The sequence below is a fragment of the Gottfriedia sp. NPDC057991 genome, assembly GCF_042886615.1.
Lineage (GTDB): Bacteria > Bacillota > Bacilli > Bacillales > Bacillaceae_G > Gottfriedia.
The window spans coordinates 316,543-374,213 of the sequence record NZ_JBHVQN010000003.1 but is presented as its reverse complement, the minus strand read 5'-3'; the positions used below and the strand labels follow the sequence as shown (position 1 = coordinate 374,213).

At 32.6% G+C, this 57,671-nt stretch carries 50 protein-coding genes and 1 riboswitch (2 of these 51 only partly in view); of the genes, 43 read left to right on the top strand and 7 right to left on the bottom strand.

Annotated features, from left to right (window positions below; genetic code table 11):
* The 12 genes from ACFVR2_RS13245 to ACFVR2_RS13190 all read left to right on the top strand — a co-directional run.
* Positions 1–778, top strand: the 3' portion of a protein-coding gene (locus ACFVR2_RS13245) for a polysaccharide deacetylase family protein (RefSeq protein ID WP_387362358.1). The gene continues 386 nt to the left of window position 1, outside the view; 778 of the gene's 1,164 nt are visible here — the last part of the coding sequence; its start codon lies beyond the left edge, outside the window; its stop codon occupies positions 776–778.
* A 42-nt stretch (positions 779–820) separates the two neighbouring features.
* A complete protein-coding gene (locus ACFVR2_RS13240) occupies positions 821–1,693 on the top strand; it encodes a 6-hydroxymethylpterin diphosphokinase MptE-like protein (protein ID WP_387362356.1) in 873 nt (290 codons plus the stop codon).
* 229 nt (positions 1,694–1,922) lie between these two features.
* Positions 1,923–3,116 carry a protein kinase family protein gene (locus tag ACFVR2_RS13235; protein WP_387362354.1) on the top strand — a complete coding sequence of 398 codons (1,194 nt, stop codon included), beginning with the start codon at positions 1,923–1,925 and terminating at the stop codon, positions 3,114–3,116.
* A gap of 80 nt (positions 3,117–3,196) precedes the next feature.
* Positions 3,197–3,943 carry a 3-deoxy-manno-octulosonate cytidylyltransferase gene (locus ACFVR2_RS13230; protein ID WP_387362352.1) on the top strand — a complete coding sequence of 249 codons (747 nt, stop codon included), beginning with the start codon at positions 3,197–3,199 and terminating at the stop codon, positions 3,941–3,943.
* The gene (locus ACFVR2_RS13225) at positions 3,940–5,562 is read left to right on the top strand and encodes an aldolase catalytic domain-containing protein (protein ID WP_387362350.1); all 1,623 of its coding nucleotides are present in this window, start codon (positions 3,940–3,942) and stop codon (positions 5,560–5,562) included. Before ACFVR2_RS13230 ends, ACFVR2_RS13225 begins: the two co-directional genes overlap by 4 nt.
* 12 nt (positions 5,563–5,574) lie before the next feature.
* Positions 5,575–6,243: an HAD hydrolase-like protein gene (locus ACFVR2_RS13220; protein ID WP_387362348.1), complete on the top strand. Its 669-nt coding sequence runs from the start codon at positions 5,575–5,577 to the stop codon at positions 6,241–6,243.
* Between the two features lie 72 nt (positions 6,244–6,315).
* Positions 6,316–7,314: a metallophosphoesterase gene (locus ACFVR2_RS13215; RefSeq protein WP_387362346.1), complete on the top strand. Its 999-nt coding sequence runs from the start codon at positions 6,316–6,318 to the stop codon at positions 7,312–7,314.
* Positions 7,315–7,410: 96 nt separating this feature from the next.
* Positions 7,411–8,301, top strand: coding sequence for an LCP family glycopolymer transferase (locus tag ACFVR2_RS13210; protein WP_387362805.1), 891 nt, complete (start codon positions 7,411–7,413; stop codon positions 8,299–8,301).
* A 548-nt stretch (positions 8,302–8,849) separates the two neighbouring features.
* Positions 8,850–9,620 (top strand): hypothetical protein, encoded by a 771-nt coding sequence (locus tag ACFVR2_RS13205; protein ID WP_387362344.1) that lies wholly within the window; start codon positions 8,850–8,852, stop codon positions 9,618–9,620.
* A gap of 54 nt (positions 9,621–9,674) precedes the next feature.
* On the top strand, positions 9,675–10,241 hold the full coding sequence (locus ACFVR2_RS13200; RefSeq protein ID WP_387362342.1) for a hypothetical protein: 567 nt from the start codon (positions 9,675–9,677) through the stop codon (positions 10,239–10,241).
* Positions 10,241–10,813: a signal peptidase I gene (lepB, locus tag ACFVR2_RS13195; RefSeq protein ID WP_387362340.1), complete on the top strand. Its 573-nt coding sequence runs from the start codon at positions 10,241–10,243 to the stop codon at positions 10,811–10,813. Before ACFVR2_RS13200 ends, lepB begins: the two co-directional genes overlap by 1 nt.
* Before the next feature lie 26 nt (positions 10,814–10,839).
* Complete coding sequence (locus tag ACFVR2_RS13190; protein ID WP_387362338.1) at positions 10,840–12,018, top strand: hypothetical protein; 1,179 nt, start codon at positions 10,840–10,842, stop codon at positions 12,016–12,018.
* A gap of 97 nt (positions 12,019–12,115) precedes the next feature.
* On the opposite strand, the gene ACFVR2_RS13185 is transcribed toward ACFVR2_RS13190, so the two are convergent.
* From ACFVR2_RS13185 to ACFVR2_RS13175, 3 genes are all read right to left on the bottom strand, one after another.
* Positions 12,116–12,436, bottom strand: a complete 321-nt coding sequence (locus ACFVR2_RS13185) for a helix-turn-helix domain-containing protein (RefSeq protein ID WP_025671315.1) — start codon at positions 12,434–12,436, stop codon at positions 12,116–12,118.
* 62 nt (positions 12,437–12,498) lie between these two features.
* On the bottom strand, positions 12,499–12,636 hold the full coding sequence (locus ACFVR2_RS13180) for a hypothetical protein (protein WP_387362336.1): 138 nt from the start codon (positions 12,634–12,636) through the stop codon (positions 12,499–12,501).
* A gap of 35 nt (positions 12,637–12,671) precedes the next feature.
* Positions 12,672–12,802, bottom strand: a riboswitch (cyclic di-GMP riboswitch).
* A gap of 542 nt (positions 12,803–13,344) precedes the next feature.
* Positions 13,345–13,866, bottom strand: a complete 522-nt coding sequence (locus ACFVR2_RS13175) for a sigma-70 family RNA polymerase sigma factor (RefSeq protein WP_387362334.1) — start codon at positions 13,864–13,866, stop codon at positions 13,345–13,347.
* Positions 13,867–14,170: 304 nt separating this feature from the next.
* On the opposite strand from ACFVR2_RS13175, the gene ACFVR2_RS13170 reads away from it, so the two are divergent.
* The gene (locus ACFVR2_RS13170) at positions 14,171–14,704 is read left to right on the top strand and encodes a competence protein ComK (protein WP_387362332.1); all 534 of its coding nucleotides are present in this window, start codon (positions 14,171–14,173) and stop codon (positions 14,702–14,704) included.
* 111 nt (positions 14,705–14,815) lie between these two features.
* Here the strand turns inward: ACFVR2_RS13170 and ACFVR2_RS13165 are convergent, their stop codons facing one another.
* Positions 14,816–15,724, bottom strand: coding sequence for an accessory Sec system S-layer assembly protein (locus tag ACFVR2_RS13165; protein ID WP_387362330.1), 909 nt, complete (start codon positions 15,722–15,724; stop codon positions 14,816–14,818).
* A complete protein-coding gene (secA2, locus tag ACFVR2_RS13160; RefSeq protein WP_387362328.1) occupies positions 15,708–18,092 on the bottom strand; it encodes an accessory Sec system translocase SecA2 in 2,385 nt (794 codons plus the stop codon). Before secA2 ends, ACFVR2_RS13165 begins: the two co-directional genes overlap by 17 nt.
* 282 nt (positions 18,093–18,374) lie before the next feature.
* Here secA2 and ACFVR2_RS13155 point away from each other — a divergent pair, with 282 nt between their 5' ends.
* The 3 genes from ACFVR2_RS13155 to ACFVR2_RS13145 all read left to right on the top strand — a co-directional run bounded on the left by ACFVR2_RS13155 (position 18,375) and on the right by ACFVR2_RS13145 (position 20,801).
* The gene (locus tag ACFVR2_RS13155) at positions 18,375–18,839 is read left to right on the top strand and encodes a hypothetical protein (protein WP_387362326.1); all 465 of its coding nucleotides are present in this window, start codon (positions 18,375–18,377) and stop codon (positions 18,837–18,839) included.
* Positions 18,840–18,868: 29 nt separating this feature from the next.
* On the top strand, positions 18,869–20,023 hold the full coding sequence (locus ACFVR2_RS13150; RefSeq protein ID WP_387362324.1) for a PQQ-binding-like beta-propeller repeat protein: 1,155 nt from the start codon (positions 18,869–18,871) through the stop codon (positions 20,021–20,023).
* A gap of 199 nt (positions 20,024–20,222) precedes the next feature.
* The gene (locus tag ACFVR2_RS13145; RefSeq protein ID WP_387362322.1) at positions 20,223–20,801 is read left to right on the top strand and encodes a YARHG domain-containing protein; all 579 of its coding nucleotides are present in this window, start codon (positions 20,223–20,225) and stop codon (positions 20,799–20,801) included.
* Positions 20,802–20,975: 174 nt separating this feature from the next.
* Here the strand turns inward: ACFVR2_RS13145 and ACFVR2_RS13140 are convergent, their stop codons facing one another.
* Positions 20,976–22,358: a M48 family metallopeptidase gene (locus ACFVR2_RS13140; protein WP_387362320.1), complete on the bottom strand. Its 1,383-nt coding sequence runs from the start codon at positions 22,356–22,358 to the stop codon at positions 20,976–20,978.
* Between the two features lie 245 nt (positions 22,359–22,603).
* On the opposite strand from ACFVR2_RS13140, the gene ACFVR2_RS13135 reads away from it, so the two are divergent.
* The 4 genes from ACFVR2_RS13135 (at position 22,604) to ACFVR2_RS13120 (ending at position 29,230) form a co-directional block, all read left to right on the top strand.
* On the top strand, positions 22,604–23,902 hold the full coding sequence (locus ACFVR2_RS13135) for a TcaA 3rd/4th domain-containing protein (RefSeq protein ID WP_387362318.1): 1,299 nt from the start codon (positions 22,604–22,606) through the stop codon (positions 23,900–23,902).
* Positions 23,903–24,130: 228 nt separating this feature from the next.
* Positions 24,131–24,748: a lysozyme family protein gene (locus ACFVR2_RS13130; protein WP_387362317.1), complete on the top strand. Its 618-nt coding sequence runs from the start codon at positions 24,131–24,133 to the stop codon at positions 24,746–24,748.
* A 307-nt stretch (positions 24,749–25,055) separates the two neighbouring features.
* Complete coding sequence (locus ACFVR2_RS13125) at positions 25,056–27,464, top strand: SH3 domain-containing protein (RefSeq protein WP_387362315.1); 2,409 nt, start codon at positions 25,056–25,058, stop codon at positions 27,462–27,464.
* Between the two features lie 128 nt (positions 27,465–27,592).
* Entirely contained in the window at positions 27,593–29,230 is a 1,638-nt protein-coding gene (locus ACFVR2_RS13120; RefSeq protein ID WP_387362313.1) for an Ig-like domain-containing protein, read from the top strand.
* Between the two features lie 537 nt (positions 29,231–29,767).
* On the opposite strand, the gene ACFVR2_RS13115 is transcribed toward ACFVR2_RS13120, so the two are convergent.
* The gene (locus ACFVR2_RS13115; RefSeq protein WP_025671303.1) at positions 29,768–30,424 is read right to left on the bottom strand and encodes a sugar transferase; all 657 of its coding nucleotides are present in this window, start codon (positions 30,422–30,424) and stop codon (positions 29,768–29,770) included.
* Positions 30,425–31,770: 1,346 nt separating this feature from the next.
* Between ACFVR2_RS13115 and ACFVR2_RS13110 the strand changes: the two genes are divergently transcribed.
* The 23 genes from ACFVR2_RS13110 to ACFVR2_RS13000 form a co-directional block, all read left to right on the top strand.
* On the top strand, positions 31,771–32,391 hold the full coding sequence (locus ACFVR2_RS13110) for a YigZ family protein (protein ID WP_387362311.1): 621 nt from the start codon (positions 31,771–31,773) through the stop codon (positions 32,389–32,391).
* Between the two features lie 84 nt (positions 32,392–32,475).
* A complete protein-coding gene (locus tag ACFVR2_RS13105) occupies positions 32,476–33,519 on the top strand; it encodes an LCP family protein (protein WP_387362309.1) in 1,044 nt (347 codons plus the stop codon).
* Positions 33,520–33,810: 291 nt separating this feature from the next.
* Positions 33,811–35,004: a sensor histidine kinase gene (locus tag ACFVR2_RS13100; protein ID WP_387362307.1), complete on the top strand. Its 1,194-nt coding sequence runs from the start codon at positions 33,811–33,813 to the stop codon at positions 35,002–35,004.
* A gap of 149 nt (positions 35,005–35,153) precedes the next feature.
* Positions 35,154–35,831 (top strand): response regulator, encoded by a 678-nt coding sequence (locus ACFVR2_RS13095; RefSeq protein WP_387362305.1) that lies wholly within the window; start codon positions 35,154–35,156, stop codon positions 35,829–35,831.
* A gap of 299 nt (positions 35,832–36,130) precedes the next feature.
* The gene (locus ACFVR2_RS13090) at positions 36,131–36,973 is read left to right on the top strand and encodes a DegV family protein (RefSeq protein ID WP_387362303.1); all 843 of its coding nucleotides are present in this window, start codon (positions 36,131–36,133) and stop codon (positions 36,971–36,973) included.
* Between the two features lie 426 nt (positions 36,974–37,399).
* On the top strand, positions 37,400–38,185 hold the full coding sequence (locus ACFVR2_RS13085; protein WP_387362301.1) for a DEAD/DEAH box helicase family protein: 786 nt from the start codon (positions 37,400–37,402) through the stop codon (positions 38,183–38,185).
* Positions 38,186–38,189: 4 nt separating this feature from the next.
* Positions 38,190–38,534 (top strand): helicase-related protein, encoded by a 345-nt coding sequence (locus ACFVR2_RS13080; protein WP_387362803.1) that lies wholly within the window; start codon positions 38,190–38,192, stop codon positions 38,532–38,534.
* 146 nt (positions 38,535–38,680) lie between these two features.
* The gene (locus tag ACFVR2_RS13075; protein WP_387362299.1) at positions 38,681–39,211 is read left to right on the top strand and encodes a ComF family protein; all 531 of its coding nucleotides are present in this window, start codon (positions 38,681–38,683) and stop codon (positions 39,209–39,211) included.
* A 146-nt stretch (positions 39,212–39,357) separates the two neighbouring features.
* Positions 39,358–39,615 (top strand): flagellar biosynthesis anti-sigma factor FlgM, encoded by a 258-nt coding sequence (locus ACFVR2_RS13070; RefSeq protein WP_387362297.1) that lies wholly within the window; start codon positions 39,358–39,360, stop codon positions 39,613–39,615.
* 343 nt (positions 39,616–39,958) lie between these two features.
* Positions 39,959–41,779, top strand: coding sequence for an APC family permease (locus ACFVR2_RS13065; protein WP_387362295.1), 1,821 nt, complete (start codon positions 39,959–39,961; stop codon positions 41,777–41,779).
* Between the two features lie 263 nt (positions 41,780–42,042).
* The gene (cspD, locus tag ACFVR2_RS13060) at positions 42,043–42,240 is read left to right on the top strand and encodes a cold-shock protein CspD (RefSeq protein ID WP_056469532.1); all 198 of its coding nucleotides are present in this window, start codon (positions 42,043–42,045) and stop codon (positions 42,238–42,240) included.
* 257 nt (positions 42,241–42,497) lie between these two features.
* The gene (gene hpf, locus ACFVR2_RS13055; RefSeq protein WP_056469534.1) at positions 42,498–43,043 is read left to right on the top strand and encodes a ribosome hibernation-promoting factor, HPF/YfiA family; all 546 of its coding nucleotides are present in this window, start codon (positions 42,498–42,500) and stop codon (positions 43,041–43,043) included.
* 214 nt (positions 43,044–43,257) lie between these two features.
* Positions 43,258–45,771, top strand: coding sequence for a preprotein translocase subunit SecA (gene secA / locus ACFVR2_RS13050; protein ID WP_387362293.1), 2,514 nt, complete (start codon positions 43,258–43,260; stop codon positions 45,769–45,771).
* A 138-nt stretch (positions 45,772–45,909) separates the two neighbouring features.
* Positions 45,910–47,008, top strand: a protein-coding gene (prfB, locus tag ACFVR2_RS13045; protein ID WP_387362291.1) for a peptide chain release factor 2 whose coding sequence is annotated in 2 segments (ribosomal slippage) — positions 45,910–45,972 and positions 45,974–47,008 — 1,098 coding nt in all. Because the reading frame shifts where the segments join, the coding sequence is not laid out codon by codon here.
* A gap of 455 nt (positions 47,009–47,463) precedes the next feature.
* On the top strand, positions 47,464–48,342 hold the full coding sequence (locus tag ACFVR2_RS13040) for a YitT family protein (RefSeq protein WP_387362289.1): 879 nt from the start codon (positions 47,464–47,466) through the stop codon (positions 48,340–48,342).
* Positions 48,343–48,412: 70 nt separating this feature from the next.
* Positions 48,413–48,742 (top strand): cytochrome c551, encoded by a 330-nt coding sequence (gene cccB, locus ACFVR2_RS13035; RefSeq protein ID WP_387362287.1) that lies wholly within the window; start codon positions 48,413–48,415, stop codon positions 48,740–48,742.
* 345 nt (positions 48,743–49,087) lie between these two features.
* Positions 49,088–49,774 (top strand): cell division ATP-binding protein FtsE, encoded by a 687-nt coding sequence (gene ftsE / locus ACFVR2_RS13030; protein ID WP_387362285.1) that lies wholly within the window; start codon positions 49,088–49,090, stop codon positions 49,772–49,774.
* On the top strand, positions 49,764–50,657 hold the full coding sequence (gene ftsX, locus ACFVR2_RS13025; RefSeq protein ID WP_387362283.1) for a permease-like cell division protein FtsX: 894 nt from the start codon (positions 49,764–49,766) through the stop codon (positions 50,655–50,657). Before ftsE ends, ftsX begins: the two co-directional genes overlap by 11 nt.
* Positions 50,658–50,786: 129 nt before the next feature.
* Positions 50,787–52,157: a murein hydrolase activator EnvC family protein gene (locus ACFVR2_RS13020; protein WP_387362281.1), complete on the top strand. Its 1,371-nt coding sequence runs from the start codon at positions 50,787–50,789 to the stop codon at positions 52,155–52,157.
* Positions 52,158–52,397: 240 nt separating this feature from the next.
* Positions 52,398–53,861, top strand: a complete 1,464-nt coding sequence (locus ACFVR2_RS13015) for a catalase (RefSeq protein WP_387362279.1) — start codon at positions 52,398–52,400, stop codon at positions 53,859–53,861.
* A gap of 178 nt (positions 53,862–54,039) precedes the next feature.
* Positions 54,040–55,473 (top strand): S41 family peptidase, encoded by a 1,434-nt coding sequence (locus tag ACFVR2_RS13010; RefSeq protein WP_387362277.1) that lies wholly within the window; start codon positions 54,040–54,042, stop codon positions 55,471–55,473.
* Positions 55,474–55,764: 291 nt separating this feature from the next.
* Positions 55,765–56,958, top strand: coding sequence for a PDZ domain-containing protein (locus ACFVR2_RS13005; protein ID WP_387362275.1), 1,194 nt, complete (start codon positions 55,765–55,767; stop codon positions 56,956–56,958).
* Positions 56,959–57,319: 361 nt separating this feature from the next.
* A protein-coding gene (locus tag ACFVR2_RS13000; protein WP_387362801.1) for a PTS mannitol transporter subunit IIBC crosses the window boundary here: on the top strand, positions 57,320–57,671 show its 5' portion. 1,082 nt of this gene lie beyond the right edge of the window; the window shows 352 of its 1,434 coding nt (coding positions 1–352); it begins with the start codon at positions 57,320–57,322; its stop codon lies off the right edge, out of view.

Below are 57,671 nucleotides of genomic sequence, written 5' to 3'. Positions count from 1 at the left end.
ATATGGTTTAACAAAATGGGTTGAAGATGAAATAGAATCATTATTTAAATGGTTGGAAAAACACTCTCACTCTAAAACAATGGAAAAGTTTAAATTGCCAGTAACGTATTCATTTCCATTTGCAGCATGTAATGATGAAATGATAAACGAGATAGTTCCTAGGTACTTTAAAGTTGTAAGGGGACATTCGTCTACTGATCATTTAACGTCTTTTAATCATACTGGATTTGCACCTGCTATTTGTATAGATAGTATATTTTTAAAGAATAAAAAATATATAAAAAGGATTTTGAGAGTTGTTAAGAAAACAGGGCTAAATTTAATTTTAATGTCACATTCTATATTACCAGAAGATGTAAAGTGGGAAGATTTTGGATGGGGAGAAGAATCAAATCTTGCTGGAACGTGGAGAACTTCAACTAAAATGATTGAAGAAATAATAAAAGAAGCTAAAGCGTTAGGGTTGGAATTCTATACTACTGCTGAATTAGCTGGAGTTGCCACCTTTATAGATAAAAACTTAGAAAGGTGTATCAGACAGCATCTTCATAATCCAAGCGTAAAATGGATCACCATTTCTGAATTGAGCCCGATAAAAGAATTAGATTTAAGTGGTCAAAATATTTCGAATCTTGACGGTCTACAGTATCTAACCAATTTGGAGAGAATCAACCTATATGATAATAAGATAACGGATTATAGGTTGTTAGACAGACTTGGTAAGTTAAAAGAAATAAATATAAATAATGATCAAATCGAATCTAAGACAGGGGCTTAATTTTAAAAATCTAATTGAACAACAAAAAGGGAATGGGAAAATATGACAATAAAAGAGGTCTTAAAAAGTAATAGGTTCACATTATACTTTTATGATTTTATTAGAAAAATTCGATATAATTTTATTCCTATGATTAGACCAGTCATTATACCAAATATTGTTTTTAACTTTAAAAGAATTTTAAGAGTAACTCGTATTAATAGAAAAAGTCATTTCGAGAAATTAAAAAATATAAAAAATAAACATTTAGGTGAAAGATGTTTTATTGTCGCAACGGGACCGAGCCTAAAAATTGAAGATTTGGAAAAACTTCGTGGCGAAATTACCTTTAGTATGAATTCAATTTGTCTCGCATTTGAAGAAACCAATTGGAGACCTACATATTATGGGATTCAGTGTATTGGAAATTATCTTAGATTTGAAGAAGATATTAAAGATTTGGATTCAGAATGTAAATTCATCGGTGAACCTATTTCAAAACATAAGGAGATTCCGGAAGAATTCTATGTTTATCCAATGAACATGCTAAATCATTATGTCTTGCATAATAAATATAATACCAAATTTAGCGATGATGCCTTTGCAGTTGTGTATGACGGATATTCAATAGCTTATTCACTTTTACAAATTGCAGTATATATGGGATTTAAGGAAATCTATTTACTAGGTGCAGATTGCAATTACTCTAGTGATTTGAATCACCATTTTAAAAATTACGATTGCTTTGATCCCACTTATTCAGTTGCAGGAATAAAAATGATTCATGCGTACAAAAAAGCAAAGAAATATGCGGATTTCAAAAATGTTAAAATCTTTAATGCTACTAGAGGTGGAATGCTTGAAGTGTTTGAAAGAGTTGATCTTGATGATGTTTTAGCTAACAATGAAAGAGAAGAATCTTTACTATCTTTATAACAATTTAACACCCTGAAACAGTTAAAAAGTATTATTATCACATAAAAATTGAAAATTGTTAAAAAAGATGGTAATTTTTGAAATAAGATGTTCTCGATTAAGAAAAAATCTTTACTACTTGTTAGACCTCTTTATGCGTTTTTTAGCGTTTGTTTAATATAGTGAACAAACTGTTTCTAAATACTTAAAAATGATTATCTTACAATTAAATATAAAAGAGGGAGATTTGATGGAGGAGTTTAGATATATATTTGTAGATAATTTTTTATATAGTTCGCTCTACATAAACTTAGATCAGAGTTTAATCAGTCTTATATACTTCCTTTTTTTCAAAGGTAAACCTTTTGGTTTTCTTGAGAGGAAGACAAAAATTCATATTATTAATTTTTTTCTACCAATTGTTAGGCTTATACGAGTCTTGCAATTTACTTATTTATATAAAAGAAAAAAGAACTTAAGTAAAAAGTCTCCTGATTTATTTCCAACACTTTCATCATTACATTGTGGACACTGTCTCATCTTAGGAGGCCAAGGTGAGTATAAAGTAATAAATTTTAGAAAGAATAGTGTCACAACTGCATTCCCTGGTGATTTTCCAAAAAGTGTGATGGAGAATAGGATTTATAAACTAAAAGAAGCGCAAGATTGTAAATTATCACCTAAACTACTAGATTGTGATATCAAGGGTAGGTATATGAAAGAAAGTTATTTAAATTTAAAGCCTATATCTTTCGAATTAAATGATATAAAGAGTGTTTATTTAGATACTCTGCCTATATTAAAGGATATTTTATTAAGTAAAAGACCTCAAAATATTTGCTTAGGACAACATATTCAAAATGTTTCAAAAAGGATTGATCAATTATTAAGTCCTTTTCTTAATCATAATGTTAGCCTAGTAAGTAATATAAAAATTATTTTAGAATTTATTTCGGAAATTCATAGTGTGCTACATAAAGATGCCTCCCAGACAGAAATTATTTTAGGATTTACACATGGGGATTTTTGGGAAGGTAATATTTTGAAAAGTGGAAAAATATCAATGGTAATTGATTGGAATACTTTAGAAATCAGAAGCGCTTTTTTTGATTTTTACTTTATTACATTTGATAAAGTTTCTAGTATAAATACGGAAAATCTATACGAAATTGATCGAGAAATTGAAAAAGCATATCATACTTTTATTCGTAATTATTTAGAGGGTAATTTTATAAATTCTAAGTTAGCAACAATTCTAATGCAGCATTCAGAATTATATAGATATATATTTTACTTAGAATTTATTACTCAAAGGTTAGTGGAAAATCCTTTAGGAGAGCAAAGATATTTTAAGTATTTAGCAGATAGAATTAAATTTTTTCAAGCATATGAAAGTAAACTATACGAAAATAAATACAATAATAGCATAGTAGAAAAAATTTAGTAGAAATATTTTAAGTGAACGTTCTTTAAAATGAACAAGCCCTTTTAATCTATAAGATGATATTAGGAGGAAGATAATTTATGAAAATTATTGGAGTTATTCCAGCTAGATATAATTCGTCAAGATTCCCAGGCAAACCATTAGCCGACATTTGCGGAAAACCAATGATTTGGTGGGTTCACGAACGATTAAAAGGATTAGAGGAACTAAGTGAGGTATATGTATCAACAGATGATAAACGAATTAAAGAAGTTTGTGAAAGCTATGGAATAAAAACGGTTATGACTTCTGAAAATCATAAAACACATCTTGACCGATTATACGAAGTTTCTACATTAGTAGACGCAGATTTTTATATAAACGTAAATGGGGATGAACCATTAATAGAAACTGAGGCAATTAGAATGATTCTTCCTAAAGAGGTTGATTCGAATTCATTATATGTTTCAAATTTAATGACAGAGTTAAAAAATCCCTTGGAGGCGGTTGATTTTTCAAAGATTAAAGTTGCCACGGATGTTTTTGGATATGCGTTATATTTAGCTCGAAGCCCAATTCCTTACCCAAAAGGGACATACGATTTCTATTATAAAAAGTTCGTTGGAGTACAATGTTTTACAAAAAGTGCATTGGAGTTCTGTTATTCAGCACCAAGAGGACCTTTGGAAGCAGCCGAAGACATTGATGAGTTTAGATTTATTGAGAATGGTCAAAAGATAAAATTTGTGGAAGCAAATGTCACGACTCTATCTGTAGATACTCCAAAAGATTTAGATAAAGTGCGAGATATCATAAAAAATCGATTAGAAAGCGTGGTATTTGAGTGAACAATATAAAGCTACTCGACTGTACTTTACGCGATGGTGGATACATCAACAATTGGAACTTTGGTAAGAGGACGGTTAAAAAAGTAATTGAAAAGTTGACACAGTCTAATATTGATATTATCGAATGTGGGTTTCTTAGAGATGTCGATTATGATAAAGATACTACAATTTTCAATGACGTAGAAAAAGTCAAAGAACTGATTCAGCCAAAAAATAAAGATACTATTTATGTAGCTATGATTGATCAACCATTTATCTCAATCGATAAAATAAAAGTATGCGATGGTACTTCAATTGATGGAATTCGATTAACGTTCCATGATAATGAAGAAGAAATTGCTGAAGCATTAGAATATGGAAAAATGTTAATTGAAAAAGGGTATAAAGTGTTTATCCAACCAGTTGGTACTACTAGCTACACTGATGCAAATCTATTAGCGTTGATCGAAAAAGTTAATGAGCTAAAACCATATGCATTTTACTTAGTAGATACACTTGGGATCATGTACAAAAATAATTTATTAAGAATGTACCACTTACTAGATCATAATCTTGATAAAACTATTAGTATCGGGTTCCACTCTCATAATAATTTACAATTATCTTTTTCAAATGCCCAAGAATTACTAACGCTGCATACTAAAAGAAATATAATAATAGATTCTTCAGTATTTGGTATGGGAAGAGGTGCAGGAAATTTATGCACCGAGCTAATTTCTCAGTACATTAATGAAAATATTGAGGAAAAATATAAAATTGCTCCTTTATTGGAGATTGTAGATGAGCATTTAAGTAGATTTTTTAATGAGCCTAAATGGGGTTATTCTGTTCCCTATTTCATAGCGGCAATCAATAATTGTCACCCTAACTATGCATCATATCTAATGAATAAACAGACGATTTCTGTTAAGTCAATCAATACAATATTGAGGCAAATCCCGAGCAAAAAACGTGATCTCTATGATGAAAATTATATTGAAGATTTATACATAAGTCATCAAATGCAATTGGTAGACGATACAGAAAGCTTGAAGAGATTAAGGAAGCTAATTGGCAATAAAAAAGTACTTATTATAGCACCAGGTAAATCAATCGAAAAAGAATTAGAGAATATTAAAACGTTTATAAACGAAGAGGACCCATTTATTATTAGCGTAAATTTTTTACCAAGTACTTTTAACTGTAACGCCATTTTTATTAGTAATAGTAAGAGATTTAAGAGTATGGAAGATGTAATAAAAGATATGCCAATAACTACATCCTTAATAACAACTTCTAACATTACAAACTTAAAAGTCGATTCATCTATAGTCGTTAATTATTCTGATTTATTGCTAGAGAATTCTATCATTTCGGATAATGCAGGATTAATGGCTATTAATTTATTAAATCGTTTATTTATTGATCATGTGTATCTTGCCGGATTTGATGGGTTCAGTTTAAACAAGGCTAAAAACTACTATTCAACAGAATTAATTAATCATATTGAAATGGTTGAGCTTGTTAAGAAGAATGAAGAAATAAAAAATTACTTAGCCACTGTAGAAAAGCATATGGGAATTCACTATGTAACGTCGACGATTTATAAAGATGTTCATTTGTATAGTAAGACATATTAAAGCGGAGGGCATATGAAGTATTCTACAATTATTTTTGACTTAGATGGAACATTATTGGATACAGCGGAAGGAATTATGATTGGTGCGAACCATACGGCAATTCTAATGGGAGCACCTGAATTAACAGTTGAACAGCAGAGACGATTTATAGGACCACCACCTGTCGAGTCATTTATGCGAGAGTGTGGTTTTACTGAAGAGAGAGCAAGAGAAGCTGTAAAGATATACCGAAATAGATACAAAGAAAAGGGTAAATTTGAGGCAAAGCACTATAGTTATATTAAAGAGCTACTAGTTTCATTAAAAGAGAAACACTGTACTACAGCCGTTGCAACATTAAAGAGGGATGATTTAGCAAAAGAAATTTTGGGAAATTTCGAATTGAGCATGCACTTTGATTCTATTTTCGGAGTTGATGATGCCGATACACTTAGCAAATCAGATTTAATTTTAAAGTGTTTAAAAGAAATAGGACAAAATGATTTGTCAAAAGTAGTATTGATTGGTGATAGCATACATGATGCAATCGGTGCTGAGAAAGTAGGAATTGATTTTATTGCAGTGACTTATGGTTACGGTTTTGAAAATAAAGTTGATGCAAGTAAGTGTAAGAACGTTTATATAACCGAAAGTCCAGAAGATCTAGTAGACTTTTTTGAATTAAAGGAGACAATTAAGTAGTTAAGTAGTGATAGCAATTTATCATTGCAAACTAAATTTTGTCTTATTTTAATTGATAATGGAGCGATTGCTTTGAGAAATAAAAGGATCAAGGTAGTTATAGGATTAATCATATTAATTTGTTTTCTTACAATTTATACAATCTGGGACAACAACCGTATAACAATCGCCAACCAAGATATCATAATAAACCATTTACCAAAAGAATTTGAGGGCTATAAAATTCTTCAAATCACAGATTTACACGGTAAAGAGTTCGGCAAAAATCAAAGTCGATTGCTTAAATCTATTAATTCTATAAATTACGATGCAATAGTTTTCACTGGGGATATGGTTCTTAAAAGCCAGAGTACTAACATCAAGCCTTTTTATCAGTTATTAGATGGGTTAAAAAACAAAGAGAATGCCATTTATATACCTGGAAATGAAGATCCAGAGGCATATTATGTAAATTCAAAAGGTGAATTAGTAAAAAGTAAGTTCATAAAAGGAATTGAAAAACGTGGTGTCAAATTCCTGGAATCTGTTTATACAGTCAAAAAAAACAATTCCTCAATTAACTTCGTTGACTTTGAAACGTCGATCCTGGACCCGTCTCAAAGCGATAAACAAACAAATGGAATCTTCTTACCTGAATATGTACAAACCAAGCAGTATATTGAGCACCGTAAATCATTAATTAAAGAGATGTCCGGTATTAAACATTTAAAAAAGAATGATGTCTTAATTGCGCTTAACCACTATCCTATTGTTGACACGAGAATTGATAGTCTTCTAAATGATTCTAGTCTGAAGTTTAGAAATCGGAAATACGATTTGATTATTGCTGGGCATTATCATGGAGGACAAATTTGTTTACCTTTTATAGGAGCACTATTCGTTCCAGAGGGATGGTATAAGTGGGGTGGTCTATTGCCACCACAAAACCGCGTTAAAGGTCTTTGGGAGTACAAAAACACAAAACAATATGTAAGTACCGGTCTTGGAAGTAGCAATTTTATTCGGTTCCTAAAGTTTCGTTTATTTAACCCACCTGAAATTAATGTTTTGACATTAAAACAAAAAAAATAAAAGTAACCAGACTTTGAAATATATTTTCTTAAATATAGTCTAACTACATTTTAATTTTTAATAAAAGGAGCAATACCCGTGAGCTGGAAAAAAATAATGTTGCGCATTGGAATTGTTTTGACCGTACTGGTAGTAATAGCTGGGGCTACTGGATTTTATATTTATCATGAAGTAACGAAAACGACAAGTGTTATCTATCACCCAATTGAAAAGACGGAGAAAAGGGTCGAACCCGTCAGCGTTAAAGAAAAAAATCCATTCTCAGTTTTACTCCTAGGTGTAGACAAACGACCAGGTGATCAAGGACGCTCTGATTCCCTAATGGTCATAACAGTGAATCCTACAAAACATACGACAAAAATTATTAGTATTCCACGCGATACTCGTACTGAAATAGTAGGGAAAAATCGTACTGATAAGATTAATCATGCATTTGCATTCGGTGGTATACAGATGAGTGTAAACACTGTGGAGAAATTTTTAAACATACCTATTGATTACTATTTAGAAGTCAATATGGAGGGGTTTAAGGGGATTGTAGATGCAATTGGTGGAGTAGAAGTTATGAATACACTAGACTTCACAAATGACGGTTTTCACTTTAAAAAAGGATTATTGACTTTAAATGGAGAAAAGGCGTTAAGTTTCTCACGAATGCGTTATGAAGATCCGCAAGGTGATTTTGGACGAGAAGCTAGGCAACGTCAAATTATTCAGGAAGTAATTAACAAAGGAACAAAAATTCAAAGTTTAGTAAGTTATAAGGATATATTAAATTCGATTAGTAAAAATCTAGAAACTAATTTGTCGTTAAATGAAATGTTCGATATTCAGAAAAGCTACCGTGGTGCCACAGAAAGTATTGAACAACAACAATTAGAGGGAAGTGGGAAAATGATTAAGGGAATCTACTATTATCTAGTGCCAGAAGAAAATCGTTTAGCACTTTCAAATGAATTACGCGATCAGTTGGGATTAACACAATAAGCAAGAATCTTTATGGCGAAAATAAAACACCCGATCTGTTTTATAGTTTAACTATATTACAGATCGGGTGTTTTTTGCTTTGATCTATCTAGTGGATTAGATCTTTAATCTGAACGAAAAAAACTATTCCTCTGATTTATCCTCTGTGATTTCTACAAATTTCTACATACTGATATTCGCTAGTAACCCTGCATGCTACAAAAGACCTGGTATTTAATCCTTACTTTTCCTTTGAAATATGAAAAAAAATAGAGAATGAACAGTATTTACGTTTAATCAATTTCACATTTTATATGTAAAAAGAACTAGTTAATAGAGTGATAGTTAGTAAAGTTCTGTTTTTACGACAGGAAATAACAAATAAATACAGTGTTCGTCAAAAACTGATTTAAAAAAACAAAATTCACGTCGCTTTTTGTCAAAATAACACTTTTTATAAGGATTCAACTCAATTGTTAGATTATTTAGTCTTTTGTATAGTTAAATTGTATACGTTCTCATGGAAGAACAAAATACAAACTATATACAATTTAGGGAGAGAGAAAGAGATGAAAAAGGTTAAGAGTAAAGTTGTAATAGGTATTGTATCTGCTGGTTTAGTTATTTCTGGAGGAATCGCATTCGCAAGTACTAATGCTGGTGAGTTATTAACGAACTGGGCTAATACGAAAACTTCCGATGCAAAATCAGAGCTTTCTACATCATATAATTCAAAATATAATTCTTCAGTTGCAGATATGAAAACTAACGTAAATAATTACAAAGTTGATGCTGCAAACACAATCGAATCAGTAGGAGATGCTCAAACAAAGTTGGCAAATCAACAAATTAGTGCGGCTTTAAATGAGCATATTGCGGCAATTTCTGAAGCTATGGCAGCTTTAAACATGAGTATCCCTAGTGATTTTGCTAACTATGTCTCAGCAACAAATGGTAAAACAACATCTGATTTAAATGCATTATCAGATACATTAAATAGTAGCTTTAACACACAGCTTTCAGCGGTTGCTAAAAGTGCGGATACAAAACTTCAATCTAATTTAAATTCTTCTCGTACAACAGCTGTGAACACATTAACACAAAAAATTAATGATGCTAAAACTGAGATCTCTACTCTAATTAATGGACAAGCGACTGATTCTGAAAAAGCTGTTTTAGAGCACTTATCATCTGAGATAACTCGTATCGAATCTTCACTAAAAGCTGAAATTGATGCACAAGAAGCAGCTTCTATCAAAACTTTAGAGGATACGCAAAAACAAACTGTTAGCGATGCAACTAAAGATCTACAAGATTTAGTAGATGCAATTAATAAGTAAAAAGTAAATTTCTTAAAAGTTTGTTTTTTCATTGTAGTCATTGGGAGGTAAATTATGCAGAATAATACTGAAAAAACTAAAAAACAAACATGGATCTCCAAAAAATTTAATAAGCTTTTAATTGGATTTGTTACGTTAAGCGGTGGGTTACTAATCGCGACAACGTTTTCATTTGCTGATACGAATTTACCAGCAGCAATGACTGCATGGACAAAAAAACAAACTCAGGAAGCAAGTGATTATATTATTGGCATGACAGAAGCAGAAACAATTAAGCAAAAAGCACGCTTAGTTAAAGAGGTGCAAGAGAAGTCTAATGAATCTGCTGAAGAAATTCAACAATATGCAACACAAAAAAGCTTAGAATCACAAGAAGAGCTTCAAAAGTATGGAGATCAATTGATTAAACAAATAGATAGTAAGAATGAAAAAGATGTACAAGATGCAAAAGCGAGAATTGATAAAATTATACAGAATGCTCAGGAACAAGCAAAAGAAGAGATGAACCAACAGATTCCTAAGTTGAACTCAAATAATGAAAATGAAACATCTAACTCGAAAAAAGATGATTCACAAGATAGAAACAGCCAAGAACAGTCTAGTGATGTAGGTCAACAGTAATGGGTGCTACTAAAATTGAAGAACAAAATACATTAGAAGAAAAAAGTACGAAAACTTTTAGTCAATCATTAATTGAATGGCTGAAATTCTTTCTGATTTTAAGTGTTCTTTTAGCAATTTTACTAAATACAGTTGGGCTTACTAAAGTCAGCGGATTTTCGATGTACCCTACTTTAAATGATGGGGATGTAGTCTTAGTGAATAAACTAGCTCGTTTTACTCATGATCCAGAGCTAGGTGATGTAGCGATTATGAGATTAGAATCTGAAGGATTTGATGTTGTAAAACGAATAATGGGTGTTCCTGGAGACACGGTTTTTATAAAAAAGGGAGTTATTTATGTAAATAACGAACCAGTCCCTGAAATCTCTACAAATGGGACTTCGGAAGATATGGAAAAAATAACGGTTCCTAAAAACGACTTATTTGTTGTGGGCGATAATCGAGAGCCAGGAATTAGCTACGATAGTCGAAGTAAAGATTTTGGATTTATACCTATTAAAGATATTAAGGGGTATGTACTTATTTCAATTTTACCAATTCATAAAATTGCAAAACCACTTAAAGTGTAATCTGTCTAATGGAGGCACGAAGGAAAATGGAGAAGAAATCAATTAAAAAGAAAGTTGCAGTCGGTATATTGGCTGCAGGAATTTTAACAACAGGTACTGCATTCGCATCTACTAATGCTGGAGCATTATTTACAAACTTTGCCTCTCAACTATTAAATGACGCACAATCAACTGTAAGTAGTAAATTAGGTTCGAAAACTACAGATGCAATTGGTGCCATGAAGGATCGATTAGGTTCTTTTTTATCTAACTCAGAAGATGGGGTAAATAATAAACAAGGCGAATTATCTCAAGCAGGAGCTAATTCAATTAATGGTCAGTCAAACGAACACGTTGAAGCGATCAACAATGCTTTAACTGGCATTAAACAAAATACGCCAAACGAATTTGCCCAATTAGTAAACCAACTAAATGGACAAACTACTAGCGGAGTTGAATCTGAAGTAAATGGATTAAAACCAGACTTCAGTTCACAAGTTGCAAACGGTAAACTATCAATTACTGCTGAGCAAGCAAAAGCGCTTGATGCTTTAGAAGATGAATTAGATAAAGCAAAGGCAAGTTTAGCAGAGTTAATTGAAGTACAAAAAAGCACTAGTGATGCAAAACTAAAAGACTATTTAGCAGGTGAAATTGCTAGAATAACAGATGTTATTAATACTGCAACAAATGACTTAGAATTCAAAAAATCGAAAGCATTAGCTACTAAAGCTACAAGTATTAAAAATGATACACTTAATGATTTAGATGCTTTAGCTAGTGGGGTATATGCACCACAAAATAGTTTTCTAGCAGACTTTGAAAGCGCAAGTTCACCATTTTCAATTGCTGGTGATTGGCAAAGAATTAATTCAAAAGTAGATGGGAAAACTGATTATTATTTAATTAGTAATAACATTTCTAATAGTAGTTCTTCTACTGCTGAAGTGACAATTAATGTACCAGATAACGCATATAACGCATTCTTATCTTTTGATTATTTAGTTCTTTCACAACTAAATAAGGATATCTTAACGATTTCATTAGATGGCAATGTTCTTGTCGATGCATCAGGAACAGATAACCACTGGTCTAATGTAAATCTTGGAATCAAACCAGGTAAACATGTGTTAAAACTTACATATGCTAAAGATAAATCTGGAAGCGCAGGTAAGGATGCTGGATACATCGATAATATTTCTTTAAAATATGATTTACGTAAATAAATGATAAGAAGGGCACTCTCCATTTGAAGAGTGCCCTTCTTATTTTTGTTAGAAAAAAAATCTTCAAATTAAAATGGAGACATTTTAATTTGAAGGTTTATTTGCCTTGCTTATACTTATTAAACTCAATAAATTTTAATAATTCATCTTTTGGTATACCTGAATTAATTGCTTCTTGAAGGATATCCATCCATTCAGAATCAATAATTTTTGTTGGATCAATATCATCTTTCAGGAGGCTTTCTGCCGTTGTATTGAAGACGCCAGCAATTTTTTCAAGTACTTGAATTGAAGGATTGCTTTGTAGATTTCGTTCAATCGAACTTATGTAAGATTTTGCGATACCAGCACGTTCTGCAAGCTCTGTAAGTGACATTCCATGTTGTAAACGTAGTTTTTTAATTCGTTCTCCAATCATATAAGCTACTCCATATCTTTTTGACTATTACAAAAAGTATATCATAGTAGGGAGTAGTTCTCCTAGTTTTGACATGAATCTTTAACGCAATTGTAAAGAAATGACCGCACTTCATCAGGTCTTATGCCTACTTCAATGCATTCAAGTAGTAAGTCGATCCAGTTTAATTCGGCAGAATGTTTTTCCAATTCACTGTACATGGATAATGGCCTCCTAAAATTAAGGTATAAAATACCTAGGTAACCCTGCTATCTTAGTTCGTTTAATGGTTAAAAAATACAGTGAACTAGTGCTTTTTCTCTATATTTTCAACTAAGATCAGTGGCTTTGCGTCCCAATCTCTCAATTGGTTTGCCTTTTTCTAGTGAAAGTTCTGGTGTATTTATTACAATTTTTAAAAAATTTATATAACAATTATATAATGATTCCAATACGTAGTTTGTAGGAATTTGTAGTTTCAAAAAAAACAATAATATTACTAATATTTCAATTATATTAAATGCATTAGATAAATCAAGGTGTTTTTTTATATTTGAAACAATTGGAAAAATTTTGAGAAAATAGATTTCGACATTGGATAAAAAAATGTCGAAATACTAACAATCAGTTGGAAAAAATTAGTAATTTTAGAATAATATTCTTGCCTTATGTCAAATCAGAAGAAAATGATAATAAAAATTGAATTTCTAGTCACAGTGACATAGTCTAGGTGGACACATAAGTAGGAAGAAAGTAATAGGTTAATTGGAAGACATTGAAACTGTGGTAATTTGATAAAAAATGAAGTAATCATTAATTAGATTACTTTATTCAGAGTGTTAAAATAGTCAATAGGAAAAACGGACATTAAACGTACATTTATTAATGATGAAATTATTATTTTTTGGATGATCTATATTTTTAAAATTTTATTTTGATTTTCTTAGTCTTTTTAATGCATAACGATAACTAGATCGAACACTTGATTCATTCATATTTAGGCTATATGCGATTTGTGGAAACTCATGATTGTAATAGAAACGTCTAATTAGAATTTGTTTCTGTAGGGGGGAAATACCATCTAGAAAACTTATAAAATGATCTAGTGAAAATACCTCGTCGTAATAAATTACATCCCCATGGTTTTGTTCTACGACTACATTTCGTTCATCATATTTAATTGCCTTTGATAGCTCATTTAGTAAATAGCCTCTTACTGTAACAAAAGCATAATTTGAAAAGCTCCCTTTATCACTTTGATAGTGTTGATAAGCCATCCATAAGGCTATTTGACCAATTTGATAATATTCATCAAAGTTTTTGTATATATGTAGCTTTTTCATAGTTGATTTTATCATTCGGGAATACTGGTTTAAGCATTCCTCAAATGTACTTGGCTTCAATTTTCCTGAAAAAACTTCATAAACTAAATGTTCTTCACTACATTTCATGTTTAATGCCTTTCTTAAAGGCATGCCCTTATGTTTATTCCGCGGTGAAGTAACTATATAAAAATATAAGAAATATATCATATTTGGAAACATCAATTAAGAATAAAAAAATAGAGTGAAAGTTGAGTATTGAATTTAAAACTTTAAATTTGCCAGAAATAATCAAATGAAATTTTATCTATTTATATTTTTAAAAGAAGTAAAGTTTACTAAAACACTGGCTAAACGGTCATAGAAGTTTCAAAAATACTGAAAGATAATTTTGATATAATCGATATGTAAAAAATCCTCAAAGGAGGCATATATGTCAAAATTAGATTATGTTGTAACGTATGAAACAATGCTGATTGAAGCTGCAGATCATCCAGAGTATCTAACCAAAATAACAGACAAAAACAAAGGAGTAATCTATTCAAAACGGCCAATGAAAGCAATCTTGAAAGAATCTGCTCTCTACCATAATCAATCTATTAAAGGTCATCTCGAAGTCGTAAAAAGTAAATATCCAACTATGAAAAAGATTCCTCTTATGATTAATCCCACATTATCAATTATTATGATTCCTACATCTTCGCAAAATAACATATCTTGTAAATGGCTAAATTTTATCCAAATAAATAAATATATAAAAGAGAAAAGAAAAACAAAAATACAGTTTAGAAATGGAGAGGAGAGGACATTACCAGTTTCTTATTACATTTTTGATAAACAAATTAGTAAAGCCACAAAGATTATTAGTATGTATTTAAGTCAGAAAGTAGAATATAAGCTAAAATCAGATGAAGAAAAGTTAATGATGATTAAGGAGTTAATAGAAGGATATTCTTCTGATGGGTAGGCTAGAGGCAAGTTGTTTTAGGGGTCAGGAAATACAAAAAGCAGGCCTTAAGATCTTATTTGATCATAAATCCTGCTTTCAAACTATTTAAATCTATGTTTTAATTATGCCTTAAATAACTTCTTGATCAGGTATTCTGATTGTCCATTGTGAGAACGCATTTATTTCTACTAGTTCTTTAGGGAAGATAAATGTCCATGGTTTACTCGTATTTGCCTGGATTGTTAATGGAGGTAGTGTGAATAAACCTTTCGCAATTATTTCCCCATTCTCATTTAACATTTCTAGTGGTAGTAATTCTAGATTAACAGCTTGTGTTGATCCATTTCGAACTAAAATATTAACGCCTAAGTTTCCTTCTTCATTATAGCTTGCTCGTAAAGCATGTAAGCTCACTTCATTTATACGTAACTTAGGTAAAGAATTTACAAGATTGCTCAATTCTGTAATTTGTTCTTCAGAAAGTCGGCCTTCCCATGATGGATCTATATCTAATCTGTGGATAGTTTTTGATAAATCAAATGCTAATTCAAATCCTGTTTCAGGTAAATCCTCTTTTAGTAAATACTCTCGTTCAAATACAAAGCGCCAAGGTCGGCTACTGCAAGGAGGCATTTCGCCAAGCTCTTCCAATCTAAATCCTTTTTTAGCTAACAGTTCTCCATCTTCACTAATCAATAAAAGAATAGCATCTTCTAAACGGACTAATTTTTCTAAACTGTTGCGAACGAATGCTGTAACAGTTGCACTACCGTCATCATTAGTTTCAAGTTCGATTGCAGATAATGATAATTGATTTGGTTTTAAAGGAGAAAGCTCGTTATTTAAAAATTGATAAACATAACGCTTTTCGTCTTCAATATGCATTAATGGATGGAATGAGATTTTAGGGAAAATTTCAACCACTTCGTTTTCTTCAACTTGAACTGCTTGATCAGTAGATGTTTGTTGCAATAAATCGCTCGATGAAACTGTTGAATCTTTACCTTTTTGTAATAAACGCTTAATCGATGATAACATTTTGTTTTACTACCCCCTGTGGACAAGATAATTCTTGAAATGTTGAAGCAAGACTTGCTGATATTTCTTGTTGTATTGAGTTATAAGTATGTTCAAACAGAGTAAATCCCTCAAATTCATATAGTCGAACTGGATCTTCTTGTTGATACTGTCTTAAGTGTATCCCCTCAATCAATTGTTGTAAATGCTCTAAATGTTCAGTCCAATATAAATCTATAGTACTTAATGCCGTGCTTTTTAAAATACTAATAAGTTTTACTTTTTTCTCTTCCTCCATACCACTTAATACATCTTTATATACTGAATAAGCTTCTTTTACGTTATGCCAAATCTCTTGTTCAGTATTAAAATGTTCAATATCTATTCGAAGTGGTGGTATAAGTTGTTCAAGTGCTGTTTTTCCTCCAAGTAAATCCCAATCTTCAGGTGTACTATCTTTAGGATAGAATTGCATTAATAAGTGATCAACAGTTACTTCAACTTGACCAATAAACCAGTCTATACCAATTTCATTTTGCAAAAAATTATTTCTTAACTGATAAATGATACGGCGATGTTCATTCGCAACACCATCTAATTTAAGCTGCCAATCACGAATTGAGGACTGTTTTTCTTCGCAAAACTTTTGTGTAGATGAAACAAAGTCATGTATTGTAGAATTTAGTAGCTTACCAAATTGATCAGCTTGTAGATTCTTATATAATTTCTCTAGCTTTTCTGGATTATATTTTACAAATAATTCATCCTCTAAAGATAGATAGAATTGAGATGAACCAGTATCTCCTTGTCGCCCTGCACGCCCTTTTAATTGTAAATCAATACGCTCACTTTCATGACGTTCGGTTCCAATTACATGAAGACCACCTAAATCTGATACACCTTCATCTAATAAGATATCAGTCCCCCGACCTGCCATGTTGGTTGAAATGGTAATCATGCACTTCCGACCAGCTAGAGCAATCATATTTGCTTCTTCTTCAACATTTTTTGCATTAAGGAGCTGAAACTTAATCGAATCTTTTTCTAATAATTCCGCGAAAATTTCAGATTGACGAATGGAGGTTGTTCCAATTAGAATTGGTTGTCCCTTATTGTGTCGTAATTTTACATCAGCCAGAACTGCTCTGAGTTTTTCTTCTGTTTTTTCAAACACAATATCCTCGTGGTCAATACGGATTACCGGTTTATTAGTAGGAATACGAATAACTTCCATGTTATAAACAGGTAGGAGTTCTTTTTCTTCCGTCTTCGCAGTTCCAGTCATGCCAGAAAGAATTGGGTACATACGGAAATAATTTTGTATTGTTACAGATGCAACGGTATGATTTTCTTCAGTTGTTATTAATCCTTCTTTTGCCTCGATTGCTTGATGGAGACCGTTACTTAATGAGCGTCCTTCCATAATCCGGCCAGTAAATAAGTTAATTAGTCGAATCTCGCCATCTTGAACAATATAATCAACATCGCGTTCAAATGTTAAATAGGCTCGCAATGCGTTATGAACATAATGGAAAAGTGTTGTATGTTCTAGGTCATATAAATTTTCAATCATAAAGGCTTTTTCAATCTTTGAAATACCTTCTTCAGTTAAAGTAATTGCATTAGTTTCTTCATCTAAAAAATAATCTCTATCTTTTATAAACGTACGAATAAAGCGCGCACATAGCGAGTATAAGTGTGAATGCGCGGGTTTTTTTCCGGCAATAATTAGTGGTGTTTTTGCTTCATCTATTAATATTGAGTCAACTTCATCAATAATTGCATAATGATATGGACGTTGAACTTGTTCAACTAAAGAAGTGACCATATTATCGCGTAAATAATCAAAACCAAACTCTGTTCCAATTCCATAAGTAATATCTGCATTGTATGCAGCTTTTTTAGCTTCCAAAGTTAAATTGGGAATGTTCAAACCTACTGTAAGACCTAAAAATTTGTGAATTTGCCCAATTTGATCCGCATCGCGTCGGGCTAAATATTCGTTTATGGTAATAATATGAACGCCTTTTCCTTCAAGCGCACGAGTATAGGCAGGTAATGAAGAAACCAATGTTTTTCCTTCCCCAGTTGGCATTTCGGCAATATTTCCATCTAGTAATGCAAGTCCGCCGATCAATTGAACATCATAATGGCGCATCCCTAAAACACGTTTTGATGCTTCACGCACTAGAGCAAAAGCATCTATCGTAATTTCAGGAATAACAGCTTCTTTATTAGAAGTTTTTTGCTTTAATAGATAAGTAAATTTACGTAAAGCTTCATCGGTTAGACTTTCAAAGAATGGTTCCTTTGAATTAATCTCTTGAACAACTTTTTCATACTCTTTTAATTTCCGATTGCCAATAATTTTTTGCAAAGTCTGGATCAAGGGTGTTCCCTCCTAAGCTGGTAATCTATCAAACCTCTTCTTTAAATGTAACATAAGTTTTAGGGGACTCAAGGTGTAAATAGTGGGAATTCATTGAAAAGATTGAAAATTTAATTGTTAACAATAGAGTAAGAACTATTAGCATTCAAAATATAGCAAAGCAATCTTTAAGTAAAAATAACTAGATAATTTCAAAATGTGACAAATTGCTTACTTCCTATTATATATAATCTTAGTAGTTTCATATTAATAGTCTACTAAGATATGAGGGAGAGAGCTTAATTGAAGACAAAGATCGGTATAATCTTTTCTGCTGCAATACTTTTAACAAGTATATTTAGTTCACCATCGTTGAAACACAGAGGCACTAAACATGAGACCAATTTAATAAGTAATAATGAAGTAAAAGCTGCAACAAATCAAAAGAGTAGTGGACAATCAACACTTCAAAAGGTTGAGACAAATCAACAAAAAAAATGGGAAGCACTTCAACTGAATCCGCTCCCAAGTAGTAAAAACCTATCGTATAGTTTCAGTAATAGTACAAAAGTTTTTACAAAGCCTTTCCCAGAGCAGTATCAAACTATTAATGGAATATTGAGCTTTCGGGGCGGACCTTTCCGAAATAATGGTTCGATGGGAACGACAGTTATTTCAAAGCAAAAGTTAGTTAAGAGCTGGTCTTTTCAAACTTCTTCTTCATCTGATGGGGCGGGGGTTCAGGATGGACTGGTCAACCTAGCGTAATTGAATGGAAACCACAAGAACAAAAAATTATGAATTTATATTCTCAATTTAAAACAAAGTCAAACTTTAAAGAAGTAGTTTATGGGTCTTTAGATGGAAGAGTTTACTTTTTAGATTTGATAACAGGTAAGAAAACAAGAAATCCAATTAATATTCAAAATCCGATTAAGGGTAGTGTGGCTCTTGATCCACGTGGTTATCCTCTTTTATACGTTGGACAAGGTATACCACAAACCGGAAAAATAGGTATGAGGATTTTTAGTCTAATTGATGGCTCTCAATTAGCATTTATTCCTGGAATAGATTCTTATTCTTTCCGTGGTTGGGGTGCTTTTGATGGCTCTGCGTTATTTAACCGAGATGATGATGCCATGTTAGTTGGCGGGGAAAATGGACTAGTTTATTTTATAAAACTAAATACTAAATATGATCCAAAGGCTAAAAAGATAAAAATTTCTCCAGTCATTTCAAAATATCGATATAAACTAAAAAATAATTCTTACCAAGGTATTGAAAATTCAGTAGCGGTATTCAAAAACATTGCATATTTCGCCGATAATGGTGGTGGTATTCAAGCGCTGGATATTATTAAGAAAAGGCCAATTTGGGCAAATAATGCATATGACGATACGGATGCGTCAATTGTCATTGAGAATTCTAATGGTACACCGTTTTTATACACAGGTTCCGAAATCGATAAACAAGGAACTAAGGGTTATGCACGCATTCAAAAGTTAAATGGACTTACTGGTAAAGTAATTTGGGAGAAGAAAATACCAGGTTATTCCATAAAAGGTAATCATCCAGTTAATGGTGGACTGTTGGCGACTCCAATTGTTGGAACTGGACCATTAAAAGGACAGGTTATTTTTAATATTTCAAGGTATAAAACGATGAATGGTGGCTTATTAATTAGTTATGATACTGTTACTGGAAAAGAAAAATGGCATTTAGATTTACCAAATTATGCGTGGTCTTCTACAGTAGCGGTTTATACTAAAGATTATAAAGCTTACTTAATTCAAGGTGATTCTGTTGGTAACATGTACTTAATTAGTGGTAGCGGAAAAATTATTAATAAAATTAATCTAGGTGCCAATATTGAGGCCTCTCCAGTTGTAGTTGGCCAACAAGTAATTGTTGGAACTAGAGGAGGTAAATATATAAGCGTCAATATCCAATAAATATAGTGGTGAATGATCCCTAATTCCATTTGAGGAGCTAGGGATTTTTTGTTTATTTGTATAATTTTTTTTAAAACGGTCATTTCAATTGTGTTAATAACATATTAAACTTCTATTAAAATAATTGGATTTTAAGCAAATAGATTAGATAATATGATAAGTGTATCTATTTATTACTGTATTAGGGGAGTGAAAGGATTTGGCTAATAAGGGAGAAAATAAAGTTGAAAGTCGTTCAGAACATAGAAAACTTAAGAATAAGGAAGATGTTTCTAGTAGTAAACGATACTTTTCGTTAATACTCTCAATAGCTGGAGTACTAATAATAGGTGCTACAGCAATTTTTTATGTCTACCCAAAAATAATGAACGAAGGTAATATTCATCCAAAAAATGCTTCTTCAGAGGCAGTAGCAGATAAGGATGTAAAAAAAGAAACAAAAAGTGAAAAGACGACGGAAACAAAATCTAAGGAAGTTCCTAAAGAAACAACTACTAAGGAAACAAAAGTTACCGATGAAGAAAAGCAATCAAAAGATTATATTTTACCAGGTAGTAATAGTAGAAAACTAACGAATGCAGATCTAACTAAGTTAGCTCCAAATGATTTACGTTTAGCTAGAAATGAAATCTACGCTAGGCACGGTTTAGTATTTAAATCTAGTGACTTGACGATTTATTTCAGCTCGAAGTCTTGGTATAAACCTAATCCAGCATATGGCGGACAGCTTAATGATGTAGAACAATTTAATTTGAATTTAATTAAATCAAAGGAATAGTTGGATATACGAAAAATCTTAAGAGAAACACTAACAGTTCCTTCTTCAATTGTATCAAGTAATTAATTAGTAATAAGCTATAAAAAAAAGCAAAGTTCAGTGATTAATGAACTTTGCTTTTTTATTTGCTATAATACAATGCTTTTGATAAGAAAATACATACTTGTGTAGGTCTTAAAGGTTAATCTCGGTTCCTTGACTAGCTATCCATTTTAAGATTTTCTTTGCTTCATTTTCCTTTGCTACTTCTTTTACTGTCATTCCATCCACATTCTTTATTGATAAGTCTGCACCTTTTTTAATAAGGTACTGGAATGTTTTTACATCATCTACTTCATATGTTGTATCAAAAATAGGTGTTTCCCCAGAACTGTCTTGCTGGTTAATATTTGCTCCGTATTTTAGTAGTAAGTCAATTGCTTGCTTGTCTCCCATAGAAGCAGCGGCATGTAAGATTGTCCAATCATCTGCATCTCCTATAGAAGGATCAGCTCCGTTATCAAGTAATAACTTTAACATCTCCAAGTTAAGATGGTCTTCATCAGTATATGAAGTTACGAGAAGTGGAGACTCGTAGTCATCATTCAATTCATTTACGTCTGCACCTTCGTCAATTAACTGTTTAACTTGTTCAACATCGTTATCAAGTACTGCTTGCGTTAATGGTGTTTCCGCAGCTAAATATCCATCAATGAATGATTGTGCTAGTGGAATCGCTTTTTCTACTAATAAACCTGCACCGACTAAAACTCCAAACGACAATGCAAATACAGTTACAGCAATCCCGTATACACGTTTTGGTGTTTTAAATAGAATATCGCTTTCTACATTATTAAAATGATGCAAAGCGTTAATACGTTTTGGTAAAGTTGGATGGGACATTAATCGTTCACTTAACCAAATTAAAAAACCTTTTTCATTACTACTATTTAATAAATATTCACGTTGATCAATTCGTTGATAATATTTGCGACCAACTGCTAACATTGTAAGTGCTTGAGTCGATGCTTCAAAATCATTTATATAATAACTAGCCATTCGATCACTTGTATACTCACATGCACGTGAATAAGCTGAACCTAAAAAAGGAACCCAATTTGCAGGTAATACTAAAGCTTGTTTTAAAATATGATTTCGTTTAATATGTGCAAGCTCGTGTGCAATCACGAAATCAACTACTTTTGGGTTTGATTCAATCTCTTCGAATAGATCTGAATATAAAACAATCATATTCCGACCAAAGAAACGTGTAGCAAAGGCATTTAATAGTCCTCCAGATTGGATTACATAAACATCTGGTAGAAAATAAAAGCCCATTTCCTTTGAAATTTCTCTTGTTCTCAAATATACTTCTGGAAATTGTTTTTCAGTAATCTTAACACCATTTATACGTATGTGGGCAGTAAAAACTAAATGGGCAAAGAGTGGTAAAACGATTAAAACTCCTAAAATAATAAGACCAACACCACTTAAAATTAGTAATAAATAAATTGGAATACTAATAATTAAAAGTAATATAAAATAAATCGATTCTTTCCGATTAACTAACGGCTTCAATTTCTCTCCTCCTATCTCTCAATTCTTATAGTTTAACAAGTAAATGGAGAGGATGTCATACATATATTTAAGAGAAATGAAACCAATTACTTCCACTAAGTATTCAAAAAATTTCTTTTTACCCTTTAAATAAAAAATAGTATGATAGACTATAGTTTACTTTTTTAAGTATTTATTTAGATTCAATTTATATAGTAAAAACAAGCATTATTTAGAATGAAAATTTAAGGGGAAGTTAAAAATAAATGGAAACTCAGTTTAGAGAACAAAATTCCTTGTCAAGAGCGGGCATACGAACAATGCGAAAAAAACGAATACCTAGTTTTAAAAGAAAATGGATGTTTATTTTAATACCAATAATCGCGATATTAATTACACATTTAACATTAAATTACTTAAATTCGCCTAAAAGATTAGTGAAGGTTTTTGATAAAGCTGTGTCAGATAATAATTATAAAGAAGTTACACATATGCTACAAAAAGGCGGTACCGGGGCATCCCTAGATGAAGACTCAGTAATCGCATTTATGGATTACTTGAATAGCTATAATGTATTAGATAAATTAGACGATATGATTCAAAATAATAAAGTGATTAATAGTAAGTTAATAGATGGTCGTGGAAATTATGTGCTTTCAATTAAAAAGGGTAGTAAATTTTTAGGGATTTATCAAACGTATTTAATAAGTGCCCAACCATTCGAATTAAAGATTTCTTCGCCAATTGACGACATTGACTTAAAATTAAATAATCATATTACACATTTGAATACAGACGAATACGAAACAACATACCGCAAAATTTTACCTGGAAAGTACACTTTGGCTGTTTCATATAAAGGTGTTTATAGTGATGTTAAGGATGCAGTTGATATAGATTTTTCTTCTGCTACAAAAAATAAGTTATCACAGGAATTAACTTTTAATGTTAGTTATGTCCAAATCTACTCAAACGAACCTGAGGCGGAACTTTTTGTAAATGGAAAAGACACTGGGGAAAAAGTAAGTGATTTAGATCGATTTGGTCCGTTTTTATTAAATGGTAAAACAGTAGTTCACGCTGAAATTGAAAAGAATGGTGAGTTATTTAAAACGGATGATATTCCAGTTACAGGAAAATATGTGGATTTAATGTTTGATACGCCAGTTGAAAATCAGGACGATTCAGGTCAAAAAGATGGTTTCTTTGCAGGACTTAAACGATTTTTTGATAAGTATTTACCTAGTCCTAAGCCTTCTTCTGATTTAGAAGAAAAGCAACTAATCAACGGATTGTTTAATCAAAATGGCCAAGCATTCTTACAGTCTAAGGAATATCAAGACAAAATTAAGAAAAAGGATACAACGCAAAAACTCACAAGCTTTTCTATGAAAAATTCAAAGCAAGATGATTCGGGTATGATCATTACAACAAATGAGACGTATGAGATAACTGATAAAAAGGGAAAAACGAAAGTGAAAACATTCGAAATTACTTACCACTTCTCAAGAGAAAATGATGAATTAAAAATGGATCGTATAGTAGAAGTAAAAGAGCTAAAATAAATTGTAGTAATAGAGTCCAATTTAGGTTGGACTTTTTTTGTTGATTCAGAGTTGGAGGAGTCCGTAATTATTAAGCTGTGGTTAAAAGGGCAACATTCTTATTAAATGTTTATTAAAAGAAATATTTCTTTTTTCACATTTTAATGTCAAATATATGTAGTTTTAGCACATTGTTTTTTTAAATAGGAATATTCGTTATAATGTATTAAAGAGAAATGTTTGGAGGTAATGAAAAAGAATAGAATGTGGAAATTTATTAAAAGACTTCTTTTATTTACACTTCTGATGTCAATTATTGGGTTATTTGCGATCTATCGTTACTATTTCCAAGATGTGTTGAAGTATGAAACACAAGTTTATACTGAATTAAAGGCGTCTAATTTAGAAGAATACACTCCTTTATTACTAGGTCTAATGATGCAAGAAACGAAGGGGAAAGGGAAAGATCCAATGCAGGCTTCAGAATCACTAGGACTTGCTAAGGATAGTATTCATGATACTTCAAAAAGCATACAACAAGGGGTTTCACACTTTAAAGACGTGTATTCCTATGGAAAAAAACAAGGCGTTGATTTACAAACCATAATACAAAGTTACAATATGGGAATTGCCTATATTGATTTTGTAAAAACACATGGAGGCAAACATTCAGATCAACTTGCTAAAACGTATTCACTATCGATGGTGGAAACGAATCCTGAGCTTTATACGTGTAATAATAATAAGAAAAATTTCAGATATCCATATTGTTATGGTGACTTCACATATAGTCAAAAAGTAATGAAAAAAACAAAGTACTTTGAGGTTTTAGTCCCGCTTAAACATAATATAGTAGGAAAACCATAGTCCATGAAGAAGAGTAAGTGTCTTCTTTATGGACTTTTTAACTTTTTTTTTAGAATTGTGTCAATTTAGTTACAAAATGGTTGTCGTTTCGATAAAACAAAACAATTTCCTTTTTTTACCGATATAATTATTGAACAAAACAATTCAAATTCCGACATTTTATGACTTATACTTAACTTTAGTGTTAATTTTTTGTTAATTTCATTTTAAAAAATTTATAATTTATTAATTTTACTAGCTTAATAGAATTGGATTGTTTTATTCTACGGTTTAAATGTAAAAATGGTAGGAAAGGAAAGTTAGATACATGAAAAAAATGGGAAGAGTACTTTTGGTATCAACAGGCATTTTAGTAGGAACCTCCAGCATTTCCTGTCCTAATATTGGTTTGGAAACATCAAAAGCGAGTGCAGCGATCGTAAATATTAAATCGAATTATCAAACGACAGCAAATCTAAATTTAAGACAGGGTGCAGGTACAACCTATAAGTCAATTTTGACTATTCCAAAAGGAAAAGTAATTACTGCTACTCAAAGAAATGGTAAATGGTACAAAGTGACTTATAGTTCAAAAACTGGTTGGGTAAGTGGTACTTATTTAAAGGAGTATTATAAATATACTGCTCAAGCGACTGCTTATTATTTTACAAATAAAACTACTAAACTATATACAACGCCTGATAACAAAAAAGCTGCAGTATATTCTGTAGTTGTTAATAATGGGTTTTATAGTACTCAAAACATTGTAAATAGCATTGGCCAAACATGGTTCCGTGTTAGTTATAGTGGCAAAACATTGTATGTAAATAGCGCAGATGTTACGAAAAGTGCTGTAGCTACATTTGCCCAAACAAAATATAAAGCAATTAAAAATACAAGTTTATATCAAACTTATGGTATATCGTCTAAAGTGCTATCAAGTATTCCAAGTGGTACGATCATTTCATCATCAAAACGTGTTGGTAACTGGTATATCGTCACGTTTAATGGTAAAACGGGATATGTTTATATTAATAATTTTACAAAAGTAAATGAAATAAAATATGAAACAACAAGTACTGCATATTATTTTACGAAAGCAGTCACGAACTTATATACAACTCCAGATGCAACTAAACCTGTAGTAACTACAGTTAGTGGAGATAATGGCTTTACCTCAACTCAAAAAGCAACAGATTTAGTAGGGAAGCTCTGGTATCGAATTAATTACAATGGGCAAAATCTTTATGTTAAGAGTGAAGATGTAACTGCAAATAGCTTTACAACGCTTACTACTACGAATTATAAAGCACTTAATGCAACATATATATATGAATTGTTCGGCAATGCATCAAAACAGCTTATTCAAATTCCAAAGGATACAGTTATCCCGATTAGCAAAAAAATTGGTAATTGGTATAGTGTGACTTATAACGGTGTAAGTGGATATGTAAGAGCAGTGGATTTCGGAAAAAGTGATGTCGTGACAATAACTAATATAACAGATACGACATATATTACGACTTCAGAATTAAATATACGTCAAACGTATGATGCTTCTTCACCATTGCTTACAGTAATTCCCGTTAATATGATTATAATTGCGACTGATAAAGCTTCTAACAATTGGTATAAGGTTAGTTACAATGGGAAAACAGGATATGTATTTGGATCATATATCAAACAAGTTAAAACTGGTGACCCAATGACATCAAGAGATAGCTACCAGTTTATCGATCTGCGTACACCTTCGCCTGTAACTGCTACGCAAATTAATACCTATATTGCTAGTAATGTGAAAAGCGGAGCTAAGAGTATACTGACTAATCAAGGACAATTATTTATTGATGCTGGAAATAAATATGGTATAAATGCACTTTATTTAGCAGCACATGCTATTCATGAAAGTGGATTTGGTACTTCTCAAATTTCGTTAGGAAAAAATAACTTATTTGGCTTTGGTTCATATGATGCAACACCATATATAGCATCATACAAATTTATGAGTGTACAAGAAAATGTAGAGTATATTGCACGCTCAATTAAGTCTACCTATTTAAATCCAAGTAATTGGAAATATCATGGTGCGTATCTTGGTTTTAGTACAAAAGATATGAGTAATGTAAGAATAGATGCAGCGAGTGAAGGGATGAATTTTTATTACGCGACTGATCCAAACTGGGGTAATTTGATTGCTCAACATATGCAAAAAATTCTACCGTTTGATAAAGCGTATTATGATAAAGCTCAACCGAATACTACGATTCCAGGCAGTCCATCTACTCCTGTTGGTAGTGACGTATTCCCTGCTAATATCCAAGCAGTTGCAAAAGGAAACATTGATCTGTACACTGCAAAGGGAGATGCGGCTAAAGTGAAATCGATTGCAGCTGGTACCGCCTTCTTTCTTCTTGAAAAAACAAATGATTATTGGATTAAATTATCAATTGATGGGAATGTTTTTTGGACAAACAGTATCAAGTTAAATGCCTATGGTCAAACTTTATCTGTTAAAAACTTAGGTAGAACAACAGATGCTTTAAACGTGCGCTCATCTGCAACTACAGCTGAAAACAATATAATTGGTACATTGAACCTTAATACTTATGTAAGTATTGTTACAAATACAGATGGTACTTTAACAATGGATAGTACAAAAAAATGGTATAAAATCCAATTAGCGAACGGAAGCTTTGGATGGGTATCTTCAAGTTATGTTAAACAAGAATTAAAATAATTTTTTGATGGCTCAGGAAAAACTGAGCCATTTTTTTTATGAGATTTATAGAGAAATAGAAAGTTAATAAATGAAATATGATAAAATAGTTACATTGTTTCATATTTAGGTAGATTGGAGAATATACAATGAAATCTTTTTTACTGAAATTTGGCTTAATTACAGCTATAACAGTAAGTTTGTTTAATGGAAAAGCCAGTGCAGAAACAAACACAACTTGGACTTCGAAGTGTGGCGACGCTAGTAAAGTGAAATCACCTTCACTTCAACAAATTAATTGTTTGCTGACTTACGCTGCAATCAACGCTGATATTCCGCCAGAGGTCGTAAAGACAGTTGCGTGGAGGGAATCAGGGTGGAAACAATCAAAATTGTCATCCGATGGTGGAATTGGTATTATGCAAATTACAAATCAACCTAGATATGATCAGAAGCGGTTAAAAACCGATATTGCATATAATATTCAAGCTGGTGTTGAGATTTTAAACGAGAAATATAGTTGGAAACAAACAGATGGCACATACACTTTACCAAGGATTAAGGATGCGAATCGTCATACTATTGAGAACTGGTATTTTCCAATTATGGCTTATAATGGAATAAAGCGGGTTAATAGTCCAATTATTAAAACACAGGGAACTAACTATGGCAAAATAAATACTGCTGCCTATCAAGAAATTGTATTAAATTTGCTTGAAATGCAGAGTTACTTAAGGGATGAAGATGGCCCAAATATTTTAGCGAAATTCCCGTTTACGACTAGTGATTTTGATTACAGTCCTGATAGTGATGAGGATATTGTGTTCAAAGTTCCGCTTTATACAATAAATGAGGGTCTTCATGAATCTCCATATTTTATGAAAAAGGGAGATTTAGCGTATGTTACAGTGGATAAAGTTAAATTACGACCTGACTCAAGTACTTTGAAAAAAGAATTAGGAACACTTAATAAATACACAACCTTAACAATTTATGATGAATTTAAGTTTGATATAGGTAACGACCATAACCAATTCGTTTGGTTTAAAGTGAAGAGTCCAGATGGAAAGATAGGTTTTATACCATCTGCTTACCTTAATCCTATGGTAACTGGGGTTGCTAATGGAGCATTTTATAATAAAGACGTAAAAATCCATGTTAATGAGGGAGTCGCGACATTAAATGGAACTCGTATTAATAATGATTATTTGATATCAAAAGTAGGTAGCTATACACTTGTTGTAAAAAGTAAAGTGGCGAATACAACAACTATTAAATTTATGATCGATAAAACAAAACCTACAACACCAACTATGAGTACAGTTTCAGATCAATCAACTACTGTTACAGGAACAGCAGAAGCGGGTTCTACAGTTAAACTATATATTAATGGCAAGTTTCAAAAAAGCACAACAGCCGCATCAAATAAAAGCTATAAGTTTACAGTTTCAAAGCAAAAAAGTGGATCGACAGTTAGTGTAACTGCTACGGATAAAGCTGGAAATGTAAGTGCAACAAAGTCTTTAAAAGTATTAGATAAAACACCACCAGCTCTTCCAGTTGTTAATAAAGTTACTTCAAAATCAAAAACTGTAACAGGTAGTGCTGAGAAAAATGCTTCAGTGAAGGTTTATCGAGGAAGTACATTAATAGGTCAAAGCTCGGTTAATTCTAGTGGTAAATTTTCTGTGTCAATAAAAGTACAGAAAGCAAACACATATTTAAAGGTGTATGTCATTGATAAATCAGGAAACAAAAGTGTTCGTACGATTAAAGTTGTAAAATAGTTAAAATGCGATAAGGCTTTTTCTTATTGCATTGTTTTTTTTTGATTTTTTAAGTTCTTTTTGGAAAGAGTAAATATATTTGTTACAAACTTTGTATATTTGGCTTCATTTCTAATGCTAGATAAATTAGTAGACGAGAATCTGCTTTTTCATAATCTTTTTAAGATGAATGCAATTTGTTTTAATATGTGGATAACTTGTGAATAAAATTAGTATTTATCGACAGGAAGAAATGTTTAACATTTTTTATTTTGGAAGAATTTTGTCGTATCTTAATATTTCTTAGCTGCTTGTATTAATTTATAAACAAGTGGTTTGTGGATAAGTATTATATGTTATCCACAAATTGTTAATAAACTTCAGAAATTGTGGGTAATTTTCGGAATTTAAAGTGTTTTTTTTACCTTAACAAATATTTAATGATCAATATAACTTATTATTAAAGAAATTAAAAGGCCTTTTCCCAATTGAGAAAAGGCCTTTTGTTAAATTATTCTTATTTTTAATTAAGAGAATTCTGTACTTGTCTTATATTACTTAACGAGCACCTTCACCAGTTAAGACAACTTTAATTGTTTTAAACATAATTCGAATGTCCAACATGATTGATCGATGTTCAATATAATGTAAATCCAAGACTAACTTCTCTTTCGGTGTTAATTCATACCCGCCATTCACTTGTGCCCAACCAGTTAATCCTGGTTTGACTGTTAAGCGATTAGTGAAGCCTGGTACTTCATGATTAAATTTGACTAAAAAAAACGCTCTTTCAGGTCTAGGACCAACAAGACTCATATCTCCGCGTAAGACATTGACAAACTGCGGTAATTCGTCGATACGAGTTTTTCGAAGGAAGTGACCAAGTTTTGTAATACGAGGATCATCCGTACTAGCCCATTGTGGTCCATTTATCTCTGCATCCATACGCATTGTTCTTAACTTGTAAATATTAAAAATTTTCCCATTTAATCCAACTCGTTCTTGGATGAAAAGAGCAGGGCCAGGGGAATCAATTTTAATTAAAGCAATAAAGAACAATACGAATGGTAAAGAAATCACAAACGCGAGCGACGCAAAGACAATATCCAATGTTCTTTTTATAAATGAATAAAAAATACTTTTCTTTTTTAATGACTCAAGTTGTTGAATGGAATATCGGCTTTCAACCTTTTGTTGAGTATTCTGTAAGGCCATTTAAACACCCCAGTTTATAATTTAGGCCCATCCTTGCAAGTGCATTGCAACATGTCCTAATGTATAACGTTTACGTTGTATAACATCATAACAATTATAAATGTTCGCAGAAAAAAATCAAATTAATTTTATGTTACAAGCTTATTACTCCACATAAAAAGTTCACAAGGGTACCTTACACTTATAGTGTGTGCAAGAATGATTTATTAATCGGCATTACATTAATTAGTAATAGATCAAGTTTTTGTCCAGGTCGACTTTTTAGTTATTATTATTTTAGCATAAAGTAAGTGGAAAAATACGTCGCGTTGAATAGCACTTTTCCAAAGAAATTAAAGCCCCCAAATAGATGTCTCCATACTAAATGCATTATCATACGTTATTGTAAGAAAATAACTAAATAAAAGCATTCTACTATAAGAATAAAAGAGGATTTTACTACCTTTTAATAACCTTTGTTTTGTAATTGGGTATGTAATAACAATATTTTGATGATTCTCCTTATAATTTATTATGAATAAATTTAGGTTTTTTATCCTTACTTTAAATCTAAAGTAATCCTGTTTTTCTGTTCTTCCAAAAATCAACTCCCTCTTTCGTAATTGCTCAAGATTTTTAAACTTATGACAAACATTCGTTTTGCACTTTTCATTGCTGTTATATTTGGCTTTGAATTAAGTGGGCGCAATTTATAATTTATAAAGTCTCATAAAGGACTATATATAATTTTCAGAGTGGAGTGTCAATTTTTAATTATATGATGGTAAATAAAATGCTCGTATTAACCGCAGTTTTAATCACCGCATTATTAAACTTATTACCGCAGAAGAAATATGATTCTAATATTTTTTGATCGTTTAAATAATCTTCTTTCTCGAAAAAGGCGTAAGCAGAATAATCTTTTGTATATAACTTTAATTAGTAAATGAAAAAACAAATATTAGTGGGGATATGACTAGATATGATTATAGATGAAATGGATATCACTTAGTTTTCAATATTGTTAAATTTAATTTAAATTGAGTAGGAATCTCTTGAAGTGGAAGCAGTAATTGATATAAATTTTTTTATGCAGAGCGGATAGACAGTTTGATATTCGTATGCATATGAAAACTTTACTTTTGTATGAAATGATTAGATCAAATCGGCTGATCATATTGTAGTTGCTTAAAGTTTCCAACCAGATTATTAAGCATTATTACTAATGTTACTGTATAAAATCTTGTCAGTAAATACTTACTTTTGAAGAATGTTAGTGTTTTTTAAGGAATGGAATGAATAATTGTAGTAATATATTGAAGTGAGTCGAAATTTTTGTTTAATTTAGTCGAAAGGTTAGGTGTTAAATGCTAGCGAATTATTTCACGGTTTGTGGCTTTGGTAGTCATGAGATTGAGATTGAAAAATCGAAATTTATTTGTTACATAAATGAAGCGAAAACTGAAGTTGATGCGCAACGATTCATTTCAGAAATTAAAAAAAAGCATTTTGATGCATCTCATAATTGCTCAGCTTATTTAATCGGTGAAAATGATGAAATTCAAAAAGCCAATGATGATGGTGAACCGAGTGGTACGGCTGGGGTTCCAATGTTAGAAGTTTTGAAAAAGAGAGGATTAAAAGATACTGTTGTTGTTGTAACAAGGTATTTTGGCGGTAAAAAGCTTGGAGCAGGAGGACTAATTCGTGCATATGGACAGGCAGTCAGTGAAGGGTTAAACGCTGTTGGAATTGTTGAGCGCTCATTAGTAAAAGTACTGAACATAAAGATTAATTATAAATTGTTAGGTAAAGTAGAGTTCGCTTTACGTAACTCACATTATCATTTAGAAAATGTTAACCACATGGAAGATGTAAGCTTTGAACTTTGGATTAAGATTGATGAAGTAGATATCTTCAAAAACTGGATGATTGAGTTAACAAATGGTAGTTGCCATATAAATGAAAGTATTGTTAAATACATGTAGTAGTTTAGCTTTTTAAATAGTGAATTTTTGACTAATTTCAAATAGAACATTCATACTAACTTTAAAGGAGGTCTCTTCGAACAAATGAATCAGAATCATTCTCGAAAAATGGCCAAGAAAAGAAGAAAGAAAAAGAGAGGCTTAATTGGTAGGCTATTATTACTTATTATTGTAGTAGCCCTAGTGTTTGTAGGATATAAAGGCGTTAGAACATATCTTGAATTAAATAAAGCAACAAAAGGAGAAGACATTTCTTCAAACTTAAGAAATGAAAAAGTTGCAATATCGAAAGATCCAATATCGATTCTCTTCTTAGGGATTGAGAACTATTCAACTGGAGGAAAGGGTGGACGAACTGACTCGATGATCCTTGCTACCTTTAATCCAAAAGAGGAGACAATTAAAACAATGAGTATTCCTCGTGATACATATGTAAGTATCCCTGGACATGCAGATAAAACTAAAATAAACCATGCATATGCATATGGCGGTTTACAATTAACAGTTGATACAGTTGAGCAATTCTTAAATGTACCAATTGATTATTACGTTACTGTCGACTTTAATGGCTTTAAAAACATAGTTGACGCTGTTGGTGGGATAGATGTTGATGTACCTTTTGACTTCTGGGAAAATACAGATACTACACCAAGGAAAAAGGTTTACTTTACAAAAGGTATGATGCATTTAGATGGACAACAGGCATTAGCATATTCTCGTATGCGTAAACGTGATCCTCGTGGTGATTTTGGACGTGAAGAAAGACAACAACAAGTAATTAAAGCGATCTTAAATGAAATAAAATCACCTGAAACAATCATGAAAATGGATCAATATGCGAAAGTGTTCAGTAAAAATATTAGTACGAACATGAAAATGAGTGGTGGTATTTCACTTGCGAAGCATTTACCTAATATCACTGTAAATGACTTAGAAACAATAAAACTAAAAGGTCACGACGATACGATTCACGGTATTTACTATTATGTTCCTGAAGAGGAGAGCGTAAGAGAAATTACTAGCAAATTCCGTGTTCACTTAGGTTTAGAAAAACCACCTGCAAAAAATACAACTAATACAATCAATTCAGATAGTAGTTCTGAAAATGAAAATAGTACCAAACAATAAATAGGCAAAAAGCTGATTCTTTTACGGGAATCAGCTTTTTTATTGGGTCAATCGTAATATATTTGTAATACTTGTTAACATTGTGTTAAGGATGTTATAGAAGGGTATTTATTTTTTAAAGCTTATAATAAAATACCAATATATATTGGTAATATAAGGGTTGAATCGGAAAATATAAAAATTTTTGGTTATTTCAAATTTTTGTACAATTATAATCCTAATTACATTATAATATTAAATATACATAAATTTATTAGTCATTTAGTAATAGGCTAATGGGGGAAAAGGTGAATGACAGCTAGGAAAATGGACAATCAGACACTAGACGAAATCATGAATAATATGCTCTCATCTGTTATAGATAGTAAGTCCCATGTGTTTGGAATTGTTGAAGATACTCGCTCTGAATACGAGATATTAAGAGTAGAGCTTGAAGAAGTAAAATTACAAGTAGTAGAGAAGATTGAAAATACGGTTAGATTAGACTTATTAGCACGAGCGGCACGCCAAAAATTAACTGAAGTAGATGGGGACTATGCTAGGTATACTGAATCTCAAGTAAAGGCAGTATATGAAACCGTCCGAAATATCCAGGAACAGCATTTTCTTTCATTAAAAGAAGAAAAAGTTCTAAACCATCGTAGAAAAGAATTAGTAAATAAACTTCAGATTTTGTTAGCGAAACTACAAAAAGCCGAATTGTTAGTTGCCCGTATTTCAATTGTTTTAAACTACCTTAATACAGACTTTAAGCAAGTTAGTCATTTACTTGAAGATGTAAAACAAAAACAAGAATTTGGGTTTCAATTGATACAAGCTCAGGAAGAAGAGCGCATAAAGTTATCACGTGAAATACATGATGGGCCTGCCCAAACGTTAGCTAGTATATTAATGCAGTCAGATTTTTTAATTAAAACATATCGCCAAAGACCAGAAGAGGATGCAAGAAAGGAATTAAGTGATATGAAGGAACAAGTCCGTTGTGCGCTAGGGGAAGTAAGAAGAATTATATACGATCTACGCCCAGTGGCATTAGATGATTTAGGATTAGTTCCAGCCCTTAATAAATATTTAAAATCGCTTGAGTCGTATAAGCATATTGAAATTAAATTTGAATATTGTGGTCAAAGCAAAAAAAGACTTAACTCAAAAATAGAAGTTGCGATCTTTAGAATCGTCCAAGAGGCGGTTCAAAACGCATGTAAGCATGCTGATCCATCAACAATTTTTGTAAGATTAGAGTTTTTAAGAAATAAAATTAATGTTTTCGTTCAGGATGATGGAGTTGGTTTTCCTGTTGGAGATGGCCAGAGCGAAAACTCTTTTGGATTAATAGGAATGAAAGAACGCGTTGAGTTACTGAACGGTGATTTTAAAATCGAATCTATACTAGACGTAGGTACGACAATTAGAATCACTTTAGATGTAGAAATAGAGAATGAGTTAGAAATGGCATTTCAAAATAAAACGTCTGAAAATTTTTAAAAGTAAAATTTTATTTCATGTTTTTGGTGATTTGCGTCCAAACCATCCATAAAATATGTTAAAATATACTATAATTTAGAAAAAAATACCAATTTCTACAAATTTCGATAGATTAGCAAACGAGAACAAATAAACAGAGGAGTAATGAAATGAAAACTAGAATTGCAATTGTAGATGATCATAAACTGTTTCGTGAAGGAATTAAGAGAATCCTAGATTTTGAAGAGAGTTTTGATGTTGTTGCTGAAGGTTCAGACGGTACAGAGGTTGTAAGTATCATGGATCAAAATCAAGTAGATATATTTATTGTTGATATAAACATGCCGACAATGAACGGAGTAACTGCTACAAAAGCATTACTAGAAAAATATCCTGATGCAAAAGTAATTATTTTGTCAATTCATGATGATGAATCCTATGTAACTCATGTCCTAAAAGTGGGTGCAAGAGGCTATTTACTAAAAGAAATGGACTCAGATACCCTAATTGAAGCGATTAAAGTCGTTACAAAAGGTGGATGTTATTTACACCCGAAGATTACCCACAACCTAGTAGAAGAATTTAGAAGACTATCACTTAAGGAACAATTATTTAAATCTCGTGAAATAGAAGTACGCCGTCCATTACATTTACTTACTAGAAGAGAATGTGAAGTACTTCAAATGCTAGCAGATGGTAAAAGTAACCGTGCTATTGGTGAAGCTCTCTTCATTAGTGAAAAAACTGTCAAAAACCATGTAAGTAATATTCTGCAAAAGCTAGAAGTAAATGACCGAACTCATGCTGTAGTAACGGCAATTCGTAACGCTTGGGTAGAAGTGAAATAGTTAGGTACAAAAAACAGAGTATCGGATGATCGGTACTCTGTTTTAGTTTGTAGACAAAGTACAATCAATTTGATTTATCACTTTTTTAGTCTGAAGCATAGAATCAATAAAATGCCCACTTTTTCTTTTCAATAAATAGGCTTTTAAGTATAATAAGTCTTTCTAAGTCTAACTGAATTGTCGAATTGGCTCAGAGTAAAGAGAATGAAATACAATGATTTTACTTAATTAGTTGTGTAAAATTAAACCATTAAATACATAGTTAAACGTTACTATATATAATAAGAAAGGATATGACAATGAGAACTGCAATTGTTACAGATAGTACATCTTATATCCCCAAGGAAGTAAGAGATTCTTTAGATATACATATGTTACCTCTTAATGTAATCTTCGGAGATGCGTCCTACCAAGAAGAGGTTGAAATTACAGCCGAACAATTTTTCCTCAAGGTCCGAGAACAAAAGGAGCTTCCAAAAACTTCACAGCCTGCATACGGCACGATAATTGAAAAATTTGAACAGCTATCAAAAGAATATGACGCAGTTGTTGCAATCACTTTATCAAGTGGAATTAGTGGAACATATCAGAGTATTGTATCAGCTGGGTCAATGATTGATAACTTAGAAGTAGTCGCTTATGATTCGGAGATTAGCTGCATGGTCCAAGGGTTTTATGTCATAGATGCTGCGAAAATGGCAAAGAAAGGTGCTGGACCAACTGAAATCATTGAGCGTTTAGATGAAATAAAACTATCCGCTAATGCTTACTTCATGGTTTTTGATTTAGATCACCTACAACGCGGTGGAAGACTTTCAAGTGCACAAGCATTTGTAGGAAGTTTGCTACAAGTAAAGCCAATTCTAACATTTGTAGACAAACAAATTGTAGCCTTTGAAAAAATCCGAACTGAAAAAAAGGCAATGAAACGAATTACAGATTTATTTGGCGAAGTTGCATCAAAAGGCGAAAATATGAAAGCAGTCGTTATTCACTCAAATCGTGAAGAAGATGCAAAAAAATTAGCCCAACAACTTAGTGAAACATATCCAAATGTTGAATTAGAAACTTCATATTTTGGTCCAGTAATTGGAACGCATCTTGGTGAAGGTGCTTTAGGGTTGGGTTGGTATGTTGTTTGAGAAGGAGCTCCTTTGATTAGGGGCTTTCTTTTATTTTTGTGCAGTGAAAATTTATTATCGTAATTATTTGGGTATGCTTAACAATTGTTAATGACACAAATTATTTATATTGCTGACAAGAAATTTTCACTAGTGTTCATGTTATTAGTGATTGATTGAATGTAATATTGAAAGAAGCCCATATTAGGTAATCATTAAAAGAAAGTAGGTTAATAAATGGACAAATTTTACGGTAGAAAACTCCAACTTCTCCCCACAATAAACCATCAGGACATCCCTCCAACAAGTCTAGTTATTCAAGCGGTTCAAAAAGTTAAAACTCGTTATCAATGCTTCCGTTGTGGTAATCAAAATCAACTCTTTTTCGCCACTCATTTTTGTGCGAAATGTTCATCACAGTGTACGTATTGTCGGAAATGTATCATTATGGGGAAAATGTCGACATGTACAGAGCTAGTCATTAATGAAGTTGATATGAAGTTAGATTCTTCAATTACTGGGCTCGAATGGGATGGTAAACTTTCACCTCAGCAAAAAGAAGCATCTATTAAAGTAGTTGAAGCTGTGAACGAAAATCAGAATTTGTTACTTTGGGCAGTTTGTGGTGCAGGAAAAACAGAAATGTTGTTTGAAGGGATTGAAGCTGCACTTCAGCAAGGTAAATTCATTTGTATTACAACACCTCGAGTAGACGTTGTGTTAGAGCTAGCGATTAGATTCAGACAATCCTTCCCTACTATTTCAATTGCAGTACTTTATGGAGGTAGTGAAGAGGTATGGGAAGGAAATAGGATAACGATTTGTACAGTACATCAGTTAATGAAATTTAGGCATACCTTCCACTTATTGATTATCGATGAAGTTGATGCTTTTCCTTATAATATTGAAACACATTTGCACTGGGTTGCAAAAGAATCAAGAACAATTAATGGTTCTACAGTACAAATGACTGCTACCCCCTCTAGTGAACAACAACTACTTGCACTTAAAGATAAAATCAAAAATGTAATGGTCCCCGCAAGATACCATAGGCAACCCCTACCAGTACCGAGCTTTGAATGGATTGGTAACTGGCGTAAAACCATCCGCAAATCACAAAAACTTCCAACTTTTTTAGAAAAATGGATAAAATTATTTATTCAAAAGGGCTGCCCGATCTTTTTGTTTGTCCCTACAATTAATGAATGTATTTTTATAGAAGGAGGCTGTTAAAAAGATAACAGTTAAATCAGCATCAGTTCATAGTCAAGATCCACAAAGGCATGAAAAAGTAAGTGCTTTTCGAAATGGTGATACTCAAGTTTTAATCACAACGACAATTTTAGAGAGAGGCGTTACGATTTCGAATAGCCAAATTGCGGTACTAGGCGCTGATGATGAGATTTTTACTGAAAGCGCACTAGTTCAAATTGCTGGTCGTGCTGGTAGACATATTAATTATGCAAATGGAGAGGTTATCTTTTTTCATAATGGAATTAGCGAAGAAATGGTCAAAGCTAAAAAGCAAATACTTCTAATGAATCATTTAGGGATTGAGAAAGGCTGGTTGGATAATAAGTGATTTGTGTATATTGTGGTGTTCGCTTTATTGAGAAGTTTTCCTTGCATAAATTGTTTTTTCTAAGCAATGAATCAGCTTGTTCACAATGTCTATCGAAGTTTAAAAAAATTATTGATCCTGTTTGTGAAATTTGTTGTGGTTACATTATGGAGAATCAAAAGCATTGTAAAAATTGTTTAGAGTATATGAGTTTAAAGCAAGATATGCCGTTAATTATTAATAAGTCGATATTTCATTACACAAATGAAGTAAAAGAGTGGCTCAATAATTTTAAATTTTGTGGTGATGTTCAATTAGCATCTATATTTGCAAGTGATTTGAGGGAATACTATGAAAATTCTTTCAAAAATTATAAAATAGTTCCAATACCACTTAGTGATGAGAGACTAAAGGAACGAGGTTTTAATCAAGTTGAAGTGCTCGCACAATATGCAGGTTTAAATTTAACAAATTGTTTAGAAAGAATTCATACTGAAAAACAAAGTAAGCTAAACCGTTATGAAAGACTAAGCCGTGAACAAGTTTTTTCTTTTTGTGGTGTGGAAAAAATCGATAACGAATCGATCGTAATACTTGATGATGTGTATACAACTGGTAAAACGGTACAAGATGCTGCAACCATATTGTTACAAAATGGTGCTACTGAAGTGCATTCACTCACATTAATTCGGGCATAAAGCTAGGTTACCTGTCATGTATAAAAGAACTTAATTTTACGACGAGTTTTACCGATATAAATAGTGGTCATTGGACAGAATAAAACAAAAATATAATTAATAATAAAGTGACGAGGTATAAAACGATTAGCGATGAGGTGAGAAAAGTGAAGGGTAATACATCTGATGAGGATAAAGTTCATTTACATGAATACAATATAGAAAAAATCGAACTTAATAAACGAGAACAAGAAGGAAAAATAGAAATCTCCCCTCAAGCCAAGGATAATCTAATCGCCAATCAGATAATCGCTAAACGTGATGAACGTATACAGCAATTAAAAAAACAAATTGACGAGGGAACATACAAAGTTCAACCAATGAAAGTGGCTGAAAAAATGCTTAGCTATTTTAATAAGAAATAAAGGCCAACAACAAAAACCGGGTTGTTACTAAAATTGTTACTATATAAGAAGAAATAGGAAAGAACTTAGCAAAAATGTTAAGTTCTTTCTGTGTGTAGGTAAGGAAATAAGTAAGGATTTTCATACAATATTAAAGCCTCTGCTATTTGAGTTGTGAAGTTTTAAAAGTGGTCTTTCATTTTATAGTATTTTAATTTGATTTGGAGGAAAGTTAATATTAATTATTTTGATAATAACTTAATAAAATAATGGAAAGATTTTCTTAATATATCACACAATTTTTTCTAATAATGTGATAAACTCAAATGGTTTAGTTTTTAACTTTTTATGTAGAGGTGTACATATGTTATCGATTTTAAAACGATACTTAATTGGTAAACCACTTAAGTCAACAGAGTTAAGTGAACAAAGGTTATCGAATACGAAGGCCTTGGCGATCCTATCGTCAGATGCGCTTTCTTCAGTAGCATACGGTCCAGAGCAGATTTTGATCGTTTTAACTACGGTTGGAGCGGTAGCGTATTGGTATTCGGTTCCGATTGGTATAGGCGTTCTGATTTTATTATTAGCATTAATTTTATCTTACCGCCAAATTATTTTTAGTTATCCTCATGGTGGAGGCGCTTATGTCGTGTCGAAACAAAACCTCGGTGTTATTCCAGGTTTAGTTGCCGGTGGATCCTTGTTAGTTGACTATATCTTGACAGTAGCGGTTAGTGTGTCAGCAGGAACGGATGCGATTACGTCCGCTTTCCCAATTTTGCATACTCATACAGTCTTTATTGCTGTTATCTTAGTTATTTGTATTACAATTTTAAACTTACGCGGGCTAACTGAATCTGCTTCGATTTTGGCATATCCAGTTTATTTATTCGTTGTAGCACTTGTTATTATCATTATCGTAGGTTTATACAATGTTTTTACAGGCCATGCGCCACAAACAGCACATTCAGCGATTGGTACGGTTGTTCCAGGGATTTCGCTCTTTATTCTTTTAAAGGCATTTTCATCTGGTTGCTCAGCCTTAACTGGTGTAGAAGCAATTTCAAATGCTATTCCGAACTTTAAAGTGCCTTCAGATAAAAATGCGGCAAAAACACTATTGATGATGGGTTCGATTTTAGCAGTACTATTCTCGGGAATAATGTTTTTAGCTTACTGGTATGGAATTGTACCAAATGCAGAAGAAACGGTTATGTCTCAATTAGGTTCTGATATTTTCGGACGAAATGTAATCTATTACTTTGTACAAGGTACAACAGCGCTTATCCTTGTATTAGCAGCTAATACAGGATTTTCAGCATTCCCATTACTTGCTTATAACTTAGCTAGTGATAAATTTATGCCTAGAATGTATTTACTTCGAGGAGATCGTTTAGGATATTCAAATGGTATTATTACACTTGGTGTAGCTTCAATTTTACTAATTATTGCTTTCCAAGGTAAAACAGAAGAATTAATTCCATTGTATGCGGTTGGTGTATTCGTACCATTTACACTTTCTCAAACAGGTATGGTAATTAAATGGATTAGAGAAAAACCGGCAGGCTGGTTCCCGAAATTAATTGCAAACTTCGTTGGAGCATTTATTTCAGCAACAGTTTCGATTATTTTCTTAACTACTAAGTTAAATCAAGTTTGGTCAATTTTTGTTTTCTTACCTTTGATTGTTATTCTATTCTTAAGAATTCGTAAGCATTATGAAGCAGTGGGTGACCAATTAAGATTAAATAATGATATTCCTGAAAAAATCAGTGGAAATATCATGGTTGTGCCTGTTGCTGGGATTACAAAAGTAGTTGAACGTACAATGCAATATGCTCAAGGTATTGCGGATGAAGTTTATGCTGTTTACATTTCTTTTGATAAAGAAAGTGAAGAGCAAATGAGAGAAAAGTGGGAGGCTTGGAATCCTAACGTAAAACTCATTGTTGAACATTCCGAGTATCGAGAAATTACTAGACCACTTTTAAAAGTAATAGATGAAATGGAAGCTAAAGCTCATGAACAAGGCTTTGAAATTACAGTTTTAATACCACAGTTTATTACGAGGAAAAATTGGCATAATGTTTTACATAATCAATCAAGCTTATTACTACGAGCGTATTTACTTCATAAACGAAGTGTTATTGTAACGACTGTACCTTATAGATTTAAGGTGTAGAGGGCAGGGGTTTTGAAGAAGGAAAAACACTTTAGTAGGAAAAATGATATAAATTTTCTTTTCATAAAAACAGGAAAATAATAATGGGACAAGTCAGAAGGTAAGCGAATATGATAGGTAAGGGAATAGTTAGAATTTTTCGTTATTTGTCGAATTCGTGAAAAAAAAGGCGATAAGCTACTTTTGACTTGTTCTAGTTTTATGATGTATAGTTGAATTGTGGAGAAGATTCACAAGTTTTCGACTGAAGGGAATGGATTTGAATGCAAGGTAAAGTAAAATGGTTTAATGCAGAAAAAGGTTTTGGATTTATCGAGCGTGAAGATGGAGACGATGTATTCGTACATTTCTCAGCTATCAACGCAGAAGGATACAAATCTTTAGAAGAAGGCCAAGCAGTTAGCTTCGAAATCGTTGAAGGTAACCGTGGACCTCAAGCTGCTAATGTTACTAAAATTTAATTTATCCGTTAATAAGTAAATATTTGCTTATATAGATTCGGACCACGAGGGCTTACTCATTTTGAGTAAGCCTTTGTTTGTTTTAAATTATTGAGTATCTTTATAAATAATAATCTAATCTATACCAAAAAGTTCATTAAATGGACACAGAGATTTCTCATATTTGACAAAAATTTCAAGGAGGAAATAGAGAAAGAAGTGTAGAATATAAGTATGACAGCTTTCACTTTTGGAGCTTGATGAAGGAGGAAACCCATATGATGCTAAACATCCGAGGCGAAAATATTGAAATTACTCCAGCGATTCGTGATTACGTAGATAAAAAATTATCGCGATTTGATCGTTATTTTGACGAAGAGTTAACGGCGAGAGTTAATGCTAAAGTATTCCACGACAAGCAAAGAATTGAAGTAACTATTCCTGGAACGTATATGTTATTACGTGCAGAAGAAGAACATGCAGATTTGTATGCAGCTGTCGATTTAGTTATTGATAAACTAGATCGTCAAATTAGAAAACATAAAACGAAAGTAAATCGCAAGTTAAGAGAAAAAGGCTCATTAAAATTCATGTTTGCACCATCAACTACTGAATCAGCTGTTGCAGTAGAAGAGCACGAAAATGATATTGAGTTAGTTCGAACAAAGCAATTTGATTTAAAACCTATGGATGCAGAAGAAGCAGTGCTACAGATGAATATGTTAGGTCATAACTTCTTTGTATTCTTAAATGGTGAAACAAATAAAACGAACATCGTTTACGCTAGAAAAGATGGTCGTTATGGTTTAATTGAAGCCAAATAAAATTAATAAAAATAATAATAAAAGGACTGAGCAGAACAATTAGCTTAGTCCTTTTTTGGTTTTTTTGCTTATTTTCAAAAATATTAATTAATTCTAATAGAACATTCTCGACATAAGGTTGTCACTTATCTTCATTTAATGATAAAATTAGAAATAGTATCTACTAACTTAATGACATTTTAGTTTATGACTTTATAATAGAGGAGCGTTACGAATGCTTGGAATGATAAAAAAGGTTTTTGATCTTAATCAGCGACAATTAAATAAAATGCAAAAACAAGTTGATCAAGTTTTATCTTTACAGGATCAGTATACAAAATTATCTGATGATGAACTTAGAGGTAAAACATTTGAATTTAAAGAGCGTATTCAAAAAGGTGAAACTCTTGATGATATTTTAGTTGAAGCGTTTGCCGTTGTTCGTGAAGGTGCTACTCGTGTGCTTGGTATGACTCCATATCCTGTACAGTTATTAGGTGGAATTTCTTTACATGAAGGTAATATCTCAGAAATGAAAACTGGGGAAGGTAAAACTTTAACTTCCACTTTACCTGTTTACTTAAATGCATTAAGTAGCGAAGGTGTTCACGTTGTTACAGTCAATGAATACTTAGCTAGTCGTGATGCTCGTGAAATGGGTCAATTATATGAGTTCTTAGGACTTACTGTTGGTCTAAATTTAAATAGTATGGAACCAGATGAAAAGCGTGAAGCATATGCTTGTGATATTACTTATAGTACAAATAATGAATTAGGATTTGACTATTTACGTGATAACATGGTTGTATACGCTGAACAACGAGTACAACGTCCACTAAACTATGCTATTATCGATGAGGTTGACTCAATTTTAATTGACGAAGCGCGTACTCCATTAATTATTTCTGGACAAGCAAAACAGTCTGCACAATCTTATATTGCAGCGAATGCATTTGTTGGAATGCTTAAGCTAGACAAAGATTATACGTACGATGTAAAAACAAAATCTGTTTTATTAACTGAAGATGGTATTTCACGCGCAGAGAAAGCTTTTGGCGTAGAAAACCTATTTGATTTGAAAAATGTTAACTTAAACCATCATATTACTCAGGCATTACGTGCTCATGTTACGATGACTCATGATGTAGATTATGTAGTTCAAGATGGTGAAATTGTTATCGTTGACCAATTTACTGGTCGTTTGATGAAAGGTCGCCGCTACAGTGAAGGTCTTCACCAGGCAATCGAAGCAAAAGAAGGACTAAAAATTCAAAACGAAAGTATGACGCTTGCGACAATTACTTTCCAAAACTACTTCCGTATGTACAAAAAACTTTCGGGTATGACAGGTACAGCTAAAACTGAGGAAGAAGAATTCCGTAATATTTACAATATGAATGTTCTAGTTATTCCTACGAACCGACCAATCGCTCGTATGGATAAACCTGATCTAGTATACAAAACAATGACTGGCAAATTTAATGCTGTTGTTGATGAAATCGTTGAGCGTTACAAAGCTGGACAACCGGTTCTAGTTGGTACAGTAGCGATCGAGACTTCGGAGTTAATATCTCAATTGTTAAAACGTAAAGGTGTTAAACACGAAGTATTAAATGCGAAAAACCATGAACGTGAGGCAGATATTATCGCATTAGCTGGTCACCGTGGCGCAGTTACTATTGCGACAAACATGGCTGGTCGTGGTACAGATATTAAATTAGGTGAAGGCATTCGTGAGCTTGGTGGATTAGCTGTTATTGGTACTGAGCGTCATGAAAGCCGTCGTATTGATAATCAGTTACGTGGTCGTTCTGGTCGTCAAGGAGACCCTGGTGTGACAACTTTCTATTTATCAATGGAAGATGAATTAATGCGTCGTTTTGGTTCAGATAATTTATCAGTTATGATGGACCGTTTAGGATTAGATGATTCTCAACCGATTGAAAGTAAAATGGTTTCTCGTGCAGTTGAATCCGCACAAAAACGAGTAGAAGGTAATAACTTTGATGCTCGTAAACAATTACTTCAATACGATGATGTATTACGTCAACAACGTGAAGTTATTTATGCTCAACGTTCTGAAGTTATTGATTCAACTGATTTACAACCAATCGTTAAGAATATGATTGAAGGTACTATTAATAGAGTAGTTCAAGCTCATACTCCAAACGAACAACTTCAAGAAGAGTGGAATGTAGAAGGAATCATTGATTTCTTAGAAGCAAACTTATTAAATGAAGATGAAATTGCAGTTGAACAATTACGTGTAATTGAACCAGATGAAATGGTTGAATTAATTCAAAAAACAGTATTCGAGCGTTACGAAGAAAAACAAGTAGCTTTACCAATTGAACAAATGCGTGAGTTTGAAAAAGTTGTATTATTACGTACTGTTGATAACAAGTGGATGGCTCATATCGATTCTATGGATCAACTTCGTGAAGGAATCCATTTACGTGCATATGCACAAATTGATCCACTACGTGAATATCAAATGGAAGGCTTCGCAATGTTTGAAGAGATGATTGCTTCAATTGAAGAAGAAGTATCTCGCATTATTATGAAAGCTGAAATTGAAGCTGACGTAGAGCGTGAAGCTGTACAAGGCGATGCAATTCATGTAAGTAATGATGGTGATGGTGAAGTAAAGAAAAAACCAATCGTAAAAGGCGAAGAGACTGGCCGTAATGAAGATTGTCCTTGTGGATCAGGTAAGAAGTATAAAAACTGCCACGGTAAAGGAATCTAATAAAATAGAAACTATATGAAAAGGGGCAAGGGCAAGTAGTTATAAAAGAGAGGAGTAACTTTTAAAGGTTATTCTTACTTTACTACTTGTCTTTACCTGCTTTTTATTGTTCGTAAAATTTAATCGAGGTGTTATGTAATGGAATTAGTAGAAGTAAAGCAAGAACTAGAAAAGATGGCGAAACGCCTTCAAGCATTTAGGGGGTCTCTTTGACGTCGAAACAAAACAAGCAAGACTAGAGGAGCTTGAAGCGTTTATGTCAGAGCCAGATTTTTGGGATGATCAAAAATCTGCACAAGTAGTAATTAGTGAAGTGAATGGTTTAAAAGAGGTTATTAATGAATTCAATGATTTAAATGATGGATATGAGAATCTTGAAGTAACATATGAGTTAGTTAAAGAAGAAAATGACGATGAACTATTTGAAGAACTAATAACTGAAGTAAAATCTTTAACTGGAAAACTAAATGATTTCGAACTTCAATTATTATTAAGCGAGCCATATGATAAAAATAATGCAATTCTTGAGCTTCATCCAGGAGCAGGTGGAACCGAGTCTCAAGATTGGGGTTCAATGTTATTACGTATGTATACTAGATGGGCTGAAAAACGTGGATTTAAAGTCGAAACTTTAGATTATCTACCTGGTGATGAGGCTGGTATTAAGAGTGTAACTTTAGCGATTAAAGGTCATAATGCATATGGCTATTTAAAAGCAGAAAAAGGCGTTCATCGTTTAGTGCGTATATCTCCATTCGATTCATCAGGTCGTCGTCATACGTCTTTCGTTTCTTGTGAAATAATGCCTGAGTTCAATGAAGAAATTGAAATCGATATACGTACAGAAGATTTAAAAATTGATACGTATCGTGCAAGTGGAGCAGGTGGTCAGCACATTAATACAACTGACTCAGCAGTACGTATTACACATGTACCAACTAACACAGTAGTAACATGTCAAACAGAGCGTTCACAAATTAAAAACCGTGAACATGCAATGAAAATGTTAAAAGCAAAACTATATCAACGTAAAATAGAAGAGCAACAAGCTCAACTAGATGAAATCCGTGGAGAACAAAAAGAAATTGGCTGGGGAAGTCAAATTCGTTCATATGTTTTCCACCCATACTCAATGGTTAAAGATCATCGAACAAACACAGAGGTTGGTAATGTACATGCAGTAATGGATGGAGATCTTGATCCATTTATTGATGCTTACTTACGTTCTAAGATTTAATGTTGAAAAATGGGCTGATAAGATTGGGGGAAACTTCTTTCTTACCAGCCCTAATCTTTGGGGACAAAAGAGGTATATTTAATCATAAGTTGGTCTGTAAATCCATCTTTTAACCTAAAACATCTTCTATCAGACTGCCCGCCAAATGCTTGCGATTAATCTAAACATCAATTTTTTGGACTTTGTCTAAACGGACAACTTCTAAGTTAGGAGATGTTATTCTTTTGAGCTTTTTTCCTTAGGGGGTTAGTAAGGATTTTGCCTTACTAATGTGAGGGAGTTACATGAATCATATTTATTTTTAAGGTGTTTTACAAATGGAAGAAAGTAAATTTTGTTTATATGTAATTAAATCTTATTGTTTTTTTCATAATAAAAAATAGAGAGAGTATCCGATAAAAAGGATATAAAATAGAAAAGTTGTCTGTTAGTGAGAAATATTGAGGGGGATAAGTTTGAAAAAGGTCAGATATTCTACTGCTCTAACTGTAGGGTGGGGAAAAACGTTTTTTGAGTACTTTTTTGTGTTAGTTGGTTCTGCAATTATTGCTGTCGCGTTTTGTGTGTTTTTATTACCAAATCATATTGCTTCTGGTGGGGTAAGTGGTATTTCGACGATATTAAAGAGTACGATGGGATTTAATCCTGCATTTGTACAATGGGCATTTAATATACCTTTATTTATTGCAGGGATAACTTTCTTAGGTAGACAATTTGGCGCTAAAACATTAGTTGGAACAATTTTTATTCCACTTGTTGTTTATTTAGTTGATTTATACAATATAAAACCAGCAACTGATAATCCACTTTTGGCATCAATTTTTGGTGGACTATTTATTGGTTTAGGTCTAGGAATCGTGTTCCGTGGGAAAGCTTCTACTGGTGGAACAGATTTAGCAGCTCAAATTGTTCATAAATATACTGGATTATCACTTGGGGTTTGTGTAGCATTTATCGACGGATTAATTGTTCTTACATCAGCAATTGTTTTTAATCTTGAAAGTGGTATGTATGCACTGATTGCACTTTTTGTTACGAGTAAAACAATCGATTTAGTTCAAATTGGTCTTGCTAGATCAAAAATGGCACTAATCATTACATCAGAAGTGGAGCCTGTAACAGCCGCAATAGTTCACGAATTAGATCGTGGAGTAACAAAGCTAACTGGTGTTGGTGGATATACAAATGAAGACCGTTTAGTATTAATGTGTGTACTTGATCAAACTGAATTTTCTTCTCTTCGGGATATCGTTCGGTCAGTTGATCGAAATGCTTTCATTACAGTCGTGGATGCAACAGAAGTTCTTGGAGAAGGTTTCACAAATTTGACATAAAAAGGTAAAATAAATATTTTTATTAGTAGTAGACTATAGCTATGGGATTTTTAAAGGGGCGATGATTTTTGTGAAAAAGCTACTTCTTGCTTTTATAACTGGTGGTATGCTGTTATCGATTACAGCATGTGGTTCAAATAATAATACAAGTAAAAAGAATGATTCAAGTGAGCCGGTTTCGGTTGCAAATGGGGAAAAGTTATTTAAACAAAGCTGTGCTAGCTGCCATGGTGGAGAACTTGAAGGGATAATTGGACCAAGCTTAAAAAAGGTCGGAGCAAAATATTCTGAAAAAGAAATAGAAAATATTATCCATGATGGTAGAGGTTCAATGCCTAGTGGAGTTGTTCAAGGAAATGACGCGAAAAGTGTAGCGAAATGGCTTGCTACTAAAAAATAAAATGTTTTAAATTCTATGGAAAAAAATTAAAGAAACAGACAATTTTCTGTTAATTAGAAAAGGTCTGTTTCTTTTCATTTTAATTACATTTTTCCATAATTTGTTAAACAAGCTCGTAAAACGTTCGGAAATAATCTTGACTATTATTAAAATGTAACATAAATTTATCAATTTTGACATTTTTTAAGTGGTATAATAGAGGAGCTTAGCTGAAATTATCGAAATATGTAAATAGCAGGCGAGAGAATAAGATCAAGATCAAGTAAAGTTAAGTATAATTTCATCCAGAGTGGATCTTATATAGTTTAATAGAAGAAAACGGAACAAAAAATTAAGGAGAATGTCATGATTGAGTTAAAAGATGTTTATAAGACTTATCCTAATGGTGTTCTTGCGGTAGATGGTATTAATGTAAAAATTCGCCAAGGTGAATTTGTGTATGTCGTGGGACCAAGTGGTGCCGGGAAGTCGACATTCATTAAAATGATGTACCGTGAAGAAAGACCATCAAAGGGTACGATCTTAATTAATGGAATTGATTTAAGCCATATGAAGGATAAAAAGGTTCCTTTATTACGTAGAAATATTGGAGTAGTTTTCCAAGACTATAAATTATTACCGACTTTATCAGTTTATGAAAATATTGCATTTGCACTTGAAGTTATTGAAGAAAATCCGAAAACAATAAAGAAAAGAGTTATGGAAGTACTTGAACTTGTTAAGTTAAAACATAAAGCGCGATTCTTACCAACAGAGCTTTCTGGTGGTGAACAGCAACGTGTTTCGATTGCCCGTTCTATTGTAAATAAACCACAAGTAGTGATCGCCGATGAGCCAACGGGTAACCTAGACCCTGAAACCACATGGGAAATTATGGATATATTTAAAGAAATCAATGATCGTGGAACAACTGTAGTAATGGCAACTCATAATAAAGATATTGTAAATACGATTAAGCGACGTGTAATTGCAATTGAAGCTGGAAAAATTGTACGCGACCAAGCGAGAGGAGTGTACGGTTATGAAAGCTAGAACTGCAAAAAGACATGTTCGTGAGGGACTACGTAGTTTAAAACGAAATGGTTGGATGACGTTTGCATCGGTAAGTGCTGTAGCAGTTACTCTAATGCTTGTTGGCGTATTTTTAACCGTAATTTTGAATGTTAACCATATTGGAACAACTCTAGAAAAAGATGTAGAAGTACGTGTTTTAGTGGATTTAACAGCAAACAAAGAGCAACAAGCTATTTTAAAAGAAGAAATCAAAAAATTAGATCATGTAACGACTGTAAAGTTCTCGTCGAAAGATCAAGAACTAAACAATCTAATCAAAAGTATGGGGGAAGATGGGAAAGCATTCAAACTGTTTGAACAGCAAAATCCATTAAATGATACGTATATTGTTAAAACAGATTCCCCAGAACAAATCGCACCAGTAGCCAAAAAAATTGAAGGCTTAAAATATATTGATGAAGTAATTTATGGTAAAAAACAAGTTCAAAAATTATTTAATGCAGTTTCGGTAGGGCGTAACATCGGTTTAGTACTGATTATCGGTCTATTATTTACTGCGATGTTCTTAATCTCTAATACTATCAAAATTACGATCATGGCAAGACGACGTGAAATTGAGATTATGAGATTGGTAGGGGCAACAAATAATTTTATTCGTTGGCCGTTCCTAATAGAAGGTTTACTGCTAGGTGTATTAGGATCAGTTATTCCAATTATTTTACTATTAACTGGCTATAAGGTCATTTATAATATGCTAATGCCAAAATTAGCAGGAACAATGTTTACATTATTACCATTTTCGCCGTTTGTGTACCAGCTATCTACAATTTTAATAGGGATAGGTGCAGTAATCGGGATGTGGGGTTCTGTTATGTCAATTCGTAAGTTTTTACGTAAATAAGATTAAATTTTTCATTAATAGTTTTAATAGTTTAATACGATTGATAAGCTCTAGTTCCCAATTTAACGTCTATCTTGAGTTGATACAGGTACTAGAGCTTTTCTATATACATATAAGGAGGGATCTTAGATGAATAAGAGAAAATCAACGAAAGTAATAACGATTATGTTATGCAGTACTTTCATCATCGGTGCTATCCCATCCGTTTCTTTTGCTGAAAGTAAATACCAATCTGAAATTGACCGCATTAAAAAGAAGCGTAGTGATGTTAAGGATAAGACGGATGCAACAAACAACAAAATTGTTGATATAAAGCATGACCAGAAAGAAGTTGTTGCGGAACTTGAAAAACTTGATGCTCGGATGAAACTGACTAAGCAAAAAGTTAGCCAAACTGAAGATGCAGTTAGTGATGGGAAAAAGCAAATTTCAAAACTTAAGGAAGAAATTAAGTTTATTGAAGAACGTATTAAATCTCGTGAAGAGTTATTGAAAAACCGTATGCGTTCTCTTCAAAAATCAGGCGGAATGGTATCATATATTGATGTCATTTTAGGTGCTAATAGTTTCGGAGATTTAATTCAACGAATGACTGCCGTACAAATTATTATGAAGGCTGACGAGGACATTATTAAGCAGCAAAACTTGGACTTACAAGATGTTAGTGCTAAAAAAGATGATTTGACTATAAAGCAAGCAAAAATCGAAAGAGATTTAACGAACTTAAAGAGTCTAAATAATCAACTTGCAAGTCAGGTTAGCGAAAAGAACAAATTAATGGCTTCATTAAAAGCTAAAGAAAGCGAAGCTCATGAAGATGTTTTAGATTTAAAGGAACAAGATCAATTATTAGCAAGTCAGCAGGCTGCAATGCAAAAAGCGCTTGAAATCGCTAAGAAACAAGCTGCCGAAAGAGCTGCGGCAGAGGCTAGACGTAAAGCGGAGGCTAACCGTAGAGTAGAAGCTGCTGCAAAAAGTAAAAAGCCATCTACTAGTACAAACCATTCAAGTGGATCTGAAAGCTCTAATGGTTCAACTAATTCTAGTAACTCAGATAGTACCGGTAGTTCTGATAATACACCAACCGTGTCTAGTGGCAACTTTACAAGGCCAGCAAATGGTTATGTCTCTTCTGGATTTGGACAACGTTCATTTGAGGGCGGAGAGTTCCATGAAGGTGTTGATATTGCCTCGGCAGGAAGTGTACCAGTTGTAGCAGCAGGCGATGGGGTTGTCATTCGTGCTTATGTTTCATCTACTTATGGTAATTGTGTATTTATTACACATAACATTGATGGACAAGTATGGACGACCGTATATGCTCACTTAGCTAGTTTTAATGTATCAACTGGACAAACTGTTTCAAAAGGTATGCAAATTGGTTATATGGGAAGTACAGGTCATTCTACTGGACAACATTTACACTTTGAATTACACAAAGGTGAATGGAACTATGCCAAATCAAATGCAGTAGATCCTATGAAATATATTAATTTTTAATTTACTAAAAAACTATCCTAAAATCTTAGGATAGGCTTTTTTTTATTTAGTCATTTTTAGTTTAAAATGCACAATCACAATTTGAGTTATAAAACTGGCAAATCATACCTACATAGTTAAGAAGTGATTAAATTGATTACTAGTTTATAATAATTATAATTTGATATTGATTTTCATTACAAGTTATCTTATTATAGAGTTATTACTAGATTATAATAATTCTAATTAAGGGGAAAAGATATGACAAATAACCGATTAACAACAAATCAAGGCGTGCCAATTGGAGATAATGAAAATTCACTTACAGCGGGACGTAGAGGTCCAACTTTATTAGAGGATTATCAATTAATTGAAAAACTAGCTCATTTTGATCGTGAAAGAGTACCTGAGCGTGTTGTGCATGCACGTGGATCTGGAGCACACGGTGTTTTCATAACTAAAAATAGTATGAAAAAATATACGAAAGCTAAGTTTTTACAAGATGCCGGAACAGAAACACCAGTATTTGCTCGTTTCTCAACAGTTATTCATGGATTACATTCTCCTGAAACATTACGTGATCCTCGAGGATTCGCTGTAAAATTCTACACTGAAGATGGTAACTATGATTTTGTGGGTAATAATCTTCCTATATTCTTTATTCGTGATGCAATGAAATTCCCCGATATGGTCCATTCATTAAAGCCGGATCCTAGGACTAATCTACAAACACCTAACAGATATTGGGATTTTATGTCTCTAACACCTGAGTCAACAAATATGTTATTACATGTATTTTCTGATGAAGGTATTCCAGCGAACTATCGTCAAATGAGAGGTTCAAGTGTTCACGCATATAAATGGGTCAATGAATATGGTAATACTGTTTATATAAAACTTCGTTGGGTACCAAAGCAAGGAACTGAAAATCTTTCAATGGAAGAAGCTAGTGAAGTTCAAGGGAAAGATTTTAACCATGCAAGCCGAGATTTATACGATTCAATTGAAAACGGGGATTTCCCGGAATGGGACTTATATGTTCAAGTATTAAATCCTGCAGATATGGAGGATTTCGACTTTGATCCATTAGACCCTACAAAAGATTGGTTTGAAGATGTGATTCCTCGACAATTTGTTGGAACGATGGTCCTTAATCGAAATCCTGAAAATGTATTTGCAGAAACTGAATCAGTGGGATTTAATCCAGGCGTGTTAGTTCCTGGTATATTACCATCTGAGGACAAGTTACTACAAGGAAGATTATTCTCTTATTCAGATACCCAAAGATATCGCATTGGAGCAAATTATTTACAACTTCCAATTAACTGTCCTTTTGCGAAAGTAGCGAATGGTCAACGTGATGGTCATATGCCTTTTAGTCAGCAGACACATCAAATTAACTTTGAGCCAAATAGCTACTCAGATACGCCAAAAGAGGATACAGATTATGTTGACGTAGTTCAGCCATTAAGTGGTGTTTCTGAGCGCAAAAAAATAGAAAAAACAAATGACTTCGGCCAAGCGGGAGAAGTGTGGAATAGATATAGTAAAGCGGAGCAGGCTGCTGTTATTAAAAATATTAGCGCTGATTTAGCAGATGTAGATGAAAAAATTAAGCTTCGTGCAGTTTGTAATTTCTATCGTGCAGATGCAAAACTAGGTGAGAGACTTGCGAGTAAAATAGGTATTAATCTAACACCATACTTGCAACATCTACCAAAATAAATTAAACTCTTCTAATAAAAATTTATTAAATCGTGTTCTACTTGCAAACATAAGTGATACAGGCTTATCATATAATAGAACAGAAATGGCATCGCACGTCTGTGTGATGCTTTTTAAGGTACATACACTATTTAATAGATTGGTACGTTCTTAAGGAACGAAAAATAGGAGGTTCTGTATGAATCGTAAAACAACAGCTCTACTTGCAACAGCAACATTTGTTGTTGGTATGGGGGTGGGTACATTTGCAATTGGTGACGGTACAAGTACAATTGTTTCAAAATTCTCTGAGAGTAAAGAAGTAAAAGCTTCTGAAGATGAAAATATTGCTAAAATACAAAAAGCTTACGAAATCATTGCAAATCAATATGTGAAAAAAATTGATCCTGATAAATTAACTGAAGGTGCAATCCAAGGGATGGTAACAACTTTAGATGATCCGTTCTCTACTTATATGGATGGAAGGACAGCTAAACAGTTCCATGAATCATTAGGTTCATCATTCCAAGGAATTGGGGCGGAAGTTTCTAAAGATGGTGATAAACTAATAATTGTTTCCCCAATTAAGAACTCTCCTGCGGAAAAGGCTGGTCTGAAACCAAAGGATGAGATTTTATCAGTTGATGGTAAGAGTGTAAAAGGTTTATCTCAATATGATGCGGTGTTAAAAATCCGTGGTAAAAAAGGAACAAATGTTACGATTGAAGTACAACGTCCAGGAGTTTCGGACCCAATTAAATTTACAATTAAACGCGATGATATTCCAATGTATACAGTATTTAGTTCAGTGAAAGACGTAAACAACGAAAAAATTGGTTATATTCATATTACCTCATTTAATGAAAAAACAGCTGACGAGTTCAAGAAAGAATTGAAAAAACTAGAGGATCAAAATATCCAAGGTTTAACAATTGACGTTCGAGGAAATCCTGGCGGGTATCTACAAGCTGTAGAAGGCGTTTTAGGAGAATTAGTTGTAAAAAGTGATCCATACTTACAAGTTGAAAATAGAAATGGCCAACGTGAGAAGTATTATACTAAATTAAATAAAGCGAAACCATATCCAATTGACGTATTAATTGATAAAGGAAGTGCATCTGCAGCTGAAATTTTAGCAGCGGCATTAAGTGAAGCAGGACATTATGAATTAATTGGGGAAAAATCATATGGTAAAGGTACTGTACAATCCACATTAGATTTCAAAGATGGTAGTAATATTAAGTTAACACAATTTAAATGGTTAACTCCAGATGGTACTTGGATTCACAAAAAAGGTATTAAACCAGATGTTGCTGTGAAACAACCTGATTATTTCTACGCGACACCAATTGATAAAAAGAAAACATTTAAATTCGATGATAATGATGAAAATATTAAACAAGCGCAAATCATGTTAAAAGGATTAGGATACGACCCAGGCCGTAAAGATGGATATTTCAGCAAGCAAACAGAGACAGCAGTTAAGAACTATCAAAAAGCTGTTGGGATTACTGTTAACGGTAAGATTGATCCTCTAACTTCAGAAAAACTTGAATCATCATTAATTGATAAAATTAAAGATGAAAAGAATGATCTTCAGTTAGAAAAAGCTTTAGATATGGTAGCTCAATAATGATCCAAAAAGGGGACAATTTTGTATTGTCCTCTTTTTATAGGCAAATTCCTAAAAGTTGATGATCAATTTGAGAGGAGGAAATTTATTTCGTCCTCATTTGACATAATTCCCGGGAAATAGATTTGAAATTACAATCCATGCAGGAGTTTTAGTTTAGTATGTCGAAAGTACACTTTATGGAGAAGTGTGCTTTTTTTATTTTTTTGTAGCATATTCTCTTTGAAAAAACATCAATAAACCGATAACATAAGAATATCAATCTATTATATAAAAAAGGTGGTGAATGTTATGTGGTCAAATTTATTATCTGAACTCTTAGTTGGATTAGGTAAGCTATTTTTAAATCCATTTACTTATATATTTTTCATCGCATCAATTTTCTGTGGCAATTTACGTGTAAAACGAGAACGTAAGCATTTTTCAGTTCGAAATTTTAATGTAACGTTCGAGTGGAAAACTTCACTATGGAATGGACTATTGATTGGATTAATTCTTTCAGTTATCACATTGGTAGCTGGAATTAGCATTCCGATTGAAATGGTTTACTTACTAAGTGTATTAACGATTATTTGTGCACTAATTTTACAATTCAGATGGATGTCTCCTGCTTATCTTTTTGGACTAGCATTAGTAGCTCTGCCATTACTAAATAGAGGGAAAGATTCATTACCTTTTTTGAAAAACTTTTTACCAAATGATCTGAATGCTATGCTTCCTGCTATAACGATTCTATTGGCTTTACTTTTATTCGCTGAAGGAATTTTAGTTCAACGTAATGCTGCAAATCATACAACTCCTTTATTTATTGAGAGTAAACGTGGAAAAAGAGTAGGGGCACATGAGGCAAATAGATTATGGATGGTGCCATTATTTTTACTAATACCAAGTGGTTCGATCGTTAGTGACTATTCATGGTGGCCAACTCTTTCTTTAGGTGATAGTGGGTATTCGATTCTTTGTGTGCCATTTGGGATTGGCTTTTACCAGTTAATTCAAGGAATGCTACCAAAGGAATCAGTTAAGCTTGTTGGTAAACAAATAGTAACTTTAGCAATTATAGTTTGTGTAGGTGGAATATTAAGTTATTTTATTGGATTTGTAGCATTCATAGCTGCAGCAATCGCAGTAGTGGGCCGAGAAGCTATAAACTATATTCATAAAAATAGAGATATTAATACACCATCATACTTTACAGTTAAATCAACTGGCCTAATTGTTTTAGGGATTTTACCAAACTCTGTAGCAGATAAAATGAACATTAAAGTAGGCGAAAGCATTACAAAAGTAAATGGACAAAATGTCTCTACTGTTAATGAGTTTTATGAAGCGCTACAAATTAATCGCGCGTACTGTAAATTAGAAGTAGTTGATTTCAATTCTGAAATCCGTATAACCCAATCTTCAGTCTATGAAGGTGAACACCATGAGTTAGGATTTTTATTCCCAGAAGAAGAATCTAAATATAGTGGACAGGTCGGATAAGAGTAATAGGATGAAGGATTTAATTTCTGCAATATAAAATCAAGGGGAACATATTCGTATTTTGAATATGTTCCTTTTTTATTTCTATTATTAATACCGATCTTTGAGCCTTATGTAGTGGTGTTTTTATGGGTGTTATGTCATGTTTTCGAGTGTGTTATGAGACCTATTGCTCAGGCGGGAGGAATCTAGCATTCTATAAAAGTAGGCGTTAAAGAAAAAGGTTGTTTCTTTTTCTAAATCTTATTTAGCCCTTTTAAATTTTGTCACACTAGTAGGCGACAAATACGAATATTCATTTCATTGTATTGATACTGTAAGCGTTTTATCATTTATATATAAGCTTCACAGGGGAGGTTAAATATTGAATACAGATAAAAATAATAATATAAAGGTAAAAATACAACGCTTTGGTAGTTTTCTAAGCGGTATGGTAATGCCAAACATTGGTGCTTTTATTGCATGGGGATTAATAACAGCACTGTTTATACCTACTGGATGGATACCTAATGCAAAGTTGGCGGTATTAGTAAGTCCAATGATTACTTATTTATTACCATTGCTAATTGGTTTTACTGGCGGAAGAATGGTCCATGATATTCGAGGTGGAGTTGTAGGTGCTATTGCAACAATGGGAGTAATTGTTGGTGCAGAGATGCCGATGTTCTTAGGTGCTATGATTATGGGACCACTTGGTGGTTTGGCTATTAAGA

Coding starts and splice junctions, on each gene's coding strand:
- ACFVR2_RS13240 (WP_387362356.1), top strand. CDS start 821: ATGACAATAAAAGAGGTCTTAAAAAGTAATAGGTTCACATTATACTTT.
- ACFVR2_RS13235 (WP_387362354.1), top strand. CDS start 1,923: ATGGAGGAGTTTAGATATATATTTGTAGATAATTTTTTATATAGTTCG.
- ACFVR2_RS13230 (WP_387362352.1), top strand. CDS start 3,197: ATGAAAATTATTGGAGTTATTCCAGCTAGATATAATTCGTCAAGATTC.
- ACFVR2_RS13220 (WP_387362348.1), top strand. CDS start 5,575: ATGAAGTATTCTACAATTATTTTTGACTTAGATGGAACATTATTGGAT.
- ACFVR2_RS13210 (WP_387362805.1), top strand. CDS start 7,411: ATGTTGCGCATTGGAATTGTTTTGACCGTACTGGTAGTAATAGCTGGG.
- ACFVR2_RS13205 (WP_387362344.1), top strand. CDS start 8,850: ATGAAAAAGGTTAAGAGTAAAGTTGTAATAGGTATTGTATCTGCTGGT.
- ACFVR2_RS13200 (WP_387362342.1), top strand. CDS start 9,675: ATGCAGAATAATACTGAAAAAACTAAAAAACAAACATGGATCTCCAAA.
- lepB (WP_387362340.1), top strand. CDS start 10,241: ATGGGTGCTACTAAAATTGAAGAACAAAATACATTAGAAGAAAAAAGT.
- ACFVR2_RS13190 (WP_387362338.1), top strand. CDS start 10,840: ATGGAGAAGAAATCAATTAAAAAGAAAGTTGCAGTCGGTATATTGGCT.
- ACFVR2_RS13185 (WP_025671315.1), bottom strand. CDS start 12,436: ATGATTGGAGAACGAATTAAAAAACTACGTTTACAACATGGAATGTCA.
- ACFVR2_RS13180 (WP_387362336.1), bottom strand. CDS start 12,636: ATGTACAGTGAATTGGAAAAACATTCTGCCGAATTAAACTGGATCGAC.
- ACFVR2_RS13175 (WP_387362334.1), bottom strand. CDS start 13,866: ATGAAATGTAGTGAAGAACATTTAGTTTATGAAGTTTTTTCAGGAAAA.
- ACFVR2_RS13170 (WP_387362332.1), top strand. CDS start 14,171: ATGTCAAAATTAGATTATGTTGTAACGTATGAAACAATGCTGATTGAA.
- ACFVR2_RS13165 (WP_387362330.1), bottom strand. CDS start 15,724: ATGTTATCATCGATTAAGCGTTTATTACAAAAAGGTAAAGATTCAACA.
- ACFVR2_RS13150 (WP_387362324.1), top strand. CDS start 18,869: ATGAATTTATATTCTCAATTTAAAACAAAGTCAAACTTTAAAGAAGTA.
- ACFVR2_RS13135 (WP_387362318.1), top strand. CDS start 22,604: ATGGAAACTCAGTTTAGAGAACAAAATTCCTTGTCAAGAGCGGGCATA.
- ACFVR2_RS13130 (WP_387362317.1), top strand. CDS start 24,131: ATGAAAAAGAATAGAATGTGGAAATTTATTAAAAGACTTCTTTTATTT.
- ACFVR2_RS13125 (WP_387362315.1), top strand. CDS start 25,056: ATGAAAAAAATGGGAAGAGTACTTTTGGTATCAACAGGCATTTTAGTA.
- ACFVR2_RS13120 (WP_387362313.1), top strand. CDS start 27,593: ATGAAATCTTTTTTACTGAAATTTGGCTTAATTACAGCTATAACAGTA.
- ACFVR2_RS13115 (WP_025671303.1), bottom strand. CDS start 30,424: ATGGCCTTACAGAATACTCAACAAAAGGTTGAAAGCCGATATTCCATT.
- ACFVR2_RS13110 (WP_387362311.1), top strand. CDS start 31,771: ATGCTAGCGAATTATTTCACGGTTTGTGGCTTTGGTAGTCATGAGATT.
- ACFVR2_RS13105 (WP_387362309.1), top strand. CDS start 32,476: ATGAATCAGAATCATTCTCGAAAAATGGCCAAGAAAAGAAGAAAGAAA.
- ACFVR2_RS13100 (WP_387362307.1), top strand. CDS start 33,811: ATGACAGCTAGGAAAATGGACAATCAGACACTAGACGAAATCATGAAT.
- ACFVR2_RS13095 (WP_387362305.1), top strand. CDS start 35,154: ATGAAAACTAGAATTGCAATTGTAGATGATCATAAACTGTTTCGTGAA.
- ACFVR2_RS13090 (WP_387362303.1), top strand. CDS start 36,131: ATGAGAACTGCAATTGTTACAGATAGTACATCTTATATCCCCAAGGAA.
- ACFVR2_RS13085 (WP_387362301.1), top strand. CDS start 37,400: ATGGGGAAAATGTCGACATGTACAGAGCTAGTCATTAATGAAGTTGAT.
- ACFVR2_RS13075 (WP_387362299.1), top strand. CDS start 38,681: ATGGAGAATCAAAAGCATTGTAAAAATTGTTTAGAGTATATGAGTTTA.
- ACFVR2_RS13065 (WP_387362295.1), top strand. CDS start 39,959: ATGTTATCGATTTTAAAACGATACTTAATTGGTAAACCACTTAAGTCA.
- cspD (WP_056469532.1), top strand. CDS start 42,043: ATGCAAGGTAAAGTAAAATGGTTTAATGCAGAAAAAGGTTTTGGATTT.
- hpf (WP_056469534.1), top strand. CDS start 42,498: ATGATGCTAAACATCCGAGGCGAAAATATTGAAATTACTCCAGCGATT.
- secA (WP_387362293.1), top strand. CDS start 43,258: ATGCTTGGAATGATAAAAAAGGTTTTTGATCTTAATCAGCGACAATTA.
- ftsE (WP_387362285.1), top strand. CDS start 49,088: ATGATTGAGTTAAAAGATGTTTATAAGACTTATCCTAATGGTGTTCTT.
- ftsX (WP_387362283.1), top strand. CDS start 49,764: ATGAAAGCTAGAACTGCAAAAAGACATGTTCGTGAGGGACTACGTAGT.
- ACFVR2_RS13020 (WP_387362281.1), top strand. CDS start 50,787: ATGAATAAGAGAAAATCAACGAAAGTAATAACGATTATGTTATGCAGT.
- ACFVR2_RS13015 (WP_387362279.1), top strand. CDS start 52,398: ATGACAAATAACCGATTAACAACAAATCAAGGCGTGCCAATTGGAGAT.
- ACFVR2_RS13010 (WP_387362277.1), top strand. CDS start 54,040: ATGAATCGTAAAACAACAGCTCTACTTGCAACAGCAACATTTGTTGTT.
- ACFVR2_RS13005 (WP_387362275.1), top strand. CDS start 55,765: ATGTGGTCAAATTTATTATCTGAACTCTTAGTTGGATTAGGTAAGCTA.